The organism is Acinetobacter sp. ANC 3832, from assembly GCF_002135415.1.
GTDB lineage: Bacteria > Pseudomonadota > Gammaproteobacteria > Pseudomonadales > Moraxellaceae > Acinetobacter.
In genome coordinates, this window is sequence record NZ_NEGJ01000007.1 from 57,672 (window position 1) to 115,342 (window position 57,671).

The 57,671-nt window shown below is 35.7% G+C and carries 50 protein-coding genes and 1 pseudogene (2 of these 51 cut by a window edge); 18 read left to right on the forward strand and 33 right to left on the reverse strand.

What is annotated here, in order from left to right; genetic code table 11:
- Positions 1–221: the 3' end of a hypothetical protein gene (locus tag B9T35_RS10870; RefSeq protein WP_086191140.1), read on the forward strand. It extends 793 nt beyond the left edge of the window; the window shows 221 of its 1,014 coding nt (coding positions 794–1,014); its start codon lies beyond the left edge, outside the window; its stop codon occupies positions 219–221.
- Positions 222–269: 48 nt separating this feature from the next.
- Here the strand turns inward: B9T35_RS10870 and B9T35_RS10875 are convergent, their stop codons facing one another.
- From B9T35_RS10875 to nfuA, 3 genes are all read right to left on the reverse strand, one after another.
- Positions 270–2,438: a TonB-dependent receptor domain-containing protein gene (locus B9T35_RS10875; protein WP_086191141.1), complete on the reverse strand. Its 2,169-nt coding sequence runs from the start codon at positions 2,436–2,438 to the stop codon at positions 270–272.
- Positions 2,439–2,579: 141 nt separating this feature from the next.
- On the reverse strand, positions 2,580–4,799 hold the full coding sequence (locus tag B9T35_RS10880; RefSeq protein WP_086191142.1) for a TonB-dependent siderophore receptor: 2,220 nt from the start codon (positions 4,797–4,799) through the stop codon (positions 2,580–2,582).
- Between the two features lie 289 nt (positions 4,800–5,088).
- A complete protein-coding gene (nfuA, locus tag B9T35_RS10885) occupies positions 5,089–5,727 on the reverse strand; it encodes a Fe-S biogenesis protein NfuA (protein ID WP_086191143.1) in 639 nt (212 codons plus the stop codon).
- A 156-nt stretch (positions 5,728–5,883) separates the two neighbouring features.
- Between nfuA and B9T35_RS10890 the strand changes: the two genes are divergently transcribed.
- From B9T35_RS10890 to B9T35_RS10905, 4 genes are all read left to right on the forward strand, one after another.
- Positions 5,884–6,504, forward strand: a complete 621-nt coding sequence (locus tag B9T35_RS10890) for a rhomboid family intramembrane serine protease (protein WP_086191144.1) — start codon at positions 5,884–5,886, stop codon at positions 6,502–6,504.
- A 190-nt stretch (positions 6,505–6,694) separates the two neighbouring features.
- The gene (locus tag B9T35_RS10895) at positions 6,695–8,371 is read left to right on the forward strand and encodes an arylsulfatase (RefSeq protein WP_086191145.1); all 1,677 of its coding nucleotides are present in this window, start codon (positions 6,695–6,697) and stop codon (positions 8,369–8,371) included.
- A complete protein-coding gene (locus B9T35_RS10900) occupies positions 8,368–9,348 on the forward strand; it encodes a formylglycine-generating enzyme family protein (protein WP_086191146.1) in 981 nt (326 codons plus the stop codon). The genes B9T35_RS10895 and B9T35_RS10900 overlap by 4 nt, the downstream gene beginning before the upstream one ends.
- Positions 9,349–9,596: 248 nt before the next feature.
- Complete coding sequence (locus B9T35_RS10905; protein WP_086191147.1) at positions 9,597–11,138, forward strand: hypothetical protein; 1,542 nt, start codon at positions 9,597–9,599, stop codon at positions 11,136–11,138.
- Positions 11,139–11,436: 298 nt separating this feature from the next.
- On the opposite strand, the gene B9T35_RS10910 is transcribed toward B9T35_RS10905, so the two are convergent.
- Together B9T35_RS10910 and B9T35_RS10915 are read right to left on the reverse strand one after the other, a co-directional pair.
- On the reverse strand, positions 11,437–12,762 hold the full coding sequence (locus tag B9T35_RS10910) for a D-serine ammonia-lyase (protein WP_086191148.1): 1,326 nt from the start codon (positions 12,760–12,762) through the stop codon (positions 11,437–11,439).
- A 173-nt stretch (positions 12,763–12,935) separates the two neighbouring features.
- Positions 12,936–14,561 carry an inorganic phosphate transporter gene (locus B9T35_RS10915; RefSeq protein ID WP_086191149.1) on the reverse strand — a complete coding sequence of 542 codons (1,626 nt, stop codon included), beginning with the start codon at positions 14,559–14,561 and terminating at the stop codon, positions 12,936–12,938.
- Between the two features lie 461 nt (positions 14,562–15,022).
- On the opposite strand from B9T35_RS10915, the gene metH reads away from it, so the two are divergent.
- Entirely contained in the window at positions 15,023–18,715 is a 3,693-nt protein-coding gene (gene metH / locus B9T35_RS10920) for a methionine synthase (RefSeq protein WP_086191150.1), read from the forward strand.
- Positions 18,716–18,775: 60 nt separating this feature from the next.
- Here metH and B9T35_RS10925 read toward each other — a convergent pair whose 3' ends face one another.
- From B9T35_RS10925 to def, 4 genes and pseudogenes are all read right to left on the reverse strand, one after another.
- Positions 18,776–19,939 (reverse strand): RelA/SpoT domain-containing protein, encoded by a 1,164-nt coding sequence (locus B9T35_RS10925; RefSeq protein WP_086191151.1) that lies wholly within the window; start codon positions 19,937–19,939, stop codon positions 18,776–18,778.
- Positions 19,940–20,068: 129 nt separating this feature from the next.
- Positions 20,069–20,248 (reverse strand): annotated as a pseudogene (locus B9T35_RS10930) (endonuclease domain-containing protein); the annotation flags it as partial.
- 100 nt (positions 20,249–20,348) lie between these two features.
- Positions 20,349–20,795: a hypothetical protein gene (locus B9T35_RS10935; protein WP_086191153.1), complete on the reverse strand. Its 447-nt coding sequence runs from the start codon at positions 20,793–20,795 to the stop codon at positions 20,349–20,351.
- A 1-nt stretch (position 20,796) separates the two neighbouring features.
- A complete protein-coding gene (gene def / locus B9T35_RS10940) occupies positions 20,797–21,276 on the reverse strand; it encodes a peptide deformylase (protein WP_086191154.1) in 480 nt (159 codons plus the stop codon).
- 217 nt (positions 21,277–21,493) lie between these two features.
- Here def and B9T35_RS10945 point away from each other — a divergent pair, with 217 nt between their 5' ends.
- The gene (locus B9T35_RS10945; RefSeq protein WP_086191155.1) at positions 21,494–21,697 is read left to right on the forward strand and encodes an amino acid transport protein; all 204 of its coding nucleotides are present in this window, start codon (positions 21,494–21,496) and stop codon (positions 21,695–21,697) included.
- Here B9T35_RS10945 and B9T35_RS10950 read toward each other — a convergent pair.
- Positions 21,684–22,793, reverse strand: a complete 1,110-nt coding sequence (locus B9T35_RS10950) for a GGDEF domain-containing protein (protein ID WP_086191247.1) — start codon at positions 22,791–22,793, stop codon at positions 21,684–21,686. The genes B9T35_RS10945 and B9T35_RS10950 overlap by 14 nt on opposite strands.
- Positions 22,794–23,623: 830 nt before the next feature.
- On the opposite strand from B9T35_RS10950, the gene B9T35_RS10955 reads away from it, so the two are divergent.
- Positions 23,624–24,904: an MFS transporter gene (locus B9T35_RS10955; protein ID WP_086191156.1), complete on the forward strand. Its 1,281-nt coding sequence runs from the start codon at positions 23,624–23,626 to the stop codon at positions 24,902–24,904.
- Between the two features lie 247 nt (positions 24,905–25,151).
- On the forward strand, positions 25,152–25,736 hold the full coding sequence (locus B9T35_RS10960; RefSeq protein WP_086191157.1) for a DedA family protein: 585 nt from the start codon (positions 25,152–25,154) through the stop codon (positions 25,734–25,736).
- A gap of 134 nt (positions 25,737–25,870) precedes the next feature.
- Here the strand turns inward: B9T35_RS10960 and B9T35_RS10965 are convergent, their stop codons facing one another.
- The 4 genes from B9T35_RS10965 to B9T35_RS10980 all read right to left on the reverse strand — a co-directional run bounded on the left by B9T35_RS10965 (position 25,871) and on the right by B9T35_RS10980 (position 28,501).
- Complete coding sequence (locus B9T35_RS10965; RefSeq protein WP_086191158.1) at positions 25,871–26,368, reverse strand: DUF2505 family protein; 498 nt, start codon at positions 26,366–26,368, stop codon at positions 25,871–25,873.
- 131 nt (positions 26,369–26,499) lie between these two features.
- Complete coding sequence (locus B9T35_RS10970; protein WP_086191159.1) at positions 26,500–26,772, reverse strand: hypothetical protein; 273 nt, start codon at positions 26,770–26,772, stop codon at positions 26,500–26,502.
- Between the two features lie 31 nt (positions 26,773–26,803).
- A complete protein-coding gene (gene pnuC, locus B9T35_RS10975; RefSeq protein WP_086191160.1) occupies positions 26,804–27,388 on the reverse strand; it encodes a nicotinamide riboside transporter PnuC in 585 nt (194 codons plus the stop codon).
- Between the two features lie 159 nt (positions 27,389–27,547).
- Positions 27,548–28,501: a hypothetical protein gene (locus tag B9T35_RS10980; protein ID WP_139842023.1), complete on the reverse strand. Its 954-nt coding sequence runs from the start codon at positions 28,499–28,501 to the stop codon at positions 27,548–27,550.
- Positions 28,502–28,926: 425 nt separating this feature from the next.
- Here B9T35_RS10980 and B9T35_RS10985 point away from each other — a divergent pair, with 425 nt between their 5' ends.
- The 4 genes from B9T35_RS10985 to B9T35_RS11000 all read left to right on the forward strand — a co-directional run bounded on the left by B9T35_RS10985 (position 28,927) and on the right by B9T35_RS11000 (position 31,764).
- A complete protein-coding gene (locus B9T35_RS10985) occupies positions 28,927–29,715 on the forward strand; it encodes a crotonase/enoyl-CoA hydratase family protein (protein WP_086191162.1) in 789 nt (262 codons plus the stop codon).
- Positions 29,716–29,755: 40 nt separating this feature from the next.
- On the forward strand, positions 29,756–30,661 hold the full coding sequence (locus tag B9T35_RS10990; protein ID WP_086191163.1) for an alpha/beta fold hydrolase: 906 nt from the start codon (positions 29,756–29,758) through the stop codon (positions 30,659–30,661).
- Between the two features lie 155 nt (positions 30,662–30,816).
- Complete coding sequence (locus B9T35_RS10995) at positions 30,817–31,386, forward strand: TetR/AcrR family transcriptional regulator (protein WP_086191164.1); 570 nt, start codon at positions 30,817–30,819, stop codon at positions 31,384–31,386.
- 33 nt (positions 31,387–31,419) lie between these two features.
- Positions 31,420–31,764, forward strand: coding sequence for a lysozyme inhibitor LprI family protein (locus B9T35_RS11000; RefSeq protein ID WP_228147124.1), 345 nt, complete (start codon positions 31,420–31,422; stop codon positions 31,762–31,764).
- Here the strand turns inward: B9T35_RS11000 and B9T35_RS11005 are convergent.
- The 11 genes from B9T35_RS11005 to B9T35_RS11055 all read right to left on the reverse strand — a co-directional run bounded on the left by B9T35_RS11005 (position 31,761) and on the right by B9T35_RS11055 (position 43,486).
- Positions 31,761–32,228 (reverse strand): hypothetical protein, encoded by a 468-nt coding sequence (locus B9T35_RS11005; RefSeq protein WP_086191166.1) that lies wholly within the window; start codon positions 32,226–32,228, stop codon positions 31,761–31,763. The genes B9T35_RS11000 and B9T35_RS11005 overlap by 4 nt on opposite strands.
- A gap of 289 nt (positions 32,229–32,517) precedes the next feature.
- Positions 32,518–33,417 (reverse strand): HARLDQ motif MBL-fold protein, encoded by a 900-nt coding sequence (locus B9T35_RS11010; protein ID WP_086191167.1) that lies wholly within the window; start codon positions 33,415–33,417, stop codon positions 32,518–32,520.
- 382 nt (positions 33,418–33,799) lie between these two features.
- Entirely contained in the window at positions 33,800–34,927 is a 1,128-nt protein-coding gene (locus B9T35_RS11015) for an acyltransferase family protein (protein ID WP_086191248.1), read from the reverse strand.
- A gap of 188 nt (positions 34,928–35,115) precedes the next feature.
- On the reverse strand, positions 35,116–35,529 hold the full coding sequence (pgaD, locus tag B9T35_RS11020) for a poly-beta-1,6-N-acetyl-D-glucosamine biosynthesis protein PgaD (protein ID WP_086191249.1): 414 nt from the start codon (positions 35,527–35,529) through the stop codon (positions 35,116–35,118).
- A 24-nt stretch (positions 35,530–35,553) separates the two neighbouring features.
- Positions 35,554–36,819 carry a poly-beta-1,6-N-acetyl-D-glucosamine synthase gene (pgaC, locus tag B9T35_RS11025; RefSeq protein ID WP_086191168.1) on the reverse strand — a complete coding sequence of 422 codons (1,266 nt, stop codon included), beginning with the start codon at positions 36,817–36,819 and terminating at the stop codon, positions 35,554–35,556.
- Positions 36,820–36,834: 15 nt separating this feature from the next.
- The gene (gene pgaB, locus B9T35_RS11030) at positions 36,835–38,829 is read right to left on the reverse strand and encodes a poly-beta-1,6-N-acetyl-D-glucosamine N-deacetylase PgaB (protein WP_086191169.1); all 1,995 of its coding nucleotides are present in this window, start codon (positions 38,827–38,829) and stop codon (positions 36,835–36,837) included.
- 487 nt (positions 38,830–39,316) lie between these two features.
- On the reverse strand, positions 39,317–39,655 hold the full coding sequence (locus tag B9T35_RS11035; RefSeq protein WP_086191170.1) for an FKBP-type peptidyl-prolyl cis-trans isomerase: 339 nt from the start codon (positions 39,653–39,655) through the stop codon (positions 39,317–39,319).
- A gap of 1 nt (position 39,656) precedes the next feature.
- Positions 39,657–41,102 (reverse strand): DUF2252 domain-containing protein, encoded by a 1,446-nt coding sequence (locus B9T35_RS11040; protein ID WP_086191171.1) that lies wholly within the window; start codon positions 41,100–41,102, stop codon positions 39,657–39,659.
- A 45-nt stretch (positions 41,103–41,147) separates the two neighbouring features.
- Positions 41,148–41,771, reverse strand: coding sequence for an MgtC/SapB family protein (locus B9T35_RS11045; protein WP_086191172.1), 624 nt, complete (start codon positions 41,769–41,771; stop codon positions 41,148–41,150).
- A gap of 98 nt (positions 41,772–41,869) precedes the next feature.
- Positions 41,870–42,400: a YaeQ family protein gene (locus B9T35_RS11050; RefSeq protein WP_086191173.1), complete on the reverse strand. Its 531-nt coding sequence runs from the start codon at positions 42,398–42,400 to the stop codon at positions 41,870–41,872.
- A gap of 84 nt (positions 42,401–42,484) precedes the next feature.
- Positions 42,485–43,486 (reverse strand): CobW family GTP-binding protein, encoded by a 1,002-nt coding sequence (locus B9T35_RS11055; RefSeq protein ID WP_086191174.1) that lies wholly within the window; start codon positions 43,484–43,486, stop codon positions 42,485–42,487.
- 639 nt (positions 43,487–44,125) lie between these two features.
- On the opposite strand from B9T35_RS11055, the gene B9T35_RS11065 reads away from it, so the two are divergent.
- The 3 genes from B9T35_RS11065 (at position 44,126) to B9T35_RS11075 (ending at position 47,455) form a co-directional block, all read left to right on the forward strand.
- On the forward strand, positions 44,126–44,368 hold the full coding sequence (locus tag B9T35_RS11065; RefSeq protein ID WP_086191176.1) for a hypothetical protein: 243 nt from the start codon (positions 44,126–44,128) through the stop codon (positions 44,366–44,368).
- Between the two features lie 517 nt (positions 44,369–44,885).
- Positions 44,886–46,499 (forward strand): bifunctional 3-(3-hydroxy-phenyl)propionate/3-hydroxycinnamic acid hydroxylase, encoded by a 1,614-nt coding sequence (locus B9T35_RS11070; RefSeq protein ID WP_416202438.1) that lies wholly within the window; start codon positions 44,886–44,888, stop codon positions 46,497–46,499.
- 272 nt (positions 46,500–46,771) lie between these two features.
- Positions 46,772–47,455: a glutathione S-transferase family protein gene (locus tag B9T35_RS11075; RefSeq protein ID WP_086191178.1), complete on the forward strand. Its 684-nt coding sequence runs from the start codon at positions 46,772–46,774 to the stop codon at positions 47,453–47,455.
- 128 nt (positions 47,456–47,583) lie between these two features.
- Here the strand turns inward: B9T35_RS11075 and B9T35_RS11080 are convergent, their stop codons facing one another.
- Both B9T35_RS11080 and B9T35_RS11085 read right to left on the reverse strand, forming a co-directional pair.
- Entirely contained in the window at positions 47,584–48,201 is a 618-nt protein-coding gene (locus B9T35_RS11080; protein ID WP_086191250.1) for a glutathione S-transferase family protein, read from the reverse strand.
- A gap of 241 nt (positions 48,202–48,442) precedes the next feature.
- The gene (locus B9T35_RS11085) at positions 48,443–49,174 is read right to left on the reverse strand and encodes a GntR family transcriptional regulator (RefSeq protein ID WP_086191179.1); all 732 of its coding nucleotides are present in this window, start codon (positions 49,172–49,174) and stop codon (positions 48,443–48,445) included.
- Between the two features lie 75 nt (positions 49,175–49,249).
- Here B9T35_RS11085 and B9T35_RS11090 point away from each other — a divergent pair, with 75 nt between their 5' ends.
- Both B9T35_RS11090 and B9T35_RS11095 read left to right on the forward strand, forming a co-directional pair.
- The gene (locus tag B9T35_RS11090; RefSeq protein WP_086191180.1) at positions 49,250–50,590 is read left to right on the forward strand and encodes an SLC13 family permease; all 1,341 of its coding nucleotides are present in this window, start codon (positions 49,250–49,252) and stop codon (positions 50,588–50,590) included.
- A 7-nt stretch (positions 50,591–50,597) separates the two neighbouring features.
- Positions 50,598–51,401 carry an amidohydrolase family protein gene (locus tag B9T35_RS11095; protein WP_086191181.1) on the forward strand — a complete coding sequence of 268 codons (804 nt, stop codon included), beginning with the start codon at positions 50,598–50,600 and terminating at the stop codon, positions 51,399–51,401.
- 163 nt (positions 51,402–51,564) lie between these two features.
- Here B9T35_RS11095 and B9T35_RS11100 read toward each other — a convergent pair whose 3' ends face one another.
- The 6 genes from B9T35_RS11100 to B9T35_RS11125 all read right to left on the reverse strand — a co-directional run.
- Entirely contained in the window at positions 51,565–52,461 is an 897-nt protein-coding gene (locus B9T35_RS11100; RefSeq protein WP_086191182.1) for a LysR substrate-binding domain-containing protein, read from the reverse strand.
- An 11-nt stretch (positions 52,462–52,472) separates the two neighbouring features.
- Entirely contained in the window at positions 52,473–53,702 is a 1,230-nt protein-coding gene (locus tag B9T35_RS11105; protein ID WP_086191183.1) for an MFS transporter, read from the reverse strand.
- A gap of 7 nt (positions 53,703–53,709) precedes the next feature.
- Positions 53,710–54,279, reverse strand: a complete 570-nt coding sequence (locus B9T35_RS11110; RefSeq protein ID WP_086191184.1) for a TetR/AcrR family transcriptional regulator — start codon at positions 54,277–54,279, stop codon at positions 53,710–53,712.
- Positions 54,280–54,614: 335 nt separating this feature from the next.
- On the reverse strand, positions 54,615–55,127 hold the full coding sequence (locus tag B9T35_RS11115; RefSeq protein WP_086191185.1) for an acyl-CoA thioesterase: 513 nt from the start codon (positions 55,125–55,127) through the stop codon (positions 54,615–54,617).
- A gap of 293 nt (positions 55,128–55,420) precedes the next feature.
- The gene (locus B9T35_RS11120; RefSeq protein WP_086191186.1) at positions 55,421–56,392 is read right to left on the reverse strand and encodes a patatin-like phospholipase family protein; all 972 of its coding nucleotides are present in this window, start codon (positions 56,390–56,392) and stop codon (positions 55,421–55,423) included.
- A 238-nt stretch (positions 56,393–56,630) separates the two neighbouring features.
- On the reverse strand, positions 56,631–57,671 hold the 3' portion of the coding sequence (locus tag B9T35_RS11125) for an alanine/glycine:cation symporter family protein (RefSeq protein ID WP_086191187.1). 435 nt of this gene lie beyond the right edge of the window; only the last 1,041 of its 1,476 coding nucleotides appear in the window; its start codon lies beyond the right edge, outside the window — the gene reads right to left on this strand; it ends in the stop codon at positions 56,631–56,633.

The window sequence follows — 57,671 nt, forward strand, 5'->3', positions numbered from 1 at the left end:
GGTACGTTCGTAATCAAGAACGTAATTTTGATTTACTCTTACGTGATTTAAATATTGATGAGACATTGGTTCAAAATGAGTTACAGGCACTACTTGAGCCAGTCATTAAAAATATGCTCTCTTCTCAACATTTAAAAACTAGAGCTCGCTATTATTTAGAAAAATTCTATTATTCTGAAAAAGCTCAAGCTGTGTTTACGCAAATAGAAAAAGGCGTTTAAAGCGCCTTTCTTTAGTATTAAAAGTAACAATACATTTAATTTCTAAAATTAAAACTTATACGTCATTCCCACAAATGCAGCTTGCCCTTCTAAATAATAACTTGAAGTGCTTCTTGCCAATTTTTTATTCAATATATTATTAATACCAGCACGTACCACCATAGATTCATTAATATTATAGTTGGTTGCAATACCAAAAATTGTATGCGCTTTCTGCAAAGTTGTATCTTTTGTGACGTCAGTTGTGAATTGTTTTCCAGTATATTCAGCCAATAAATTGATCGCCCATGGCTCTGAGATTTGAAAATTTAGTGACGATGTCGCAGTTAACTCAGGTGTATTAATTAATGCCGCACCAGTGTCTAAGTTTTTAGCTTCTAAGAAATAAGTCGCTGTATTTGTCCATGTTAAACGCTCATGTAGTGGCAAAGTAGCACTAAACTCTAGACCTTCTGTTCTCGCTTTTTGAACATTCTGTAATTGAGTCCACCACACACCATTAAATTGACCAAGTGCATAATAATCAATTTTATTTTCAAAATCAGTATAGAAGTAAGTTAGATTAATATTAGTATCATAACCTGTATAAGTTACACCTATTTCATAATTGGTCGTTTCTTCAGGCTTTAAATTAGCATTACCTGCCATGTAACATGAACCAGTCGTATAAGTATTTTTAGAACCATCTTTAGGATCTATCCAAACTTTTCCTTTTAAGCTATTACAACCATTACCACCAGACTGAGTTGCTGCTCCTGCTGTACTTTCTTTAATTGTTGGTGCACGAAAACCACTTGCTATACCACCTTTAATCGCCCAATCATCCGATGGTAAATAAACTAAATAAGCACGTGGACTATTGTGATCACCAAATTTATCATCATGATCAAATCTATTTCCTAATGTAAGTTTAACTTTTTCAGTTAACTCTAAAGTATCTTCAAGGAAAAGTGCCCAAGTAGAACCATCCAACTTTGAAGTACCTGTATAATTAGAACCGTCATAACTCGGTACTAAATTACCATTAGCATCTTTAATTGGTGTTCCAATAGTATTCGTATTATTCAGTTCTGAACGGCGCCATTGACCACCAAAACTTAATTGATTTGGAATCCATAATTTAAATGGAATACTCACTTGTCCTTCAACAACACTTTCATTTGACTCTGCTGTCAAACCTTCTCCTGACTGGTCATAGTCATTATAATATGCTGATAATTTTGAGTTAATGTCCTTACCCCAATTTCCATCCCAAGAAGCAGTATAACCATGTGTTTCTAATTTATCTGAACCCCAGTTTAATGATGTATTTGTTCCTGTTGTTGCCCCTGTACCCGCATTTATCGTTGTAATACCTTCCGCTTTTAAATTTTTTTCAACACCATAACGTGCCTCTAAGGATAAATCATGCTGATCATTTAGTTTGAAATTTACTTGTGTGCCAAAATTACTGTTCACATAACCTGATGCACCATTAACCTGATTCAAATCAGCATCACCACCGCGCGGTGGTGAAAAGACCGTATAATTTCGATCAGCTTCACGCCTAATCTGGCTAGCATTTAATCTTAAACCTACATTGTCACTTATAGGTCCGCTAATCATTGCACCTATTTGAAATGTCCTCCCTCGATCACCCGAAGTCGTGGGCTGAGTATAATTATATGTTGCACTCCCGCCCCAATGATCTGGAATTTTCTTTGTAATAATATTAATTACTCCCCCCATAGCATCTGAACCGTAGAGCGATGACATTGGACCTCTAACGACTTCAATACGTTCAATCATATCTGGAGTAATCCAATTTAAATCTTGACGGCCTAAATCTGGTCGATAATTTGTATCTCGTGATGAACCTATGCGTTTTCCGTCAATTAAAATAAGCGTGTAATTGTCAGGTAAACCACGCAATTTTATTTTAGACCCATCACCATTGGTGCTTAAACCGCCTGTGACTCCTGGGATTCTTTTTAATAGATCAGCCAAACTAGCAACGGGTCTTTTCTCTATTTCTTCTGCAGTAATTACAGAAATAGAAGCTGGTGCTTCTCTTACATCCACAGCTTGACTACTTGCAGTTACAACAAGCGTATCCAATTTAGTTGGTGTGGTTGTAAATGGCTGCATATCAGTAGAAATACTGGTTGATGCAGCATGCCCCAACATGCTTACAAAAATTGTAGATGCTAATAATGATTTAGAAAAATGATGTTTCATTATCTTAGTGCCTAAATTATGAATGAATTATGAAGATTTTCGAACAAGATCTTACATAAAACCCCCACTTAATGCAAATGATTATCATTATGTTTAACAAAAAAGGCGCTTAATGCGCCTTTCTTTTATCTTAACTATGTATTAGAACGAATATTTTAAAGAAGCATAATACGCTCGACCAGGTTCATTATATGTTTGGTTCGCAGACGTATCTCGTAATATTTGCTCATCAAACAAGTTACTTACACCTAAACGACCACTCATCTGATCATTAAATTTATAACCAAAATTAATACCTGCAACACTATAACTCTTCACACTTTCAGTATTTAAAGTTGTATTACGTGTTTCAGCAAATTGACGTGGTTTTTGACGACCATATTGTGTGTATACAAAATTCGCATCTAAACGATCTGTAATATCATAATTAAAGATCGAATTAATGGTGTAATTCGGTACTAATGAAAGTGGATTACCCGTACTTTTATTGACTGAATCAATCATATAAGTGAAATTATTGGTCCAATTGATATTACCAAAATCTAAACTTACACTGCCCTCAACCCCTTGTACCAAGGCTTTAGGAATATTGACCCATTCCAATAAATGATAAGTGGTTCCACCGACAATAGTCGTACCAACAACTTCATCACCAGAAGTAATTTTGTCTTCGTAATCATTACGGAACCAAGCTAAACTTGCATTCACATTGTCTTTTTCAAATTGAATACCCAATTCTTTATTAATTGATGTTTCAGGTTTTAAATTTGGGTTGCCAATTAAATAACAACTTCCTGATGCTGTCGCTGTGCTATCAGGACATCCATTACCACGGGTAAAGAGTAAGTAGCCATCCGCATTTTGGTACATATTCGGTGCTTTATACGCCTTCGCAATCCCACCTTTTAAAGTAAAGTAATCGCCTAATTTCTGGGTAATATTAAAACTTGGGCTCCAGTTCGAACCAGATTTTGAATGATCATCAAAACGTAGACCTAAAACAACATCGGTCGAATCCGTCACCTTAATATTGTCTTCTAAATATGCTGAAGCAATACGTGAACTCATACTGGTTCGATCTGATGGTAAATCAACTAAACCTGAGCTATCTGCCTGCGTTGTATTTGCTGTATCAGTAAAATCATCTTCAACCCATTCTGCACCAATGGTCAGGGATTGAGCTCTCACAAAATCAAAAGGAATTGTTGCTTCGGCATTAAAACGTAATGTTTCTAAATTAGATGTTGGACGATCATCCGCAGAACTAATACTACCTTCAGGTCCTCCTGCAAGTGCTTCTTTTAAACGTTTATTCTTCGTTTTATCGTATTGAGCAACGAGTTTACTGTCTCCCCAACCCCATTTACCTTCATGGGTTAAAGCATAACTATCTCGATACATCACATTGGTTTCTGTACCCAATAAACTATTAAGCAGTATCGTTTTATCATCGGTAGCTTCACCATTCGATGCATCATAGTTACTGTTTTGAGTATCCCCAGTATATTCATTGCCTTGACGACCTGATGACACATCTAAGAGTAAAACTTGCTGATCTGTCATTTGCCATGCTAAACGTCCAGCAATATCTTTATTCTCAACACCTTCACGCGCTGCTGCACGTGAACCATTGACTAAAGGATTAATATCCGCTGCATCTGAATCTGTCTTATTAAAATTACCAAACAGACGATACGACAAAACATCTTTAGCAATTGGACCACTTAGATTAAAACCAACTCGGCTTGAAGCGCCTTCTTTTGAGTTTTCAGGCTGACTGGTATAAAGCTCAACTGAACCATGAACTTCATTGGTCACTTTTTTTGTTTTAATATTTACAACACCACCCATTGCACCCGAACCATATCGAGCTGCCGCTGGACCGCGGAGTACTTCTATTGACTCAATTGCATCCGCAGGTACCCAATTCGTATCGCCACGTGTATCACGCTCTCCACGCCAACCGAATCGAACTGAATTTCGTGAATTTACAGGTTTGCCATCAATCAAAATAAGTGTGTTTTCGGGTCCCATACCACGAATATCAATCTGACGATTATTACCACGTTGTCCTGTTGCACTATTCCCTGTCAAGTTCACACCAGGCATACGACGTAAATATTCTGAAATATCATTTGCAACAGGTAATTTGTCTAAATCCTCTTCCGTAATAATGGATGCACCCAATGATTGCTTCAATTGTTCTTCTGCAGTCATGACCATTGTTTGTAACTTTACTGGATCTTGATTAATGGCTGTATTTTCACTTGAATTTTCTTGTGAATTTGCAGCTTGAGTTACCCCTAACATCAAGGTGAATACAGAAAGTGATAACACTGATTGGATGATACGATTTGACATTCTGGTAGTCCAAAGTGGCTAAGTTATGAATAAATATGGAAGATTTATTTACACAGTGTAACAAATATAAATACTATTGCAATTAGTGTTGATAATAATTCTCATTAGAATTTATCATTTTAATCTAAAAATATTCAAATAAACTGATCTTTCTTCTTATTATTTAAGGATTTTTTAAGCTAAATTTAATTTTAATAATTTTTTTATTTTGATTTTTTTTAATCAATATTTACATTCTCACATAAAAAAACCTCCAATCCAGGAGGTTTTTTGATTACAGAGTGAATACTTATTTAAAGTATGCACCTTCAGCCTGACTATGGTCAGTCTGATCAACCACACGACCTAATTCAGGAATGTGTTGTTTCAAAGTGGTTTCAACACCTTGTTTCAAAGTCACGTCAATCGCTGAACAACCTTGGCAACCACCACCAAATTTAAGGACTGCAGTTAAGCCATGTTCTTCATCTTGTTCCACTTCAACAAGAGCACAGTTACCGCCATGTCCTGCTAAACCGGGATTAATTTCTGCTTGAAGAATGTAAGTAATACGTTCTTCAATAGATGCATCTGGTCCAACACGTGGCACTTTAGAATTAGGGGCACGGAAAGTTAGCTGACCACCAAAGCGATCTTTATTGTAATCAATCACAGCATCTTTTAAGTAAGGAATAGATGGTGCATCGATATAAGCGGCAAAATCTGGATAATCTTGTTTGTAATCTGTTGGAATAACTTCTTCAGGGGCACTATATGCCATACAACATTCAGCACGCGGCGTTCCTGCATTTTCCACAAAAATACGTACAGCAATGCCAGGAGTATTTTGTTTTGAAAGCAAATCAAATAAATACTCTTGTCCAGTTGGTGTAATCAATAAATTTGGAATTTCATCTGCAACTGCAGTGTTGATGTTCTCAGTCGACATATCATTATCCTCAAGCTGAAGTTGCTATTTTAACTGAAGATGAGGGGCTTTGAGTAAAAATCAACTAAAATTGTCGGAATTAATAAAAAAGTTCATTCTTTATGCAAAATAATGGCATGATGTCTCATCATTTTTGCTTTTTTATTAAGGCTTTTTATGCTGGGTTTACCTTTTAATCATACTGTTAGTATTATAATTATTACTGTCATCATCTCCTTAATTGCGTTTAGTAATCGAAAGTTAATGGATCGTCTTATCTTTTGGCCACCTGCAATTACACAACGTAGCCAATACGATCGATTTATTACGCATGGATTTATTCATGCTGATGGTACGCACCTACTCTTCAATATGATCACCCTATTTTTCTTTGGTAGTGTCATTGAAAGTTTTTATCGCCAATACCTTTTTGATATGGGCTTCATTTTGTTCTATTTAGGCGGTTTAATTGTCGCTATTTTACCGAGTTATTTAAAACATAAAAATGATACGCATTGGGCAAGTTTAGGTGCTTCAGGTGCAGTTTCTGCTGTGCTTTTCGCCTACATTTTATTTCAACCGTGGAAGCTTATTTTCGTCTTTTTCATTCCCGTTCCTGCCATTATTTTTGCAGTGTTATATGTTGGTTATAGCATTTGGTCAGGTAAAAAGAACAATAGTAATGTAAATCATAGTGCTCATCTTTGGGGAGCTGCTTATGGTGTTATTATGACCATCATTATTGAACCTCGTATGCTGCCTCATTTCTTACAGCAACTGAGCCAATTACCCTTTTAAATAAAGCATACTCAACAATTCACCTCAAAAAGAAAAGTTTAAATTAAACTTTTCTTTTTATTCATTTTTAATATACGAATATAAAAATAAATACTCAGTAAAAATTATGTATAAGAATGCTGATTTAATTATTTATTTATATAAAAATGATCTTTTAATCTAAGACAAAATTTCGAATTAGATCATTTACATGAAAAGAAAAAACCTAGTGACCGCTATTTCTATCGCACTCTTTAGTTTCTATTTAACTGGGTGTAACGACAGTGATTCTCAAGAAAGTAATACTCAAGTTTTAGAACCACAAAAACCAAATGTCCTTTTTATTATGGCTGATGATTTAGGTTACTCGGACTTAGGGGCTTTTGGAGGTGAAATTCATACGCCTAATTTAGATGCGTTAACCAATGAAGGTCGTATATTAACTGATTACCATACAGCACCAACTTGCTCTCCTACACGCTCCCAACTCCTTTCAGGAACAGACCATCATCAAGCTGGAATTGGCTCAATGGCTGAACTTATACCCGCACACCTCAAAGGGCAACCGGGATATGAAGGCTATTTAAACAACCGTTCGCTTTCTCTTGCTGAAGTACTGCATGATAATGGCTACAGAACTTATATTAGTGGTAAATGGCATCTCGGTTTAACCCCTGAAACTAATGCGCATGTAAAAGGTTTTGGTCATTCTTTTACACTATTACAAGGCTTTGATTTACATTATAAACAAGCACCAATCGGCTATAAACGTAATGCAACTTATACCGAAGATGGTCAAGACGTTCCAATTGCAAAATTACCTGATGATTATTTTTCTACCAACTATTACACCGATAAATTATTACAATATTTAGACAGCGATAAAAACTCTAAACAACCCTTCTTTGCTTATGCTGCATATACTGCCCCACATTGGCCGATACAGGCTCCAAAGGCTTTTAGTGACAGATACAAAGGCGTTTATGATGTTGGATACGATACGATTCGTGAAGCACGCTTAGCAAAACAAAAACAACTGGGAATCATACCGAATAATTTTTCGGCTGCTATTCCTATTGATAGTCAAAATGCCCCTGCTCAATCAGGAAAATGGAATGAATTAACAGCCGAGCAAAAAGCTATTGAAGCCCGAAAAATGGAAATTTATGCTGGTATGGTTGAAAATTTAGATTATAACATTGGTCGAATTATTCAGCATTTAAAAGCCACTGGTCAATATGAAAATACTTTAATCTTTTTTGTTTCTGATAATGGTGCAGAAGGCTCTGCTGGTAGCGCTAATGCAGAGGCTCAAGTCGATAACTCACTGAATGGTCTAGGTACAGAAAACTCCTACACATTCATTGGCCCACGTTGGGCAGAAGTCAGTACAACCCCCTTCCACTTATGGAAAGGAACCGCAGGTGAAGGAGGTACGACAGCTCCTGCTATTGTGAAACTTCCAAATCAAAAAGGTTCAGAAGCTAAATATCATGGATTTGCATCTGTTTTAGATATACTTCCAACCGTACTTGAATATGCAAATATTGCTGTACCCAAAGATCAATATAAAGGGCGTCAGATTAATAATCCTACTGGCTACTCATGGAAACCGACACTCGAAAATAAAAGTAAAACCATTCGGCCTGTCGATTTCAGCTTTGCAGATGAACTTCATGGTAATAAATATGCCAAACAAGGAGATTGGAAAATTGCCTTACAAGCGAATGCAAATTTAGGCACAGGTAAATGGGAACTTTATAATATTAAAGATGATCGCGGTGAAAGAAATAATTTAGCAGATGTCTATCCTGATCAAGTAAGTAAACTCGCCGAAGTCTATAAAAAATATACGCAACAAAATGGTGTCTTGGAATATAAACAATGAGATTGAAAAATATCTTATGGATGAGTTGCAGCTTGCTTATCGCAGGCTGTCACTTCTCAAACGCCAAGCCAGAAAATGTGCAATTCAATGAATTAAAACTTGGTAACATTCAAAATTGCAAAAAGTATTCAGGGCTTCCAGAAAACTGGTTAAAAGACAAACATGCGGGTATGGTGTGGATTCCATCAGGTTCATTCAATTTGGGTTCAGACCTTGCTTATCCAGATGAAATTAACTTTGGCAAAAAACAAAGATCTGTACAAGGCTTTTGGATAGACCAAACTGAAGTCACTATTGCGCAATTTCAAAAATTTGTTGAAGCCACACATTATATTACTGATGCAGAAAAGCAAAATGAAGCCGCTGTTTTTAGCCCTGATATTAAGAATCCTCAACAATGGTGGCAATTAAAATCAGGTTATACATGGAAGTCACCTTATGGGCGAAATGGACAACACCTTAATCTTGCTGAACCAGTACGGTACGTGACAAAAAATGATGCTGAACATTATGCCGTCTGGTTAAACCATCAATTGCCTTCGGAATTAGAATGGGAATATGCCGCAAAGGCCAATACTCAGCATGATGTTGCAATGCATGATGAGCCTAAAAATGCAGATCATCCAGTCGCAAATTATTGGCAGGGTGAGTTTCCTTTTCAAAATTTAAATCAAGATCAATTTAAAGATGTTGCACCCGTTGGGTGCTTTCCAGCCAATTCATTCAAACTTTACGACATGATTGGGAATGTTTGGGAATGGACAACTTCGCCATACACTGGTGCACATGATCAGCATATGGGAGATTATCAACATTTACGTCATCAACCTATTCAGGCTCAAACCTTTGTTATAAAAGGCGGTTCATTTTTATGTGCCAATAATTATTGTGCAAGATTTAGAACAAGTAGTCGTCATCCTCAAGAGCTTGATTTAGCGACATCACATGTGGGATTTAGAACAATTTCTAAAAATTAATACTAAGGCTAAAAACTGAGATGTGCATTTTGACGTGCTATAAACATTCAGTATCATTATTGCTTTCTCTTTATTTTTCTCCTCCAAAGTTAAATAAAGAGGCTTGATTCACAATATTCATTCTCAATTTAAAACATCCTTAAACAAAATGATTCAATTTTGGAAGTTAATGCCAACCCAAAGCTTAACTTGGCATAGATAATGTATACATCTGTATATTAATGCAAAAATAAAACGAGAGATTTCGCATGTCCAATTCATTAGATGGTTTACAATTCCTTATCGATCCTACAACAGGAAAGCCCAGTACGTCCACGATTGGCAAAGAAATCATCTCAGAAGCTTTATCCATTGTTGATCATCAAAGCTCTCAGCAAGCATTAGAAGAAAAGAACTGGCGTAAAAATTATCCTCGTTATTTTAAAGCGCTTGTAACTCAAGGTATTCGTTCAGTCAACAACCCCATTACCATTGCTAAACAAGGCTTACACAAAGCACAAAATAGTTTTGAGTTTTATCGTGAAGGACAAAAGTATTTATTAAAAGATGTGATGGAGCTTTCTGGAATTGCAAAGCTCTATAGCATTAAAGTACAAGGGCAAAGTCAGGCTGAACCTGAATGGTATGTTCCCTATCATGGGCAAAAACTTCAAGGTCAATCACTGCTTAATCAAATTCAAAAATGGCAAGATACGGGTATTATTGAACCCAGTCATGCGCAGGCTTTACGTGAGGTCAATGCGCATCCCGAATGGTTTGATTTATCAGATCGTACAATGGTGCTATTTGGCGCAGGTTCAGAAGCAGGACCGCTCACATGGTTAGCTAAATGGAAAGCCAATATTGTGGCAATTGACTTAGCCAATGAAAAGGTTTGGGAAAGAATTTTAAATACAGTACAACAAGGCAATGCCACTTTATATGCGCCTTGTCTGGAAAACTTAGCTGAAGACACTCCCATTGAGATTTTAAAAACTAAACTCGGTGCAAATCTACTCACTCAAATTCCAGAAATTACACATTGGCTTGCTCAGAATCCACATAAACTAGATTTGGCTGCAATTGCCTATTTAGATGGTGAAAAGCATGTGCGTGTATCCGTAGCAATGGACAGTATTATGAGTTATATCAGTGCGCAAAAACCTGATTCTTCTCTCATGTATATGTGTACTCCAACCGATGTTTATGCTGTACCCAAAGAAGTCATTGAAGGATCAACTGAAAAATTTCAACAGCGGTCAAAAGTTGAAAAGCTTTTAAGTAAAGGTATTTCAACAATATCCATGAGGCAATTTTTTAAAGACAATAACCAAAAACTGATCAGTTCTGATAATGGTCAAGCATATGGTATTGCAGATTGTCTTGTGGTTGAACAAGGACCGAATTACGCCTTAGCAAAACGAATTCAACAATGGCGTGCGACTTTAGCTCGTCATCAAGGTCAACGTGTCAGTATCAATATTGCACCCTCAACCACTACCCATTCTGTAACCAAGAATCCATTACTCAAAGCTGCATTTAATGGTGCAAATTTATTTGATGTCGAGGCATTTAAACCTGAAACTACCAATGCGATTATGGCGGCATTATGGGTGCACGATTTACGTAATCCAAAATCAGTGGCAAACCCTGAAACCACAATGAATCATCCTTTAGAGCTGATGATGGAAGGTGCGAATCATGGAGGCTTATGGCGTGTTGCTTATTTAGCACGTACTGCCCTGCCTTTTGCTGCTATTTATGGTTTTGCGACAGATAAATTGCCTTTGCATAAAATACTGAAAAAGTAACAGTTTGCTTTCAGTGAAAAGCCAGTGAATGATTCACTGGCTTTTTATAATTTTGACAAATTTTAATTCAATCAATATCAGATCTCTTGCATAAGTCAGATTTTAATCAATATTTGTACATAATGGATGTCCCCCCTCTTCTTTTTAAAGAGAGGGTTAGGGAGAGGATAATTTTTTTGATTCACCCTCATTCTAACCTTCTCCCAAAGGGAGAAGGAACATTCAATCTTAACCAAATATCATTTTCACTTATAAAATTTTGTTTATTTCTCTACTTTATCCCTAGGTCTATTGATATTTAAATCCCTAAAGATAAGTATTTTTGCATCTCATCTTGAGGAACCATACCTCCACCTGTTGCCCAAACAATATGGGTCGCTTGAGCCAATTGTCTCATTGAAATCTGATGGAGTTCCAAGTATTCAGGTTGATTGTGTATATGAATAGGTCCCATCATTCCTGCAACGGCTGAAGGTTCTAATTGAATATTTTCAGTTTGGTTCAATAAAGCAATTAAATTGAATAAGCGTTGATCATCAATACTATAATAAGCATCGATGAGCTTTTCCATTGCCCGCCCAACAAAACCTGATGGTCGTCCTACAGCTAAACCATCTGCTACCGTTTTATTATCAATCCCAATATCATTCACAGCAATCTGATCATGTAAACCTGTATAAATACCCAACAACATACATGGCGAATGCGTTGGCTCGGCAAAAATACAATGTACATGCTCACCAAAAGCCAACTTCAAACCAAATGTAACACCACCCGGTCCACCACCAACTCCACAAGGTAAATAAACAAAAAGTGGATGATCAGCATCAACTTGGACCTGTTGTTCAATCAATTGCTGTTTAAGTCTTAAACCTGCAACGGCATAACCTAAAAATAAGGTTGTAGAGTTTTCATCATCAATAAAAAAACAATTCGGATCTTGCTCTGCAACTTTGCGCCCTTCTTCAACCGCAACACCATAATCACTCGCATATTCGACAACATTAACACCTAATGCACGTAGTTTGTCTTTCTTCCATTGTCGTGCATCCGCAGACATATGAACGCTGACACGAAAACCCAGTTGAGCACTCATAATCCCAATCGACAGTCCAAGATTTCCCGTTGAACCCACTGCAATTTGGTAATCTTGAAAAAACTCACGTGCCTTATCAGAATCCAATTGACGATAATCATCATCCAACTTCAAAATGCCTGCTTGTAAGGCTAGTTTTTCTGCATGTGCAAGAACTTCGTAGATGCCACCGCGCGCTTTAATCGAGCCAGAAATAGGCAAATGACTGTCTTTTTTTAAGTACCATGCACCACTTTGTTCTCGTTGTAATGGTTCAGATAATGTTTTTTGCATTGTTGGAATATGAACCAATTCTGATTCAATTTTTCCGAATGTACGCCGTGTTTCTGGAAATACCTGTGCCAGATAAGGAGCAAAACGACTAAGACGTGCTTCTGCATCTTCCACATCTTGTAAAGTTAAGCCGACTTGAGCCAATCCAACATCAATTGAATAACGCTCAGGTTTAAACCAAAAAATTTCTTGATAGCGTTGTAAGGACTGAATCAAAGGGTCGTGTTGTAGAGATTGCAGATTCAACGTGGTCATAAAAAGGCAGCTACATCAAATAAGAATGAATTAAGCTTACATTAACAAAAAACTTGATATTTTTATATCGTCTTAGAAAACATCTTATAACTAGTTTTAACTTTCTTTTTAGATAAAAGTTAAGGGCGTAAAAAAGGTCGCTATTGCGACCTTTTCAATACATTCTAGAAGGATTAACCAACAAATTGTAAGAACAACCAATACAATCCACCAGATAAACAAATGGTTGCAGGCAAAGTGAAAATCCATGCTGAAAGAATGGTCTTCACTGTTGCAAAATTGAGTCCTGATCTGTTCGCAACCATCGTACCCGCAACCGCACTATTCAGTACGTGTGTTGTAGATACTGGCATACCAAACCCATCCGCTGCTGCAATCGTTGTCATTGCCACCAATTCAGCAGACATACCCTGTCCATAAGTCATATGGTGTTTACCAATACGCTCACCTACAGTCACAACAATACGCTTCCAACCGACCATTGTTCCTAAACCAAGTGCCAAAGCAACCGCTACTTTTACCCATGTCGGAATATACTGTAAGAATGAATCTAAGTTCTTACGATAATCTTTCACGACTTTAGCTTGATCTTCCGTCATTTTTGGCAGTTTTTCAGCTTTATCCAAACGCTTAAATGCAGTTGTACTTAAGTACATGTCATTTCGAAGTGAAGAAACTTCTGCTTCTGGAATATCTTTCAAATTTCCATACTTACCTACACGCTCACCTAAGTGATCGGTCAAACTCGCCAAAGCAGGTACAACTTGCGGATTTAACTCTTTGGTTTGAATGTATTTTGTAATCGTATCTCGTGCTTGAGCATCCGAAATATCAGTATGGTTTGCATAAATTGCCGTCGCAGTTTGATCAGACAATTGTGAGAATGATTGTAAGTGTGTTTGATCTAAACTTTTATTTAAAGAATATGCCAAAGGTACACAACCAATCAAAATCAACATGATTAAACCCATGCCTTTCTGACCATCATTTGAACCATGTGCAAAACTGACACCTGTACAAGTGAAAATAAGAATTGCACGAATTAATGGTGGTGGTGGTTTATTGCCTTCAGGTGGCTGAAACAATTCAACTTGTTTCTTAAAAACCTTTTTAACCAACAGGAACACAATTGCAGCAAAGGCAAAACCAATTAAAGGAGAAAACAATAATGCTTTACCCACTTTAATGACTTGATCCATATCTACACCACTTGCACCACTTGAAGAGTGCAAAAGGTAGTTCATGATGCCCACACCTAAAATCGAACCGATTAAAGTGTGCGAACTTGATGCAGGAATGCCAAGGAACCAAGTGCCCAAATTCCACAGAATCGCAGCAATCAGCATGGCAAAAACCATGGCAAAACCTGCACCACTGCCGACATTCATAATTAATTCAACAGGCAGTAAAGCAATAATGCCGTATGCAACTGCACCACTGGCAACCATTACACCGAGAAAATTACAAAATCCTGCCCACATCACTGCGACTGGCGCTGGGAGAGCATTGGTATAAATCACCGTAGCCACTGCATTGGCAGTGTCATGGAAACCATTTACAAATTCAAAGCCTAAGGCAATAAACAAAGCTGTCGCTAAAAGAATGACAGAATAAAGGCTCAAAGGCGGAACGTGTGCAAGATCAGCATTGACCTGCACACCAATATAAATAAGTGTTGCAACAATGATCGTTAAAAACACCGGCATAAAATATTTCGGTGTTGGCACATGAACGTTCGTCGATTTCGTTGCTGTCGACGATTGTGCAGAATCTGAAACGGGAGGAAGATTAGAATTCATGCAGACGGTAAGAGGATGATAAAATCCCCTTATTGTTCAATTAAATTGTGACAATTATATGACAAATGTATCTTATATAAAGGGGAATTTCCGATGATTCACCTTTATCTTTGAGTGACCTTCACAGCAAAAACTTAGATAATAAATATAAAAAACAAATATTTATTAAAATTCATTATCTTCTTTGCTTACAAAATGTGACAGATCACCATGTAATAATTTTTGAAATATTTTAATCAAATAACAACTCAAAGCACTTATATGTTCATATTTTGCAATGAATTTATGACAAATTGATGAACATTTAAACAATAAACTTTAAAATTTTTAATGAATAACTTAAATGCATAAACTTTCATCGGTTTTATATTTTGTTTTTCTTTAGATGGTTGAATTTCATTAAAACGATGCTGAATTCTGCTAACATATCGCACGTTTTAAAAACCTGCTGAGAGTTTTGAATGTCTACACTTGCCACCCTAAAAGAGCTTCTTACCAAACGCATCCTGATTATTGATGGTGCTATGGGAACCATGATCCAGCGCCACAAATTAGAAGAAGCCGATTATCGTGGTGAACGTTTTGCAGATTGGGCATCTGACTTAAAAGGCAATAATGACCTTTTGGTATTGACTCAACCGCAGATTATTCAAGGCATTCATGAAGCATACCTCGATGCTGGTGCAGACATTATTGAAACCAATAGTTTTAATGGTACTCGTGTTTCAATGTCTGACTATCACATGGAAGATTTCGTCCATGAGATTAACTTCGAAGCTGCACGTATTGCCAAAGCGGCTTGTGAAAAATACTCAACACCAGACAAACCACGTTTTGTTGCGGGTGTACTCGGGCCAACATCAAGAACCTGTTCAATTTCACCGAATGTGAATGACCCTGCGTTCCGTAATATTACTTTTGATGAACTTAAAGATAATTATATTCAAGCTACACACGCCCTAATTGAAGGTGGTGCAGATATTCTATTGATTGAAACTGTATTTGATACCTTGAACTGTAAAGCTGCGATCTTTGCCGTAAAAGAAGTGTTCAATCAACTTGGTCGTGAATTACCATTGATGATTTCAGGGACGATTACTGATGCTTCGGGTCGTACTTTAACAGGTCAAACCGCAGAAGCCTTCTGGAACTCCGTGCGTCATGGTGATTTATTATCCATTGGTTTTAACTGTGCGCTGGGTGCAGATGCAATGCGTCCGCACATTAAAACGGTGTCTGATGTTGCCAATACTTTTGTATCCGCACATCCGAATGCAGGTTTACCCAATGCCTTTGGTGGCTATGACGAAACCCCTGAAGAAACAGCAGCATTTTTAAAAGAATTTGCAGAAAGTGGTCTGATTAATATTACAGGTGGTTGTTGTGGTACAACGCCTGATCATATTCGTGCCATTTATCATGCAGTCAAAGACATTAAGCCACGTCAGATTCCTGAAATTAAACCCGCTTGCCGTTTAAGTGGTTTAGAGCCGTTTAACATTGATGATAATTCACTGTTCGTAAATGTCGGTGAACGTACCAACGTGACAGGTTCAAAAAAATTCCTGCGCCTCATTCGTGAAGAAAACTTTGCTGAAGCTTTAGATGTTGCTCGTCAACAAGTTGAAAGCGGTGCGCAAATCATCGACATCAACATGGATGAAGGCATGCTCGATTCACAAGGTGCAATGGTGCACTTTTTGAATCTGATCGCTTCTGAGCCTGACATTTCACGTGTTCCAATTATGGTGGATTCATCAAAATGGGAAATCATTGAAGAAGGCTTAAAGTGCATTCAGGGCAAGCCGATTGTGAACTCCATTTCCTTAAAAGAAGGTTATGACGAGTTTGTACATAAAGCACGTTTATGTCGCCAATATGGTGCAGCCATTATTGTCATGGCGTTTGATGAAACAGGTCAGGCAGATACAGCAGCACGTAAGCGTGAAATTTGTAAGCGTTCTTATGATGTTTTGGTCAATGATGTTGGTTATCCATCTGAAGATATTATCTTTGACCCGAACGTATTTGCTGTGGCAACAGGGATTGAAGAACACAATAACTATGCCGTTGATTTCATTGAAGCAACGGGTTGGATTAAGCAAAACCTACCGAATGCCATGATTTCAGGTGGTGTGTCTAACGTATCATTCTCTTTCCGTGGAAATGAACCTGTTCGTGAAGCGATTCACTCGGTGTTTTTGTACTATGCCATTAAACAAGGCATGACCATGGGTATTGTCAACGCTGGGCAAATGGCGATTTATGATGATATTCCTAAAGAGCTGAAAGCTGCGGTTGAAGATGTTGTTCTAAATCAGAATCAAGGTGAAAGCGGTCAAGATGCCACTGAAAAACTGCTTGAAGTTGCAGAACAATACCGTGGTCAAGCAGGCGCACAAAAAGCCGTTGAAAATTTAGAGTGGCGTGAACAACCTGTCGAAAAACGCCTTGAATATGCTTTAGTCAAAGGCATTACTACCTTTATTGATGTGGATACTGAAGAAGCCCGTTTAAAATCAACACGCCCATTGGACGTGATTGAAGGTCCACTCATGGACGGCATGAACGTGGTCGGTGATTTATTCGGTTCAGGTAAAATGTTCTTACCACAGGTGGTGAAATCTGCCCGTGTGATGAAACAAGCCGTTGCTTGGTTAAACCCGTACATTGAAGCTGAAAAATCGGGTAGCCAATCTAAAGGTAAAGTATTAATGGCAACCGTTAAAGGCGACGTACATGATATTGGTAAAAATATCGTAGGCGTTGTACTGGGTTGTAATGGTTATGACATTGTTGATCTCGGTGTCATGGTCTCTGCTGAAAAGATTCTACAAACAGCGATTGATGAAAAAGTCGATATTATTGGCTTGTCAGGTTTAATCACACCGTCATTAGATGAAATGGTTTTTGTTGCTAAAGAAATGCAACGTAAAGGTTTCCATGTACCACTCATGATTGGTGGCGCGACCACATCTAAAGCACATACCGCAGTCAAAATTGATCCACAATACTCTAATGATGCTGTGATTTATGTGGCTGATGCTTCACGTGCTGTAGGCGTTGCAACCACTTTACTTTCTAAAGAAATGAAGCCTAAGTTTGTTGAAGAAACACGTGCTGAATATGAAAAAGTTCGTGAACGTATTGCCAACAAGCAACCAAAAGCCGCGAAATTGTCTTATGCTCAGTCTATTGAAAATGGTCTGAAGATTGATTGGAATAATGCGCCTGCTGTACCCAAACTGATTGGTACAGAAGTTCTGACCAATTACCCGCTTGAAACTTTAGTGCCATATTTTGACTGGACACCGTTCTTTATTTCGTGGAGTTTGGCAGGTAAATTTCCAAAAATCCTAGAAGATGAAATTGTCGGTGAAGCTGCGACTGACTTGTATAACCAAGCGCAGGAAATGCTGAAAGACATTATTCAAAATAAGCGTTTTGATGCCCGTGCTGTATTTGGTCTTTACCCTGCCAACCGTGTTGCTGCAGATTCTGTCTCTGTCTTTAGTGATGAATCACGTTCAACAGTTACGCATACGTTTGAACATATTCGTCAGCAATCAGACAAAGTTACAGGTAAACCTAACTTGTCTTTGGCAGATTTTGTGGCAACAGCAGATCAAGCTCAGGATTATTTAGGTGGTTTCACTGTTTCCATTTTTGGTGCAGAAGAAATGGCACATGAATATAAAGCCAAAGGTGATGACTACTCTGCCATTCTTGCGCAATCTTTAGGTGACCGTTTTGCCGAAGCTTTTGCGGAACATTTGCATGAGCGTATTCGTAAAGAGTTCTGGGGCTACCAAGCCAATGAAGAACTTTCAAATGAAGATTTAATTAAAGAGAAGTATGTCGGGATTCGTCCTGCACCGGGTTACCCTGCTTGTCCTGAACATTCGGAAAAAGCGACTTTGTTTAATTGGTTGGATTCAACTGCCAAGATTGGTACTGAACTGACCACGAGTTTTGCAATGTGGCCACCTTCAAGTGTGAGCGGTTTCTATTATAGTAACCCTCAGTCTGAATATTTTAACGTAGGTAAAATCTCTCAAGATCAATTGGATGATTATGCGAAACGTAAGAATTGGACAATGGATGAAGCAAAACGTTGGTTAGCACCCAATTTAGACGATTCGATTGATGCTTAAATAAATCCTGCTAACCCCCTTTTTCAAAGGGGGAACTACCCCCTCAAGTGAGGGGGTTTTTTAAACAGCTAACTCATTTTTCTTTAAAGAATGTAAACTTACCTCAGCTAAATTTGCAGCAATTTTAATAAGTCCCAAATACTTTAAGAATAATTGTGAATCTGCAAAATAATTAGGGTAAGCTTCTTTTACCCCTCCTAAAGCATTTGTAGATACTAAAGCAATTACCCAGCTTTTATTTTCTAATAAAAGTTTTTCATAATCTGCGTAGCGTTGAGTGGCTTGTAAATATTCTTCGGGTTTAAAAAACTCAAGATCAACACTACCTTTAATAGTATTCAGTCTTAAAAGCACATACCCCTTTTTAGTACTTGTTATTTTACTTTCTACACTTTCTAATAAGCTTCTATAATCAATAAAATTCTTCTCAATCGTTTTCCCAAATGAATTCGATTTTCCCAAAAAATCACGTATCTGAATACATTCTTTAATTAAAATTCTATTTTTTAAAACCTTTTCTATATATTGCTTAGTTAACTGTTCTGAATCATTTTTTATAAAAAAATCAGATTCCTCAATTATTGAAAATTGATTTGAAACATCTCTAAAAAAGTCTAAAAAATTTTGTTCACCATCATCACTTTTTAAGTTTTGCTGTGTAAATAAATCTATGATTTCTAAACTTGTTGCCCAACTATGCTGTAACCTTGTCCTTAATTGAATCTCAATTTTTCTCTTATCCCCATATTCATTAAAGAACTTTGATATTAAATGAATACCTCGATAACCATTAACTTTTGGTTTTTCGATATAGTTATCAAATTTAATTAATTTATCATTTTCATAAAAACATACCTCATTCATTAATACTTTCTGTATATTTTTAAGTTTACGTAAATCTGTGACGACAATCCTTATACCACCAATATCTTGAACATTAGTTAGTTGCATAATTTGTTGATTTTTATTTTTTGCATAATTTAATTTTTTTCGTATCGAGTCAAATCTTTTAAGCCTTTTAGCCAAGAATGCATTTTTATCAACTTTAAAAATATATCGTAATAATAATTGTTCTGCTTGTTTTAATGGTTGAACATGTGCATTTCTCCAATATGTCAAAACATTTAGTGTGTCATTTAATTTTGAATCATCTAACTCAGTTTCTAATAAAGCAATTCCTGCTCTTTTTACATCACCACTCGTATAAGGTTTTGCTTTACTCATTTTTTTCAATCAATACAATGAACTACTTATATTTTATATTTATACTTTTTAATTAACAACCATATAAAGATATTCATTTTTTCAGTTGATCCCCCCTTATAGATTACTTTTTCAAATTAATAGGTAACATGTAAAATATTGACTACCATCGCACTCAATGACTAAACTCGCAGAAGGACAGTAAAAATCCACAATGAAATTTAAAAGTGGTTTCTGCCGATAAAACTGTAATCCTAAAATTTGCTTATTACGAAGCCTTGACCAAAGTGCACGCTCAGCATTCGTCATGTTGTTTCGTAAACCACGAACATATTCCTTATTATTTTAAATAAATTCAATATCTTACATATTAAAAAAATCACTCTGCACATTAAATTTGATCACTTTTTATCTCACCAACCGTAAAATTTTACTTTTCAAAATATTCGATACTCATCACATTCAAATGATGCATCATCTCTCTAATAAAAATAAAGTACGCAAAAATATCTTGCTGATCAGCACGCACTTTTCTTTGATAAAATGCAATATGCTCAATAAAATCATTAAATGCTTTTTCTAACATTATACGATCGACCACACCATTAGACTGAAAAAATACATCATTCAACAGTAACATTCTTAAATCAGAAGTAATCGCCAATTTTTCAATGGAATAATTCAAACCGCTTGATTCAAGTAATTCTTCAATCACATCAATCATATTTTCAATAGCCAACTCATTCAGCACACCATGACGCATCGCTTGCGATTTGATAAAGTCCAAACCTTGAACAATATCAATCTGCTGACCCTCTACATCAAAATGCAGTGAGTTAGTATCCAAAGAGAATTTTAAGATTGCTAAACCCGACATTTTATAAACGCTCTACAAATAAAATCCCATCCAAATGATCGATTTCATGTTGAACAATACGTGCAGGAAAGCCATGAAATATAGTTTCAATCTTTTCGCCGACTAAACTGAAATAACGGACTTTCACTTTTTCAGCACGAGCAACTTCTCCTCGCTCATTCGGAACGCTTAAACAGCCTTCTTCGCCTAAAATAATTTGCTCTGATTTTTCTAAAATTTCAGGATTCACCATGACAATTGCATCCATTTCAGGTGCATCGGGATAACGGGGATTTGGACGTGAAGCCACGATAATCACTCGCTTAGACACATAAACTTGTGGCGCTGCAATACCTACACCATTACGTTCCAGCATCGTGGCTTGCATTGCATCAGCTAATCCATTTAACCATGTACTGTTAAATTCACTTTCAACAACTAACGCTGCTTTTAAAGTTAGAATTGCTTCACCTTGTTGTGCTACAGCCAAAATGTTCGACATACTTGTTCCTACATCAAAAATAAAATGTGTTTCAAATCAATCTAACTTAAATTCTATGATGAATTTGAATATTTCAGAATATCGTTCTATGATTATTTTTGTATAAAGAGCTGATGAATACTAAAATAGATTCAAATGATCTTTGATTCAGCTCATTTAAGACAACTTTAATTTTAAGAGATTAAATTACAATGAATTAGGTGATCATAATAAGACGATGAATACAGCTCAACTTTTGCTTGGTGTCCTCTTTAGTTCGATAGGCTTAGGCTATTTTATTTATGGGAAAAAACAGAAAGTCATCATTCCACTGGTTTGTGGCTTAATTCTCATGATTTTTCCATACTTTGTAGATAATACGACCATGCTCTGTATCATTGGAGCTGTACTTTCTATCGCACCTTATTTTATCCGTTTATAATTTCTGAATAATGCCGAACCTGATTACGACCATTGGCTTTTGCAAAATATAAAGCTTCATCAGCTAATCGAATAACGGCTTCTTTACTCAAGTGCTTCTCTGACATCGCAATACCAAAACTCGCAGAAATATGAACAGATTCTTGTTCCGTTATATGCACAGTTTCTTTCTCAATCTCTTTACGGCATCGTTCGGCAATTTCCAACGCATGAATCAGTTCTTTTTCTTGCAGTATAAGAATAAACTCTTCTCCACCAAAACGCCCCACCACATCATGGTCACGTAAGTTTGCACTGAGAATTTTTGCAACTTGCTTTAATACCCGATCGCCAACATCATGCCCATAATTATCATTGATTTGCTTGAAATGATCTAAGTCTAATAAAACCAAAGCATAATTATGTTCATCTTCCTGAATCGTATTTAAATTTTGGCTAATACTACGTCGATTATAAATTCCTGTTAATGGGTCAAGTTGACTAATTTGATGGATGATCTTTTCTCTATTCCGCCATTGAATCAATAAAATTTCAAAAAGCACGATACTGCCGAAAAAAATAGGAATATAGAGATATAACATGCTCCAAACCCAAAAACTATTTTGAATTAATATCGTATGGTTTAATTCTTCACTAAAAAGTGGCGCATAGCGTAAATCACCCGTTGCGCTAAAATAAATAGTCACCAATAAATAAATAGTCACAGGTAAAAATGCACTATAAATTACTTTACGATCTAATAAGACTAGACCAACAGAAATCAAACTAATAAAGCCCGCGATTGTCGCTGGACTCATAACACCAATCGTATAACCGCCACGGATAAATGCACAACCAAAAAATAAAACCGCAACATATGGCATGACAGTTTGAATAATTTTATGATGCTTCAGATAATGACACGGGAGTATTAACAGAAAAAAGAACACGATACAGCTACAAATCACAGTAATATGATATGGAAAATAATCGACATTAATCCAATGTTGTAATGACGGTGTGTAATAAGTAAATAAACACCAAAATAGCCATAGCGAAAAATCTATACCACCAAGAGCTAGAATCAGGATACTTTTATTTAAGTTAGTCCAATTCATGATGTCGCTATTATATAGAAATTCTTCAATAGCCTGTTTATTCAAAAATTTCATGAATGAAAATTATCTCAACTTATGATGAATAAAATCATATTGCTATTATTCATTCGAATTATTATTTATTTTACTTAAAATATCTCAACATCACCAACAAAAAATCACCATTCAAAGCTCTGGTTCACCACTGATTTTAAGATCATTTTATTCAAAATTAGTTATATTATTACAAGAAAAACCAATAAACATCAAGCGTATCATTCATCTACAAAAACATGGCTTAATTAAGCACTGAATAATTGTCAAAAAAATAACAGATTTAGATACCAATTTCTTTTCTATATTTGAGCATTAATAGAAATAAACGATACTTCATAACAAAATTAAACGTAGATCCTATTAAAATAGGTATCCTTCAGAAATAAATAGCTTTCATTTCAAGACAATCATATCTAAAAATGATGGTTTTATTAATTTAAATTTTTAATTTTTGTTACAAAATGATCTTAGCTTTATCTAGTTGCTAAATAGACTTTCTATTTTAGACCTAAAAAAATAATTTTAGATTCAATTAAATTCTAAATGTAATAAAAATATTGTGAACGATAATTCATTTCCTTATAAATATAAAACATACAAATTCTAATATAAAAATACTAGAACCTCATTTTATCTTCATTATCAAATACCTTTTATAAGTATTATTAATACTTATGCAAGATATCTAATACCGATTTATCACTTAAAGTTAAAATACTTAAAAGAAAGATTGATTTTTCATGTAAAAAACAATTGACTAGAATCCTATTTCCACATTAATAACGACTCAAACTATGCGCACGGATGCTATCCCACGTTTAAGCAATGAAGATAAACGAACACTTGGACTATCATCTTTTGGTGGCGCTTTAGAATTCTACGATTTTGTCATTTATGTCTTCTACGCCAAAATCATTTCTGATCTATTTTTTCCAAGTACGCTCAGTCCATTTTGGGCAATGCTGAATACCTACGGCATTTTTGCAGCAGGCTATTTCTTTCGCCCTTTGGGTGGTTTGGTTATGGCCCATTTTGGAGACTTAGTCGGTCGTAAGCGCTTATTCAGTTTATCCATTTTACTGATGGCATTGCCTACGCTATTGATTGGCTTGATGCCAACCTATGCCAGTATTGGCTATGCAGCACCATTATTGTTATTACTCATGCGCATTGTTCAAGGCATTGCCATTGGTGGAGAAATTCCTGCTGCATGGACATTTGTATCGGAACATGTTCCTGAAAAAAGAATCGGCTTTGCCAACGGCTTACTTACGGCAGGCTTATCACTCGGTATTTTATTAGGTGCATTGGTTTCCTTATGGATTTCACTCCAATTTACCAATGCAGAAATACACGATTGGGCTTGGCGTCTTCCCTTTATTGCAGGCGGTATTTTCGGGTTAATTGCGCTGTATCTTCGTTCTTATTTGAAAGAAACGCCAGTATTTAAAGCTATGCAGGCACGTAAAGAACTTTCCAAAGATACGCCGATAAAACAAGTTTTAGCAAAACATAAAACCAGTATTGCCATTGGTATGGTTTTTACGTGGTTTTTAACTGGCTGTGTTGTGGTACTTATTTTAGCCATGCCGAACTTACTTACAGGTGCCTTTGGTTTTGAACGTGCAAATGCTTTTAAAATGCAGAGTGCTGCAATTATTATGCAAATGCTCGGCTGTATTATCGCAGGGCTATGTGCAGATCGCTTTGGGGCTGGAAAAGTCATGCTGATTGGATCAGCAGGTGTCGCAATTGTCGCAACCATTTTTTATCACAGTTTAGGGTATGCCTCTTCAACCAGCATATTTCTCATGTATATGTTACTTGGATTATTTTCAGGAACGGTTGGGATGGTGTCGTGTAGCATGGTCAAAATGTTTCCTGCTCAAATTCGTTTTTCTGGGATTTCCTTTTCTTATAATGTTGCCTATGCCATTGCAGGTGGTCTGACTCTGCCTTTAGTACAGTGGTTAAGCCTATATAGTAATATTGGTGCGATGTACTATATTTGGGTTGTTTGTCTTGTATCTTTTCTGACTGCACTTATTTTTAAACAAAAATTTGAGTCAAAATAAATAAGATTGCATCTATAAAGTTTTCTAATTTATTCTGAGATTAGAAAATAAAATGCTTGTGTAAAATATCTATCTTAATCAATCATGCTATCCTCTTTTCGAAGAGGATTTTTAACTTAAATAATAGACTTTTTGTATAGCTTCTTCCTTTACGAATCAGTGTTTCTCATTCTTACAGAAGAAACCTAAAGAGGTCGTGAATACTTATGTAAGATATCTCATAGATACCAATAATAATTGAAAAAATATGATGAATTGGACTGACTTATTACAACATTATGGTTACTTTGCAGTGTTTATTGGTACTTTTTTTGAGGGCGAAACAGTATTAACACTGGGTGCTTACGTGGTTCATCAGCATATTTTACATTTTTGGCCACTCATTTTAACGGCGGTGCTAGGCAGTTTTCTCGGAGACCAATTGTATTATCAAATCGGTCATCGTTATGGCACAGATTTTATAAATAAAAGACCAAAACTCGCAGAGAAATTTAAACAAGCCAGTATTTTTATTCAACATTCCCCAACACTGACGATCTTGCTCATGCGGTTTGCTTGGGGTTTAAGAACAGTTTTACCTGTCAGCTTTGGCATCAAAAAATATCCTGTCATACGCTATATGTTTGTCAATTTAATCGCCTGTTTTATTTGGGCATTTGTAATTATTAGTATTGGCATTCAAGTCAGTCTTTGGCTACATAAGTTTTTGAAAATGATACTTCCTTTCCACTCACATTTAACCATTATTATTGCTGTGATCAGTTGTATCATCTTGATACGATTTGCTTATAGTTTATATATGAAATATCAAACCAAGCAAAAAACACTTTAAGCACTTAGGACACTTAAACAATAATCTATTCTAGAAAATTGGATGGATTGATGGATTGATGGATTGATGGATTGTGAAAATCTAATGAGTACTTAATTTAAAAATAAAATACTCATTTAATATTTAGCTGACTTTTACATTTGTAGATTCTTTTTTAACTCGTCTTCAACAATCTCAATTTCAATATCGCTAAACCTGCGAATTTCGCCTTCTGCATGTCTCTCTAATATTCCACCAATCAAAGGAACCTTGACTTTCACACTCCAATCAAGCTTGATATGAATTTTTTGATCATCTCCCGTCACAAAACGCTCACAGCTTGCTTCTAAAGGTAAATTTGCTCCTAAAACTACAGTCGATGTCAGGGCTTCTAAATCTGTAACATCCGTTCTTTTTAAACGAAAAGTATCTTTCATGAATTTTTTAGCAATGTCTGGAATATTCACATCTAAATTATATGCACGGCGTAATGTATAAATATTTCCAACAATTTTCGATTCTAAAATTTCTAAATTTTCACCAGGAATACGTCGACACACAGCTTCATGCATAGCTGTATCTGCTGCTATTTTTTTAAACTGCTGCAATGAAACACCTTGAATCGTTGCATTTACCGTAAAACGATGTGCCATATTTTTATCTTCCTACAATTTTTATTTTTTAAAATGTCGCGCTACTCACTCACATGAAATAGCACAGTAATATTCTATTTTTATTAAAGATAATTTAGCCAACTCTGTCATTGGCTCTATCCACTGAGTTATTAAGCATACACGCCACATGAAATTTCAATGCTATTTACACAAGATATTCTAATGTAATGATCTCGATACTCAATCACTACATCAAACTCCTCTGCTCCATCATCCAAACCCGTCGCAGACCATGTGGTGCCTTTCGGAAAATCATCCAGCCATTTGGCTTTATAAAAATCTGAAACAGAATCAAAATCTATATATTGCTCAGGGTCAGTCATGATCCGTGATGCAACTTCATCAAACTGCTGTTGTTGATATTGAATAAAGTCAATCAGCATCACAGTATCCTTTTAGCGACCAATAGATCTATTAAATCCCTTTAAAATTCGACGACAGTTGTTTCTTTTTCACTTGTTCCCACTGCCACCATCCAAATGCAGCCATGCCCACAAATGCAGCATATAAACCTGCGGTTAAAAATAAATCTTTGTAGATAAACATACCGACATAAACAATATCAACAAAGACCCAAAGTACCCATGTTGCGATATGTTTACGACTAGTCCAATAAGTTGCCAATAGACTAAAAGCAGCCAGTTGAGAATCTAACATTGGTAAGGCAGCATCAGTAAAATAATGCAAAGATAAGCCGAATAATACCCCACCCACTGCCGCTAAAATCATTTGTAAAATAACGGTCTTCGTAGCAATGGGTTCTATGCGAATTTCATGGTCTTGTTGTTTTCCTTTCAACCAATGGTATAATCCATAGAAATTCACAACCATAAAGAAGAATTGTAAAATAGTTTCGCCATAAAGCTTAAATTGAAAAAATAAGTAAGCATATAAAGAAAAAGCCAGAAAGTTAAACCACCAACACAACATGTTGCGCTTAATGGTGAGTGCGACACCAATGACACTAATAATGACCGCAACAATTTCTAATGGAGACATAGAACTAACTTTCAGAGTTTGATGCGACTATTATCAAAAAAAGTGTCTTTAAAGCAAGTAAAATAGTCACTATAGCTTAAAAAGTTACGTAATTTTTTAAGCCATTCCTCCTTATTTATTCAAGCCATGCTTAACAAGGAATAAAGTATTGAACCGCTATCAGTCTATTGTCTTTAAAATAAAAAAGATAAGTATCATCCATACTTTTTTTCTAGCACTAAACATAAGATCATATTTTAATTTAATCGCCTGATCACTTGCTGAGCCAATCTCTGCAGAATCATTTTTACTGGTATGGCTCTCATAACCTTGTTTAAATAATTGTTGTACTTGAGCCAATGTTGAAGCGGAAGTTAGCGTTTTAGATTCCACTCGAATCTCATCTTTTGGGGTTAGCCCATATACTCCCATGATCGCAACATGCCCATCAGCGAGTCTTAAATCATAACGATCAATCGTGGCACTTTTTTCTGCTTGATCATCACTAAAGAATCCTCCACATTCGACCTCTTTGTATACATACAAAACCTGATTAATTTCACTGGCTAAGAAACTACTTTCAACAGTTGTATCTTTTGCTAATTCAATCGTGACTTTTTTATGAGGATCAATTATTTTATTAAGTGTCTTGTCTTTATAGATCAACTGTACTTTTTGATCATCTTGCTTCGCTTGAATCATGCCTTTTGCATTAATACTTTCAATATTTAGCTGATTGAGTTCTGATAATCCCGCATCATAGGTAGAATCTAATTGATACGATGATCCAGAGTTGAGGAATATGCCTAAAATATGCTGTGTTGTTTGCGCCCCACATTGGTTAATAACTGAATAATCATAAATAAAATCAGTTTTCCCATCTTGATTCAAATCTCCAAGCCAAAGTTTCTTTTTACTGTCATCAAACTCATCTATTTGACATGCATCACCCAATAGTTTTTTATTATTTTGCCGAATCACATTGAGCATCAAATCACGAGGGCTTTTTTCTACGGCAGTTGGAGATTTTTGTTCTGCTTTTACTTTTGGCTCAGTTTGTTCAGACTGCTTTTGACATCCCACACTGAATAAAGCACTTAAACACACAGCCAGACTTATTGTTTTAGATATCATGATTATTGTCATTCAAAATTATACATTGATCATCATCAAAGCATAACTAAAAAATATTGGCTCGAAAAGTTTATCTTAGGTTCCTTCAAGCTTTTTATCTGTTCTATCAATATGCAAAATTGACAGGAATAGAAACATGACAGAGAGAAATTATCATTGACCCACTTCTATAGAACAGCTACAACATTGCAAACCATTTCGGAATACAACAATAAAACTCTTTTTTAAAATACTGCTATAACACTGATAATAAAAACTATTTAATCAACATTTATTTGCTTTTATGGCCTTTTATTCTTCAACTTCAGCTATTCATACATTTAACTGCATTTATATAAATCTATCTATCGATGGATACACCATGACTTGACAGTTTTCTAACGATCGTTTAAAAATATAAAACCAAACAACAACAGAGAACAAAAATGTCAGATTTACAAGGAAAAGTCAGTCGAGAAATTCGTGGCCATATCTTCCTGATCGGGTTGGATCGGGCAAATAAAAGAAATGCTTTTGATAGTCATATGATTCATGACCTATCACTGGCGTTAACTGAATATGAAGAAAACCCTGAGCTCCGTTGTGCTGTGGTTTTTGCACATGGTGATCATTTTACCGCAGGGCTAGATTTGGTTGAGTTACAACCTAAACTTGCTGATGGTGTATTCCAATTTTCAGATGCTATTGTTAATCCATGGGGAACCGTCGGTAGACAACGTACCAAGCCCTTAGTCACCGCTGTACAAGGCTATTGCTATACAGCAGGTATCGAATTAATGCTGAATTCAGATATCGTAGTTGCCAATGAAGATGCTCAATTTACGCAAATTGAAGTACAACGCGGTATTTTACCTTTTGGTGGTGCAACAGTTCGTTTTGTCCAAGCCGCAGGTTGGGCTAAAGCAATGAAATACATCCTCACGGGTGATCTTTTTTATGCACAAACTGCTTATGAAATGAATTTGGTCACTGAAGTCGTTGAAGGTAAAAATCAATTGATTCGTGCACTAGAATTGGCTGAACGTATCGCAAGTGCTGCGCCTTTAGCCGTTCAAGCGACATTAAAATCTGCACATCAGGCATTTTTACATAGTCCTGAAACTGCTTTTGGCAATTTACAGCAATTATTAAATCCCCTATTAAGTTCTGAAGATGTGCAGGAAGGTGTCATGGCCATGTTACAACGACGTGAACCACAATTTAAAGGAAAATAAACAACACACCATCTTCCAAAAATTATTGAGAACAATGACGATGCAAAACTTAAAAACAGCTGTACAGAATATAGGCTTTACGACTCAATCAATTCAGTTTATGGCACTGGATGGTTACGAATTGAAAGGGATTCTGTACACACCTGAGCATGGGTTAAAGGCGAATATCATACTGTCCTGTGCAACTGGTGTTCCACAAGAGTTTTATCGTCGTTTTTCTGAATATGCGACACAATACGGTTATCAGGTATTCACTTTTGATTATCGTGGTGTAGGGCAATCTGCACCACAACATCTCAAAGGTTTCAGAATGTCTTATCTTGACTGGGGGCAAAAAGACCTTGCTGCTGCCATTGATTACCTTGCTCAAAATAACTTACCAATTTTAATGGTCGGGCATTCTTATGGCGGTCAGGCATTGGGATTGATTCCAAATCATCATAAAGTTACAGCGATGTATTGCTTTGGTACTGGTGCAGGTTGGCATGGTTACATGCCAATCAAAGAAAAATTTAAAGTTCAAATCATATGGAATATTGTCTTTCCACCTATGGTGGCTGTAACTGGCTATTTACCGTGGAGCAAATTAAAGATGGGAGCAGACTTACCCATTGATGTATATAAACAATGGCGTAAGTGGTGTAAAAATCCAACCTACTTTTTTGCCGACCCTGAACAAGCGGCTTTAATTGAACAATATGCACAGGTTAAAACACCTATTTATGCAGTTTCCGCCCTCGATGATGATTGGGCTTTACCCAATTCACGCTATGCCTTTATGCAGCATTATCAACAAGCACCCATGCATTACATCAATATTTCTGCAGCTGAGTTTGGTTTAAAACAGATTGGACACATGGGCTATTTCCGAAAAGGTTCAGAGCAAATTTGGGATAAAATGCTGAATACTTTTGATAACTTACTTCTTTCACCAACATCTCACTAATTTCAACGTGAGCAGGCAAGCATTAATATTCTACAATCACTCCTTTATGTATCTTCTTCAACAAGAAGATCAAAGGCATTATGAACACTGATGTAAAATGCTAATCTTTACAGAAGATTAGCATAAAATTTGATAGGAAAATTTACAGGACAATTATGCGCCCACAAAAACTTAGTCCTGAACAAATACTCAGCTCATGTGCTTTACAATTTAAAGCACATGGTTATGCAGGGACAAGTATGGAAATGCTTGCCAAAGCATGCGGACTGAGCAAAGCATCATTTTATTATTACTATCCTAATAAAGAGGCATTATTGTTTGAAGTGTTGAATAATGCTCATCAATATTTAAAACGGCATTTATTCTCGATTGCTGAAAATACAGAGCATCCAGTACAAATAAACTTTCAACGTCTACATCAACATGCAGTTCAGTTTTTTAGTGTTGAAGTTAAAGGATGTCTTATCGGCATTCTTTCACTCGAAGCAATTTATCTCTCAGAAAATATTCTAGCAAAAATCAAAGCTATTTTTCAGGACTGGCAAGCCGCTTTTTATCGGCTCTTTCGTTGTGCTTTAGCTGATGATGAAGCTCAACAGTTGGCAAAAATAAGTATTGCTGATTATGAAGGTGCTATTCTCATGTATCGTCTACATGATGATCTCTTCTATCTAAAAGCAGTAAAAAAACGTATTTTACAGGCTTTGAATTTACAGCACTGTTAAAAAATTTCGAACAGGTTCGTTATGAAAATTAAAATGGTTCTTTTATCTAAAATATTGTTATCTAGTTTTAGCTATGCGAAGTGTAATAATGAGAATCAAATCGTTGCCTATAAATGTTTACAAAGTGAGTTGAAAACTGAAAAAACGAAAATGAATCAACTCTATCAACAAATTTATGCTCAATATGATGATAAAAATAAACAGCTCTTGGAAAAATCTCAAAAAGCTTGGCTGAATTATCGTGATGTACAATGTAATCAGCTCTTAGGCCGTCTGACCTATGGTGCTTTGGGCATGTCTGCGGGCTTTGCTGCTATTGATTGTGAATTAAACTCTATCCAGTTCCGTTTAAAGGAACTTAAAAGCCTGACACTTTAGAGTGATGATTGATCTTTAAACTCAACTTTATGCTCTACCCCATTCCGATCAATATGAGTATAAAACACGCCATAGCACCCAACATAATATTCAAGCGATTGATCTTTATAATTCCAATAGATAGACCAATCACCCAAATCAAATGAATCAATCTGACTTTGTGCCTGTGTCGGCATTTTATTCAAGTATTCACTTTGGATAAGTTCCGCACAAGCAATATCTTTTTTAATCATCGCTTTTTCAAACATCAATTGCGCTACATCATCAAAACGTCGTTGATCTTCTTCATTAATGATTTCAATTTCGATATTTTGATCTTTCAATTTGGGTTGCAATGGATCACGTAATTTATCTGAAATTGCTTGCTTTGGCTTTAAAGCAGAATTATTTTTATGTTTTAGAACCAATTGCCACAATAAGAAAGCCACAATAGCAATGATGATCAATATAAATATTTTTAGCATGGATTTAATCTACTCTACATTAAACTTCAATGATTAAAGTCAATAATTATTAGAGCCTTAGCACCTCACCATTTATCTTTATTGGTCATGACTCATTTTTTAGTTTATACCGTTTTAATTTTTCTCTTTAAATAAAATGTAACACAATTTGTCTAATTTACATCCAGCTTCAATAAGTACTTTAATCATCAATCCTATTAACTACAAAGCATAAGTCTTTAGATTCATGACCCTGTATTCACTAAAACCACCATACAATTATTGATCATGAATCTAATATTTTATGAATTTAATCTAATTTTTCTTGTTGCTGTTGAAGCTGTTTTTCAAAATCAGCTTTACCTTTCGCAATATAGTTTCGCAAACCTATTTGATCAATAAATGCTTTTTTATTTCCTGCTTTTAATTTTTTTAACTTTTCCTTCATATCAAAACGATCTGCTTTATTGGCAAGAAAAATATCTGCCTGAATTCCATTTAAGGTTATAAATGTCTTTTCGATATCTGTGACAATATTTGGATAATTTTTATTATTTATCAAATAATAACCACCTGTAAATAAACTATCTGCATAGATCATTTTATAACTTTTAAAGTTCGAACGAATATCTGTTGTCCATGACGTTGAACCTGGTAAATGTCCAGGCGTTGCATGGGCTATAAATGTTTGACGACCCAAATGAATTGATTCACCATCTTGAATAATAATGTCTGCTTTCACAGCAGGAAATGGCAATTGATTTCCCAATGCAAAATCAGTGGCAGCACCATTTTCTAGCATAATTGCATTTTCAGGACTCGCAACCAGTTTTGCTCCGCTCCACAATTTTAGCTTAGAAAAACCACCCGCTTGGTCTAAACGTGCATGACTATTCAGCAAATATTTAACATCAGTAATTTTAAAATCTAAAGTTTCAATATTTGTTTTAATTTGAGTTGCAGATTGGTCAATCCCACTATCAATTAAAATCAACCCTTTACCTGTATCAATCAGAACTGAAGAAAGATTATCAGTGCCTACATAGTAAACATGTTTGAAAATTTGAAATGGAGCAATCGGCTTATTCCAATTTTCAAACAAACTTAAAGGTGGAGCTTCAGTTAAAGGTTGCTCAGGATTTAACGCTGCTTTTACATAAGTCGTAGAAATGACAAGTGTAGCGATTAAAAGTATATATTTAATTGACATGAAAGTTTTCGAAATGATTAGTGTTTTCGGAACGAATCATTTCAAATTTTTTATGAATTTCAATACTCAAAGCTTCAATAACCATTTATAGGTCTCTTGCAAAAGTAGAAAAATGAATAAAAATTTATAAGTGAAAATGACATTGAATTAAGATTAAATATCCCTTCTCCCTCTGGGAGAAGGTTAGGATGAGGGTGAATCCAAAAAATCATATCCTCTCCCTAGCCCTCTCCTTTAAAAGGAGAAGGGACATTCATTGTGAGCAAATACTGATTAAAAGCTGGCTTATGCAATAAAACTAATAAATGTATCAATATTGCAAATACTCAGTCTGCCAATGACGACTCTTTAGACATCAATTTACATACTCTATGAAGATTTTTTATTTTTTTAATATCACTTTGGTTAATCGATTTCCCACATCAATTGCAAATTGATCAACATAACGACTATATAAATCTGAAACTAGAAACGTGACCAAAATACAAATTGTTGATGCAATGATTACTGAAAATGCATAACCTGTTCCCAAATTTAATAACACGTTAAATAAAGGAATGCAGACCAAATAAACCATCAATAAGTGTAATAAATAAATCGAGAATGAAAGTTTTCCAAGCCAAACCAAGGGTTTTTTATCTAACATTTCTGATAATTTTTTGCCCATTAAGACGCTATAAACAATCAAAATTCCTGCAAACACATTGCAATATTCATAAGTATTCTCGCCTAAAATACGATAAATCCATGCATATGCCATACTGGTATTATGCGCACCTGCAAGGTATAAACCGAGAATAAAAATAAGGATTGAAGTACTGGTTTTTAAAGTACGCCCATATAAATAAAAGTAGATTCCAATCACAAAGCATAGAATCCCCCAAAAGAATCCTTCACCTTTCCAATAATATGCGAAACAAGGTAAAACAACCGAAGCGATAAAGAATGCACTTTTTTTAAATGAATAAAGATAAAGCAGTATAAACAAGGTAAATGAACCAAAGAGCTCAATATTCATTGTCCATAACACCCAATTGGTATCACTTTCAGCAAAGAAAAAAGAACCAATGGTACCTTCGTATATGGCATGCTTTAACGTAAATGTCTGTGTGACATAAGCTTGAAGCCATCCCCCAACAGCATGACTATCAATATAAATAAATTTAAAACATAGCCAAATGAGTAAACATGATCCAAGTGCAGGAATCATTAATCGAGGATAGCGTTTAACCATCATCATTTTAATTTTATCTTGAATATTATTTGGACTTTTTAAAATCGCATAAGACAGTACATATCCACTTAATACAAAAAAGACAAAAACAGCCGCTGAACCTGAATACCAAAATGCGAAGGGAGAATGATGAATCGCATAAACCATTGCATTATCTGCTTTTTCATTCACATCAAAATGATGTAGATATGGAAAAAAGCTTAAGCTTAAATGTGAAAAAACCACAGCTAGGCATGCTAGACCTCGTATACTTTCTGCTGCATTTAATTTCGCCATTTTCCAACCATCCTCATTACCCATCGCCTCAGTAGACTTCTTACATCAAACTTTTTAATTTCCCCCTGAATGAGAAAAATAAAAAGCCTGTTTATGCTTTTGTAAGATGTCTATTTCCATCTTCCAAATAAATTTCATTGCACCAAAGAAAAGTCCCACGATTGTGGGACTTTCTAAATAACAAAAATTTACTCTATAAATACTATTTTACCATTTTCATCATGATGAACAGTACTTATTTTCTGCAGACGCCCTTGTTGAATATTTTCTTCAGACAAGCCAAAAAAATCTGCATAATCTTGGGTTGTTTTCACGTCTGTCTTTTTAACAGTCGTTGCTGGAATAAAATGACTCCACAACAAGAGTGCAACAGCACATGCAATTAATGCAGTAATACCGTGTTGTACTCCTACTCCAAACGCATGCATCACGCTATGGATTAGATGTGGTTTTTGCAAACCAATTAAACCTACAACCAACATAATTGGTCGCCATAAAAACAACCAACACGCCCACATCATTGCCGTAGAAGTATTCGACATGTAGCGTTTATGCCAAGGCAATTTACGACGTAAATCAATAATCAAATCATTTGATTTCATTTTCATCAATACTCAAATACAGCACTAATCTTCCGAGCGAACACCGCGGTCTGGACTCACCCAACGAGCACGTTTGCCACTGCCGCGTAATAATACTTTAGGGAATGCCACAATACTCGCCGTAATTGTAATTAACCAAAATACGAATGGATACCAAATCATCCAATAATAGTTTTTAAACAGATCTGGTTCATATCTACTATCCATCCATTTGCTTAAACCAAACTGAATTAAGCAAGTTGCACCCAATAAAATTCCACTACCATAGGGTAAAAATGGTGAGCTAATGCCATGACTTACACCATGAATCGGTAAAACAAAATGCAGTAGCCAAATCACAGCCATGATCAACATTAAATACGACCAAATCAACGTTAGAATCAGCTCAATGATCAGTGGCCATAAAAAATTCAATTTAGGTTTTAATAAAACATCAATATTTTTGAGTAAAACCTGCGCTCCACCCATTGCCCAACGTAGACGCTGTTTCCACAAACCATTTAAGGTTTCTGGCATCAAAATCCACACCAAAGCATTTGGTTCAAAACGAATATCCCAACCTGCACGCTGTAATTTCCATGTGATATCGATGTCTTCCGTCAACATATTCGGCGACCAATACCCGACTTCATGTACAGCACTTTTACGGAAAGCAGTAATCACACCTGAAACCGTAAATAAACGACCAAAGCTTCGTTGAGCACGTTTGATCATCCCCACGATAGATGAAAACTCACCGACTTGGATACGACCTAATAATGTTGAACGAGTACGAATTCGAGGGTTCCCTGTTACAGCAGCAACCGTTTCATCTTCTAAAAAGTGACGTACCATCCATGATGCAGCATGTGGATCAAGCAAAGCATCCCCATCAATACCAATCAAAAATTCAGCTTCTGTAACCAAGCTACCTGCTTGTAAAGCCATGGCTTTGCCTTGGTTTTGTGCAAGATGCACCACTCGAAGCTTTTCGTATTTTGCAGCAAGCTTATCCAGTTCTTCCGCAGTATTGTCCGAACTACCATCATTAATTGCAATGACTTCAAAATTTGGATAATCCAAAGCCAAAGCATGGGTAATGGTTTCTTCTGCATTGTCCCCTTCATTAAAACAAGGCACGAGCACAGCAACCAAAGGATAACTTTGTAATGGATTTGGTTGCTGATATGGCGGCTCTTTTCGTTCTTTTCTATAGAAGATTAGCGCACCAACCATCCATAAATAAGACATGAACAATGGATAGAAGAACACAAAATCCAATGCTGAGTGCCAAAAATAATGTAAGGACATCTTTGTTATCTTCCTTTAAGGAACAAGGCTATTTGTTTTTAAATCAAATACCTGACGCATGATTACTGGATCTGGATGATTTTGGAATGGATCATCTGGATAATATGCAATATGCATCGCACCTTGTTGATATAAGGATTTAATCGTATCAGCCATTTCAGTTGATGGAACCGGTTTATTGGTTCTCCAATTTAAAGCCTGCAACTCGAATACAGTTTTCTTAATACCATTCGGATATTTTTTTACACGATTGACAATATCCGCATAAAACTTCGCTTTATCTGGCGCTTGTTCCATATATGGCATTGCCATAATCGCTGTAAAATCATAACGCTTTAACGATTGCTCTAAAGATTGAGAATACCAATTTTCAGAATATGGATTTAATGCAACTTGTGCATATAAATTACGAGCTGTGACGAGATAAGGCTGATAATAACGAAGTTGATCTGCCAATTGCATTGCAAAATCATCAATCGTTTTGGTTTTAAACGCAGTCCATTTCTGAAGTTCTGCATCATTATTACGTACATGTGCAAGATTAGTGGATAAACCCGCCTTTTTATAAGCTGCTAAAGCTTGAGGGCTGGCATCTTCATAATCAGACAAAGTCGTATCATCATGGAATAATACACCATTAAATGTCGCTGATTTGCCTAAATCTGCATAAATACCTTTAATCACTTCACGTGCTTCAGCAGAATAAGGGCTTAAACGGTGATAGCCCATGTTTAAATGGTCTGATTTCTTTTCTTGCTGCGTCACAACAATATCTTTTGAAACTGGGTTCTTTTTCGGTAAATCCCATGCCAATAAAGGCATCCAAGCATACAAACGGGTGACTTGTGTACGTGATTGAATTTGCCAAGAAACACGATTAAATAAATCTGCACGCATTGGTAAATAGCGATTTGGGAAATACACCATATCCGCTGAACCATCTGCATCAGGATCAGAGAAAGCTTGAAGATAAACGGTATTTACCTTCATTGCCGCAATTCGGTCTAACAAAAGACCAATATTTTTTTCTTGCTGTGCTGGATCTTTATCATAAATATAGTCCAAATCTACATGCATGATTTTTTGTGGACGATTATTATCATTTAAACCCATTTCACGAGTTTTAATATCCGCCAATAAATCATTAATGGATGTGCCATTTTCAATGAGAATACGGTTTAAATGACCCAATGGTTTATTCACATCATCCGCACCATCATCTAATGTAATGGTGATTGGCATACCCAGTTTTTTCGCAATTCCAACTGTTTCCATATTATAGCGACCATATGGCCAAACCATCACACGTGGGCTACGAATACCATGTGACTTTAAAACATCATTATTTTTCTTTAAATCTGCATAAATTCGAGCATCGTAGCTTTTATCATCTTCATAAGTTTTTGTTTTTGTATTATATAAGCGTGTAGTCGCAGCAGGTTCAGAATTCCCCTGCGGGTTCCCTAAAATTCCACGATGCAAATTATAACTGTGGCTTCCAATCTCGACAAAACCACTGTCTTGCATTTCTTTCAATTCAGCCCATGATAAAATTTCATCACGTGCAATCACTTCATCACCAAAATGAACTTTTTGACTTTCTTTCGGCTCTAACCATGAACCAACAACGGCTAAAACCACAGGGACTTTATTGGCTTTAACCACAGGATAAGCATATTTATAAAAAGATTGATAACCATCATCTACTGTAATCAGTACAGGTTTTGTCGGTAATTTATATTTACCTTCATTTGCTTTAAGCAATTGATCAACACTAATAAAATTAAACCCGCTTTTCTTTAGTGCTGTAATTTGTTGCCCAAATTGCGCAGGCGTAATTGCATACTGAGGAATAAGTGCATCTTTTTTATCAGTAATTTCATGATAACCAATAATCGTAAGCGTCGCAGGGTCTGCTTTTGCAGTTTCTGCACGTACCACCATACTCATAGATGCGGCTAAAATAGAAAGACCAACAACCAAAGCGGGATTTAAAAAACGAGGGATCATAAAATTTCTGCTCATTATCTTGTCTGTTATGATTTCAAAGTTCATCACAAAACGTCAATATTTTGTTTAAAAAAACCTTTTTAATGACTTCAAGAATCAATCTCTTTTCATCTGTAGTTTATAGACACTGAATCTGAAAACAATCTTAAAACAATTAATTTTTCTATTATTTTTAAACAACTTACATCAGTGTAATATTTTCTTCACAATATCCACACAATTCAGATGCTTTTTTAAAATTATGATAAAACGATCATATTTCATTGTAATTAAACTTTTTACAATTCTAACGCGATTCATTTCAAAATTTCCACATTATATTTGTGTCTTTTCATCTACTGAATGAATATCTGCTTTTTAGATCTAGAATTGATTTACTTCTATTTTTTCATACGAAAATGTGTCGTTCTTTCATCGTTTAAATATAAAAAACTCCCAATAAATTGAGAGTTTTTTTTGAGATTGATCAGCAGATCATGCAGACCGATTAATCACGTGTTTTTACATCAAATAATTCAATTTCAAAAACCAAATTTGAATTTGCAGGAATCACTTTACCCATTTTACGCTCACCATAAGCCAAATGTGATGGTACGATCAATTTACGTTTACCACCGACTTTCATACCCATGATCCCTTGATCCCACCCTTTAATCACACGACCTGTTCCTATCACAGTTTCAAAGTAACTGCCACGATCAACAGAAGAGTCAAACTGGGTACCATCTTCCAACCAACCTGTGTAATGTGTAGTGATTAAAGCGCCTTTTACAGCTTCTTTACCTTCACCCACTTTAAGATCAATAATTTCTAATTCGTTTGACATGCTATACCTTACTTTTGACTTTTTTCAATTTCACTACTGAATCAGATTTCGTTACAACATCCGACGAATCTACTTGAGCAATCGAATTTGATTTTACAACAACAGCACTTTGCTGTGGTTCAATCACAGCACGTGATTTTTTAGCAACTTTGGATAGACTCAATTTGCTCTGTTGTTTCAGATTCGATTTAACTTTTGGCGCATTTACATGCTTTTGGGAGGTTGCAACAGCCATATCAGGTTTAGTCGCATGATAAGCTTGACTAAACTCAGCTGAATCTTGAAGCACTTGTTGATAATAATTATACGTATATTCAAGTAGCTTTGCTTTCCAATTTTTCGCTTTATCGGCAAAATTAATCAGATCATCAATGGAATCTGAACCCTGTCGCCCTGCGGATCGGAGTTGTGCATAAGCCATTAAACGTGCCATATAATGACAAGCATCTGTAAATTTATCAGGTTTACCTGCACATAGGCTAAAGTCCATTTTATCTTGCTCAGACTGTAAGGCTTTCACAATAAAATTGTCTTTTTTAAAACTAAACTGCGATAACCATGCAGGTGGCATATATTCCATAAAAGACTGAACCGTAATCACTCTTTCAGCTTGATTTTTCCAACGTGGTTGTTCAATTTTTAAATACGGCGTTAGTGTTAAGGATGATACTTGAGCTTGTTTAACATCAATTAAATAAAAACTTTTTTCTTCAGCTTGATAGACCAAAAACACATAGCGTTTCAGTCCTATACTACCTGTTCCTGCAACACGAATCGCGACATCTTGAATTTGATATTCATTTTCTTTTTTACTATTGGCATTCAAATACTGTGCGAAGCTCTGTAATAAATCTGCTTTTAATTTTTCATCTTGAATTGGAAAGTATTTTTTATGATCAATCGTTAAAATACGCTTATTTGCGCTGAGTAATTTTGAATGTGTATTTAAAAAAGTCAGATCATCACGTTCAGCCACGATTTTAATATATTTTTTTAAGATTCCTTTAACCGTTTCTTTTTCTATGGAATATGCCTTGCCATTTTGTAAGGCTTGAAGATATTCATCACACAAGGTTTCAGTAATGGTTTTAAGCTGATCTTCTAAGATATTCAACTCTTTACCCGCCAAGTAAATACTACATAAAAAGCGAGACAGCTCCCAAGTTGGATGCGCCAATACAGCTTCATCAAAATCATTTAAATCAAAATAAACCACCCCATGATGACTACGATAAGAACCAAAATTTTCGATATGTAAATCACCACATACCCATGTTTTTGTTGCATCTTTCCATGTTTGATTTTTTGCTAAATCTTCATAAAAAAGATGGCATGTTCCTCGAAAAAAGCGAAATGCACCACTTGCCATGAGCTTATATTTGGTTTGTACAAATTGTGGATCTCTATTCTGATTATATTGCATGACACGTTCATAAACATTGTGCATTTTGCTCTCCACTTTTCTTTTAATAAACGTTATTTCAATTCAATTTTAAAAACTCAAATCTTTAATATCTGCATCACAGAGCAGATATTGCGTCAGCTTTTTATGATTCTGCGCCGATCCGATTAAAACCCAACGCCCTGTGATTTGTTTTTCTGTTTTATTTTGTACACCACGTATAATTTTCATCGCATGTTGTTTAAAAATATCTTCGTATTTATCTAAAGTTTCTTGTTGATATTCACATGATATTCGATAGCTTCGTGCTTGATGAAACTCATCTATTTTTTCTTGAATATAAACCAAAAAAATCAGCACAATCAAAACCAAAAAAGTTCCAAATATACTTAAAAATTCATAACCTGCACCTGCTGCCATCCCTAATGCAGCCACCATCCAAATAGTGGTTGCTGTAGTAATCCCAGAGATTCGATTGTCATCTTTAAAGATAACACCTGCGCCCAAAAAGCCAAGACCCGTTAAAATATTAGCAGCCAAACGATCTGGGTTGTCTACGCCAATTTTGATGGATAAAATGGTGAATAAACAAGAAGCCAAACTGACCATAATCATGGTACGTAAACCCGCAGATTTACTTCGGTATTCTCGCTCAGTACCAATGATGGCACCAATTGCCAATGCCATCAGCAGATGATAAATATCTGGGTTCATTTTTTTTATTCATCTGTCATTGTTGTTTTATAGATATACGTAAATTAAGGCAAAAGATGCAAGCGATTTAGCCTGCATCTTGCTTAATTATTGAAGACTTATTGTAACTGTGTCCATTCAATTTCAGCCTGAGCTTTATCGCCAATTAATGTCCATTCACCATCCATAACATTCAACTGTAACTGCATGGTGCGCTCACATAATTGTTGAATCGCTTCCGTGGTTTTTTCAGACAATTGCCAAACTTGGACATTTTTCAAGGTTTTAAGTTTTGAACTGCGTTTATACCATTCTGCAACGGCTGAACCATAAGTAATAACAGCCACTTCTTTGCAACGTGCAGCAGCTTTTTTGACTTTATCTTCATCAGGCAAACCGACTTCAATCCATTTAACCAATTGACCTGTTAAATCTTTTTCCCACAACGCGGGTTCATCAGTTTCAAATAAGTCTTTGGTAAATTCTAAATGCTCATTAGCAAAACGAGCATAGGCCAAAACACGAACCATTAAACGTTCAATGGTTTCAGATGGATGTTGCGCCATGGTAAATTGATAATCACCATATTGATGGACATCCATATTGGCAATATTCAAATCTGCTTTATAAATTGTTGCTTTTAACGCCATGTTGAATCCAAATCTGTAATACCCAAATATGGCGCTCAGTCTATAAGATTTTGCTGATGATTTCTGAACTTATTCAACAATAGTTTAGCCTGCTTCAATTCGACATTTCAGCAATTCAGCTTCAAAACTTTCCCAATCACGAACATGTTGGCTAATAATTTCAATGCGATTATCAATATTTTCTTCGCCAGATTTATAGTTTAATTGCTCAGGGTTGAAATTAAACGTCATCCAACCTTGATCTGTATTGAATATACCTTTTATACGCAACCAATCTTTTTGCTCACATAACAGATCTAATAAATCATAAAAATTGAACTGCCAACGCTTTGAAAATTTCCAACCGGCTACCGTAAAACCTTGAGCCGTTTCAACATAGTGATAAGGCAACTGCTTAATTACAGGTAAAGGTTCATTGACAGAGAATTGCTTTTGAATTTGGATCAAAGGCTGAACTTTGCGTTGAATTCCAATATAAGGTAAATCGACGTGTTCAAATTGAATATTGCACCGCTCTGTTTTAATCCATGTGGGTATATAAGCTAAATATTCATCCTTTAACTTAATCAGTGCTGTTTCATCTACATCTTGCATGGCATCAGCATGTGAAATCACGACGATTTGTGCTGCTTTCAACTGATCTTGATATAGATTTTGCTTGGTCCACTCGCCATCATGTAATCGTGAACCATCCACAACCGTGATCAATGCACACATCTCAATCAAACTCTGCCAATGGGGTTCAGTCAATTGTTCTAATAATTGTGCAGGATGCCCAAGCCCTGTCGGTTCTATAAATAAACGATCAGGTTTAGTTTCATTAATAAGCCGTGATAAAGCAATTTGCATAGGGAGTTGACTGGTACAACATAAACATCCACCCAACAATTCTTTAACTTCATAACCTTCTTGCTGTGGCAATAATTGCTGATCTACACCAATCTGACCAAACTCATTCATTAATACAGCCCAAGTTTCACCTTCAGGCTTTTGGGATAATAAATGCTGCAATAACGTGGTTTTTCCTGCACCTAGAAAACCTGAAATAATATGTGTTTTCACTGCTTTCTGATTTAGAATTTTCAAATCAATTCACTCTATTCAAAATAAGTTCAAACCAAACTCAAGATCATTAAATTCCTTGCATAAAACCTTTGATTTATCTTTAAAGGAGAGAAATGTAAAGGCTATGACGTTATGCAAAATACCTATTTTCATCAGCAATGATGATTTTCAAAGTCAATTGAGAGATGATTTAAGCATGCTGTATGAATTTATATTGATATATTATAACACTGTTATACGCACACTATCTTCTCCTCAATCTTGATTAAAAATTTGCTGACCCTATAAAAATAGCCCTTTTGATCTGTTTTTTTAATATTTTATAAAATAATCATCGGAAATTTAAATTACAAAGATGGAGAAGACTGCGACTTTTTGTAATTGCTTGGTAAGTATCTTGTTCATTTTTCGGTTACATCGACATAATTACATACATTTTATCTAGCAAATTGATGTCCTTTCTTAACAGAATTATTACATTTAGTGCTTGTTTGTCTTTTTAACGTAAAGCGTACTGTTTCGCTTTGTTGATAAGGTTGCCGAATATACCTTCTGCCCGTAGGATGATTTTCGTCCCTTGTGATTGAGTGATTTTCAAATTCACTTAGATACTGAAATGAACAAGCGGTTAATTTATTAAATGAAAGAAGGATGCCACACATGAAACTTTTCAACACGCTTTTAGCAACAACTTTTGCTCTTACTGCTGCAACTGCTACTTTCGCTGCAACACAACAACCAGCTGATGAAGCTGAAAAAGTGGTTGTTTCAACTCAAGAACAACCAGGTGATGCAGCAACAGATAATTCTGCCGCAGCTCAACCACAAGCTGGTCAACCAACCACTGAAAGTGCTGCAGAAGGTTCATCAAGCAGCCCTGTAACAACTCAACCGAATCAATAAAATCATGATTCAAAGACTTTAGAGGATTTGAATTTAAGCACTAAACATAGGTGTCGATTAAGAGACTGTAATTTAAGCTGAATCAAGTAAAGTACAAACTCAAAAAGACCAAGTCATGCTACGACTTGGTCTTTTTTATGGTTTAGCTTTTTTATAATTTAGTCTTCTTTATAGTTTAGAGCTAAATCATATGAGTTAAAATTTATAGCCTTTTATTACAAAAAATTTAATACTTATATCTAAAAACAATCACTGTAAACCATCTAAGATCTTAATCATCTAAAAAAAACTGCATCCAAATGCTCATTGGTTTAAGAGTGATAGTTAAAAACAATGATTAAGTCACCTTAGTATATATATGATTAATTAATTTATTAAATAAAATCATTATATTAACCCAAAAAACTATATTTTTGATTTAAAAAAACATACGAGTTATCAACTATCGCATAGCTTGGATTAGATGCTTTTTTCAGTCATAAATATATCCATATTGTATGGTTGAATGGATATCGCTGTGAATTCAAATAAGCTTGATGTTACGACAGATGTGGCTATTTTAGGTGCTGGCCCTGTGGGTCTAACCATTGCAAACTATTTAAGTAAACAAGGTGTCAAAGTCACCATTATTGAACAACTGGATAGTTTGATTGATTACCCACGTGCAATTGGAATTGATGATGAATCATTACGTACCATTCAATCACTCGGTTTAGTCGACAAAGTACTTCCACATACAACACCCAACCATGCAATGCGATTCCTTACGCCTAAAGGTCGTTGTTTTGCAGATATTCAACCATTAACCCGTGAATTTGGTTTTTCACGTCGTAATGCTTTTATTCAGCCACAAGTCGACAATGTACTACTCCAAGGTTTGAAGGCATACGATCAAACACAGATTTTATTCTCACGTCAGTTAAATGAATTCACGCAAGATACCAATGGCGTTACGCTGAAAATCCAAGCCAAAAACCAAAAACAAGAAGAAGTGATTCATGCACAATATTTAATTGCCTGCGATGGTGGTAACTCTGTTATCCGTCGTAATTTAAATATTGCCTTTGATGGTGAAACTGCGCCAAATCAATGGATCGTGATTGATCTTGAAAATGATCCATTAGCAACACCACATATTTATTTATGCTGTGACCCTGTTCGTCCATACGTTTCGGCTGCCCTTCCACATGGTATTCGTCGTTTTGAATTTATGGTGATGCCAGGTGAAACTCAGGAAGAATTAAGTAAACCTGAAAACATTAACAAACTATTGGCAAAAGTTTTACCCAATACCGATGGAATTGAAGTGATTCGTCAGCGTGTTTATACCCACAATGCGCGTATTGCTGACAAATTCCGCGTAGACCGTATTTTACTTGCAGGTGATGCAGCGCACATCATGCCAGTATGGCAAGGTCAGGGCTATAACAGCGGTATGCGTGATGCCTTTAATCTTGCATGGAAAATGGCGCTCGTTGTTCAAGGTAAAGCGGCACCTGAGTTATTGGATTCTTATCAAATTGAACGTAAAGATCATGCTAAAGCCATGATTGATCTTTCTGTAATGGCAGGTCATGTACTTGCACCACCGAAAAAATGGCAAGGTTTTGTCCGTGATGGTATTGCTTATGCTTTGAATTACATCAAACCGATTAAGCAATATTTATTGGAAATGCGTTTTAAACCAATGCCTAAATATAATGACGGCGCATTGCTTGCAGATGGTCAGAAAGACTCACCAGTCGGTAAGATGTTTATCCAACCGCATGTTCAACTTGAAAATGGTCAAACGGTTTTATTGGATGATGTCATTGGCAATGATTTTGCGATTATTGCTTGGGGTGTAGATCCGAAATGGGGTCTGAATGAAGCTAATATGAAGCAATGGCAATCGTTAGGCGTGAAATTTATTCAAGTGCTCCCTGCGGTTCAATTGGGCAATGAAAAGCGCCAAAAATTTGACGGTGTAATTACCATTGGTGACATGGGTACAGAAATTCGTTCATGGTTTGGTAAAACAGATCAATCTATGGTGATTTTGCGTCCTGACCGTTTTGTTGCAGCATTGGCTATTCCACAAACAATGAATAGTGTGAGTCAGCAATTGTTCCGTAAATTACACACTCAATAAATTTTGCAAAATAAAAACCACGCTTCGGCGTGGTTTTTATTTTATTTTTATGAGAATAATAGAACACAATCAAAGTTGCACATCATTTATAAAACAAACAAATTAGACTTATCTGACAGCATAAAGCTCCCATATGAACCTTGACTAATTTTGATCAAATAATAAGATTTAAAGGTTTCAAAAGAATGATTTATTGATTCAAAAATAAGTAAATTTGATAGGGAATTAAAAATAGAATTTAAAACTATTTTTTCATTTAATGAGGAAAGTACATGGCTAAAATCGTATTACATCAATGGGAAATATCACCTTTTTGTCAGAAAGTCGCACGCATGTTACGTTTTAAGGGACTAGACTTTGAAACCGTTAATTACAATGGAATATTGGGCGCAAAAGTACCCACTTTAACTAAAGTTGGGAAAGTTCCTGTTTTAGACATTAATGGCAAACGTATTCAAGACAGTACTCGTATTGCGCGTTATTTAGATGAAGCATACCCTGATTTAGCAAAGCTCTATCCCGTTCATCCCTTAGAAAAAGTCTATGCAGAATTATGGGAAGATTGGGCAGATGAACTGCTCTATTTCTATGAAATTCATTTCCGTATAAATGATGTAAAAGCACTTGCGGCAGCAGTTAAAATTGCCTCTGAAGGCAGACCCGTTCATGAAGCAGTTATCATGAAACCGCTTTTAAAAGCTGGGTTAAATATGCAATTAAAAATGCAAGGCTTAGGTCGTATGAATAAAGAATCGATCGAACAAGAATTCAAATTACATTTAAATCGAATTGCATTGGTTTTGGAACAAAATAATTGGTTAGTCGGTCATCAACAAAGCATTGCCGATATTGCTGTTGGCTCTCAATTACTTGAAATTATTCGTACCAATGATAAGTTTAGTGCAGAAATTCTGAGTCATTCAAGTATTGCGAATTGGATTGACCGAGTGAAGTAAACTACTTGATTAATAAAAGTTAAAATTACTAAAACATTAAGATCGATTAATCATAAGTGATACTTTTCTAGAATGAGAACGTCATATACCCAAAATAGAAGCCACACTATTGTATGGCTTTTATGACTTCACAAAACTGACACAGCTTGAATCCATGCAATATCTTTCACAGCATCACGTTGTTGAATCATTTGAATAAATGGCTTAAATTCATCTAAATAAGGCACAATTTTAAAAGAGATCGCAAAGATTAACCAATACGCCAAAAATAAATCGGCAGCAGAAATTTTATCACCCAATAAATATGGTTTTGCCTGACTCAACCCTTGCTTGATAAATCCAAAAACCGTTTCTTCGTCACCAAAACCCAAACTACGTTTTTTCTCAGCAATCTGCTCTGATGGAATATTCAACATTTTCATGTCCATATATTCAGTCAATGGTCCATGACAAAAGAACAGCCATTTAAAATATTCACCACGCTTTGGATCATTCAATGCAGGCGCAAAGCCTTGATCAATAAATTTATCTGCAAGATAAGCAAAAATAGCAGGCGTTTCTGTAATCACAGCATCACCATCCACCAAACACGGAACTTTCCCCATTGGATTAATGTTTAAATATTCTGTCGTTTTTAATTGGTCATATGCCATCTGAACCAATTCGACCTGATTTTCTATATTAAGTTCTTTGAGCAAAGGAATAATCGTGTTTCCACGTGAGTGCATATTGGTATAAAGCTTCATCATTTTTATAACAGCCATTTTTATCATTTTCGATGTGATTATAGAGAAGAAATTAAAATGACCTCGTTGGCTTTATGTGAAATAGACCGCTTGCATAAGAACGCACAAACGTTTTATTTTTTCTTCTATAAAGAGAAATAATACAGTGCTATATAAGAAACCTAATATCGCTGTATTTTCTAATCTTCTTGGATGGCATTACACCACCCAAAAATAGAAATAGAAATTTCAATCCATTCGTTTAATGAATTGAAATTTCATAATTAAAATTTTCAGCAAAGCCAAATGACTCACGATACTCTATAGCTGTACCTTCAATACTTTTTGCAATACGGCATACTTTAACAAGCGGATCGGTTATTTTATTCTGTAAATATTGATCTTGAATATTGGTTTCAAAAGACAATTGTTCAACTGCTGATGAAACAAATTGACCACATTGCTGATAATAAAATGGATAAAGTAAATTGCCAAAGTTTTTAATCGCAACGTCTTTTAAACTTAAAAACAAAGATTCAGGCAACCAAATTTTTTCACTTAAAACAACAACATCTTCATTTTTTCGAACGCGTTCGATATGAATAAGCTTATCCGTTTCAGAAAGATTCAGTTTTGCATTAATTTCAGGGATCGCATGAACAACTGACAACTTTTTAACATCACCGATTGGTTGAACATCATTGCCCTGCTTATTACGTAATCTAAAAAAACGCATTAAAGATGAGTCAAAATTAGGTTGCTTTAAAAAAGTTCCTTTACCTTGTTGTTTAATCAGTAAGCCATCCTCAACAAGGCATTCAACCGCCTTTCTGACAGTGCCCACTGAAACACTATACATGCTTGCCAATTCCAGCTCTGTAGGAATAGGCTTCTCGATCGTCCATTTAGACTTGATCAGTAATTTTTGAATTTGCCAGCGAACTTGCTCGTATCGTGGCACTTTAAAATTTTTAAATGCATCATCATCAAGCATTTGCAGTACTAGTACACAATTTAGATTTGACAATTCTAGCACGTAAAGATGTAATATAGAAAACCAAACATATATATGTTTATATGTTTATATGTTTTGATCATACAATATTCTTGGAGGAATATTATGACCCTGCTCATCGTTTTAGCGTTGGCACTGTCTATAGGATTAGGCTATGTCACGAAAATCAATATTGGCTTTTTTACAATCGTCAGTGCATATCTGATTGGGTGCTTTGGGATGGGGTTAAAACCCTCTGAGCTTATAGAATTATGGCCCGTTAAAATTTTCTTTATTATTTTTGCAGTCACCTTATTTTATAACTTTGCTTTAGCGAATGGCGCATTAGAAAAACTTGCAAGTCATCTACTCTATAAATGTCGTAAATTTCCACAGCTCTTACCGCTAGCGATTTTCTTCGCCTCGACCATCATTGCAGCCTTAGGTGCAGGTTTCTATACCGTACTGGCATTTATGGCACCGATTACTTTATTGCTGTGTCGCAAAACCAATATGAGCATGATTATTGGCGGAATGGCTGTCAATTATGGTGCATTGGCAGGTGCAAATTTCATGACCTCACAAAGTGGGATCATTTTTAGAAGTTTGATGGAAAATGCAGGAATTAATGCTCAAACAGGCTTTACCTATGCAACAGGTATTTTTATTACGACACTGATTATTCCAATTGTCGTTTTAGGTCTATATACCTTATGGAATAGAAAGAGTAACTCCATCCAAATTGAAGACATAAAACCTGAGGCTTTTGATTCAAAACAAAAAAAATCATTATTCCTGATTGTCTTAATGATGGCAATTGTACTTATTTTCCCTATTTTAAATTTATTGGTTCCAGACAATTCAACCATTCATTTCCTCAATTCAAAAATTGATATTGCCTTTATTGCCATTATTTTCTCTCTGATCAGTTTATTGATGAAACTTGCTGATGAGAAAAAAGTGATCGCCCTCGTTCCATGGGGCACATTAATCATGATTTGTGGCGTAGGCATGTTAATCGCTTTAGGCGTAAAACTCGGCATTATCACCACACTATCTGAGTGGTTAGCACACAATGTTCCAATTTGGATGATTCCAATTCTGCTTTGCCTGATTAGCGCTGTAATGTCCATTTTTTCAAGCACTTTAGGTGTGGTTACGCCAACCCTGTTCCCCATTGTTCCTGCAATTGCACTTGCCTCAGGGATCAATCCGCTGATTCTGTTCATCTGTATTGTCGTTGGCGCTCAATCGTCTTCAATCTCACCATTCTCTTCAGGGGGTAGTTTGATCATGGGCTCTGCACCAAGTGATATGGATAAAAATGAACTCTTTAATCAATTGTTATTCAAAGCGATTCCAATCGGAGTCGTGGCTGCCATTGTTGCAGTACTCATTCTTAAATTTGTAATGTGAGCCCCAGATGACTTGTATAGATACGCACGCCCATGTCTTTTCCAAGCATGATCAATGTCTTCAAACAGCACGTTATACGCCAAACTATAACGCAACAGCTCAAGACTATATTTCTCGCTTAGATGAACTTGGGTTTACGCATGGTGTACTTGTTCAGCCTAGTTTTTTCGGTACAGATAACCATGTGATGTTAGATGCAATTCAGCAATATCCTAAACGTTTAAAAGGCATTGCTGTAGTTGAACATACAGCCAGTTTAGATGAGCTTAAAGCCTTAAAAGCTCAAGGAATTGTAGGGATTCGTTTAAACCTTTTTGGTCTGACTGTACCTGTGCTTAATACGCCTGAATGGAACACTTTTTTAACCCATTTAGAAACTTTGGAATGGCAACTTGAACTGCATGCTCCTCCTGCTTATCTGGTGATAGTTCTTCCGCTTTTAAACCAATATCACCTAGATATTGTGATTGATCATTTTGGTCGAATTGATCCGATTAAAGGAATTGATGACCCTGATTATCAAACATTTTTAGATTTATTAAATGTCGAAAAACATTGGATTAAAGTCTCTGGTTTTTATCGTTTGGGTGCCTTACCTGTCAATATTGATATCGCACAGCAAGCATTTAATTTATTAAAAAACAAAGGCTTTATTCATAGAATGGTTTGGGGCAGTGATTGGCCACATACTCAGCATGAAGCTAAAATGTCTTATCAATTGGTGTTAGATACCTTTAGAAAAATCGTTCCAGATATTGAAGAGCAAAAAATGATTTTAGGTGAAAATGCCTCAAGATTATTTAAGTTCTAAGTATGTTCAATCAAATAAAGATCTTGTGTGACGCTTTTAAATTTCTGTTTTAAGATCAATAAGTTTATTCACATAGATGCAAAAGATCAAAAAAAGGAGCCTGATTTTTATCAGACTCCTTTTTTATGCAAAAGTGATCCTAATGGAACATAAAACTCATCATTTACGCAAAAAAATCCATATAGAACTGTTCCTTTAAAATTCTTAAAATCAATTCAATCGCGTCATTTTGTTGATCTTTACGGTAACTTGCATATAAGCCAATCATCGGTAAAGGTTCAATCGTATTTTTCACAATAATTTTATCCCCCAACAATGGAAGAACGTAGGCTGGAACTAAACTCCAACCAACGCCCATTCCGACCAAATTGACGTTGAGTAGGATATTCGTTGAGTGCTGAACTACATTTACATTTAACTTTGATTGTTTAAAGAAATCTTGAATAATTTTATACAGTTGTGGTGAAGCATCTTCATCACTAATCACAAAATCTTGCTGATTAAAGCTTTTAATACTGATATGTCGTTGCTCTGCCATTGGAGAGTTTTTAGGAATAATCAGTGCCAATGGTTCTTGAAAAATTTGCACATAATTAAAATCACCCGATTCATTCGGATAACGAGTAAAGGCAATATCAATATCGCCTTTCTTTAAAGCTTTGAATTGTGCAGCATCGGGCAAGCTATGAAAATGAATTTTAATATCAGGAAAATGCGCACGAATATTGGGCATGATATAGGGGAAAATTTTCATTTCAGCAACTGGTACAAAACCAATACTGAGCTGATCTTTATTAATATTGGCAACTTGTCGTGCATCAAGAATGGCTTTTTCTGCATGCTCTAAACACAGCAATGCTTCCTTTAGAAAGACTTTACCCTCTTCTGTTAATTCAACTTTACGATTGGTACGAGTCAATAATTGCACACCGACTTCATGCTCTAAATCTTTAATTTGTTGGCTCAATGAGGGTTGAACCGTACACATCCGTTGTGCTGCTTTGGTAAAGTTTAATTCCTCAGCAACCGCTACAAAGTATCTTAAATGTCGTAATTCCACGAAACTGTCCTCTATTTCATTAATGTAGGTGTACGGGTCACTGTCGCCCTATATAAAAACAAGGTCAAAATCACGACAACAGCACAAAATAAATAAGTGGTTTGGTATCCAAATTGTGCGATGAGTAGCCCCATCCCCACAGAACCGATTGCCATACCTAAATCAAATAAAGTAAAAAATGTTGAAATGGCATATCCCATTCTTTCTTTAGGTGAAGACTGAATTGCAACTGTTTGGAAGCATGGAAATAAAGAACCATAGCCAATACCAATAAAAATTGCAGATAACCACAAAATCCATTGATTTGTGGCAAAACTAATGATGATCAAACCCAGTGCAAAACAAATAAAGGATGGATAAATAACGGCACTAGGGCCATTACGATCATAAATTTTTCCAACCCAAGGTCGTACAAGTATCATCGACACAGCAAAGATAATAAAAAATAAGCTGACATAAGCAATAAGATGTTGCGTTTCAGCATAAGCAGCAATAAAACTCATAATACTGGAGTATGCCAATGCTGTAACCAACGCCACCAAACCAATCGGTACAGCACGTAATTCAATCACATCATGCCAAGATAACGTTAACTTGGTCTTTTGCTGAGAGTTTGTGTGTTGATCTTCTAAAGGCTCTATTCTCTTCACATGATCGTCGTGGATGGGAATCATTAAACAGAAGATAAATCCAACACAAATTACCGCAGTCAATAGCGCGAATAAAGTCATGAAATCTGTAAGCTGTATAACCGTGAGTGCAATGAAAGGACCAAAAACTACTGCTAGATTGGTCGACATTACATAATAGCCCATGCCTTCACCCTTACGATTTTCTGGAATAAAGTCATTTGCGATAGGTACTGCAACCGTGGTTAAAACACTAAACCAAATACCATGCATAAATCGAACAGCGAGCAAGAGCCACATGCTATCTGCAAACAAATAAGCGAAAGCAAAAATAACGAATAAAAACTCAGCACCACGAAAAGAGATTTTCTTCCCTATTTTCTGAATAATCAATCCTGAAAATGGACGAATCATAATGGATGAGACAAGGAATAAAGTCAGGGCTAACCCTGCTTCTTTCACAGATCCACCCAAATTTTTCATGATATAAATAGGCAATATGGTTAAAAAAGCAAAGTAATACGTAAATAAAAATAGATTATTCAATACACAAAGAATGAATGAACGATTCCAGAGTTTTTCAGAGGTTATTGGTGTGTTTAAAGCAGACATGAGCTGATCACTCAACGTTATTCAAGCGTACAGGTGCAAGAACCAAATTCACCAATTCATGAATATAATCAGCATTCGGTGCATGATTAAAGAAAATAATTTGGTAATGAATCGGACCATACAAAGTGTCGAGCATTAACTCGAAAGGATAATCCGCTTTAATTTCCTCTTGTTGAATGGCTCGTTGAATTAATTTTCGAGTTTCTTCACGGCGTGGAAGCAAATATAATTTAAAAAACTCTCCAGCAGCTTCGCGATGTTCAGCGATCACCACCAATAAAGCACGCCCTATTTTATGGTGCAAAGCCTTGGATAATTTGAGTAATTGTTGCTGTAAATTTTCTTCTAATGAAGCGTTATAATCCAGTTCAAATACTGAGGCAGTTTGCTCTTTAAAGGCATCAAAAACCAAATCTGATTTATGCTTCCACCATCGATAAATTGTAGATTTTCCAACGCTCGCATGTATTGCAATATCCTCAATGGTTAAATCGGTATATTCATGTTCTTCAAGTGCCGCAATTACGGCATCCAAAATGCATTGCTTACGTCGTGAGGATTTTTCAGATTCAATCATAATGATAATAACGATACGAAACGTTTCGTTTTATTATAATCATATCGAAAAGAGATACCATGCTTTTAAAGCATAAATTTTGTTTCGACATTTATTCAAAATAAGAATGATTCTATAGGCTCGATATACTGGATAAAGTACGAAGCAAACTTCTTACATAAAATCTTTTAATTTTTTAAAGATGAAAAAAAGAAAACTGCTACGCTATATTGTGAATCAAGAATAGAAACAGCCAAGAACTTTATTTAATCTAATATTCAATCAATCTTAAGTATCAAATGCACATCCAAGATATAAAAAAGACCTCATGGTGAGGTCTTTTTGAAGCACTAAAATTAAGATTTTTTATAAATACTGCAAGATGGATGATGGTTTTCTTGTAAACGAGCAACCTTACGATGCTCTGCTGCTTCAAAACGGCAACGTTTCCAATCATTGTCTAATTGCAGTGCAGGAATTTGTTTTGGCTTACCATTTTCATCTACAGCCACCATAGTAAAATAGCAACTATTGGTGTGACGTACCGTTCGTTTTTGAATATTTTGAGCTTCTACACGAATCCCAATTTCCATTGAAGTACGACCTACATGGTTCACACTTGCTAAGAAAGTCACCATTTCACCAACATGAATAGGCTCTTTAAAATTGACTTTATCAACAGATAAAGTCACAACATAACTACCCGAATAACGACTTGCACACGCATATGCGACTTGATCAAGTAGCTTTAGAATGGTTCCCCCATGCACGTTTCCCGAAAAGTTTGCCATGTCTGGTGTCATTAAAACGGACATGGTTAATTCAGACTGATCGTCTATGGCTGGGATCACTTGATCTAATGGAGACATTGTTTTTTAGACTCGGTTTAAGACAGGAGATGTAACACTATTATTATATATCTTTTGGAATAAAAAACATGCTTAATTCGGCAATTGATCATTCTGACAATTTATGATTGATTTCATTACTATATTCTAAATTATATAACACATTGAATTTACATAGATCAGCCTATAGACGTTACATTCGCTGAACACGCTTTAGTAGAAATTACTTTGAATAGAGAATGACGCTATAAACCTATTTATATACATGATTCAGACTCATTTCATGATAAAACAAACAAAAGATCGTAAAAATCTTAACTTTTTGCATTTAATGGAATAATGAGGCTCTCATTTTGGCTACGCTTCATTTTTAATACAGTTTCAAGATCCTTAATCCGTTCCATTGCAGCATCTACACCCGCTTGAATGGTATCTTGCCGACCTTGCACATCAAAAATATGAGCTTTTTCACGTAAATCAGGTTGTATTACAATATCTGCATTTTTAAGTTCTTCTGCTGCTAATCTATTTTGCATGATATTAATATTCTGGTTAAATAAGCCCCAAACGTTGGTCGTTTCGGTATAAATCGGTTGCGCTAAAATATCAACAGCAATAACTACATCTGCACCTAACTCACGGGCAACATCAACAGGCACAGGACTAACTAAACCACCATCGACATATTCTTTTCCTGCAATGGTGGTTGGAATAAACATACTGGGAATAGAGACTGAAGCGCGAACAGCTTGTCCTGTATTACCATAATTAAACACCACTTTTTTACCATGTTTTAATTCTGTTGCGACCACATACATTGGTATTTTCATTTTGTCTAAAGCAATTGTACCGACTTGTTGATTGACATAATCTTCAACTTTTTTTCCATCAAAAAAGCCTTTTAAACCAATTTTGAACTCGCGTACATCTCCTACTTTCATATCTAGGGCAATTTGTTTGAGTTGATCTGCTGATTTACCACTTGCATATATTGAACCAACAATACTCCCAGCACTCGTTCCAACAATGAAATCAGGCTGAATCCCATATTTTTCTAAAACCTCAATCACACCAATATGTGCATATCCGCGTGCTCCACCGCTACCCAAGACTAAAGCAACAATAGGTTTTTTATTGGATTGTTTATATTTATAAAAACTTTGATCAATTTTCGACTCAGCTTCAGGAATCGTCTGAGCAACAACTTTCGGTGATTGAATTACATTATGCTGGCAAGCCACTAAACCAAGACTGCTAATTAAAATTAAAGTTTTAAAAATGTGCATGTATGTAACAAGTATCTGATCAAAATTTAGGGCTATGAAATCACATTTTTTTTAGAATTGCTGTTGTATTTACTTAATACTGTCATTAATTGTTTTTATATTGGACAGCTTAGCTCAAGCCTTTTTATTTCTCTTCTAAGCAAAAATAAAGAAATTATTTACATTTATATAGGATTATTAATCCCATAAAAAAGCCTCATCGATTACATTGAATAGATGAGGCTTAAAATTTCTTTATTTACCAAATATCAGAATCAACTTTTTTCTGATATTTAGGATGTTGATCCAACTTAAACTTAGGATCTTTAATTCCGCGTTTCAATTGTGATGTGTAATCTTTTAACAACATCAATAAAAATGGTGTTAAAAGTAAAATTGCAAAGAGATTAATGGTCGCCATCAACCCCATAGATAAATCTGCCATTGCCCAAATTAAAGGTACCGAAGTAATGGAACCAAAGTACACCATCACTAAAACCAAGACACGAAATACAAACATCAAGCGAGTATTATTATTCATAAATTGAACGTTGCCTTCAGCATAAGCATAGTTGCCAATGATTGAAGAAAAAGCGAATAAGAATAAAATAATGGCTAAAAAGTCATCTCCCCAACTGCCAATTTGACTACTCAATGCCATTTGCGTCAATTGTACTCCTTCCAATCCACTATTTTGATATACACCTGAGGTCAAAATAATAATGGCTGTACATGAGCACACCACAAAGGTATCGACAAATACGCCCAGCATTTGTACCAAGCCTTGGTTAACTGGATGTTTAACATCTGAGGCTGCTGCTGCATTCGGTGCAGAACCCATCCCTGCTTCATTTGAAAATAGTCCGCGCTTGATTCCTTGCATCATTGCCATCGAAATCATGCTACCGAAGAAACCACCTGCTGCCGCATCAAACTGAAATGCTTTGGTGACAATCAACTTAAATATATCTGGAAGCATCGGTAAATTAATGACCGCGATATAGAGTGCAACCAATAAATAAAGAACGGCCATAAATGGCACAAAGCTTTCCGCTACTTTAGCAATTCGTTTAATTCCACCAAAAATAATCATGGAGGTTAAAATAACCAAAGCTATTCCCACCCATGAAACATTTAAAGTAAAACCACCAATCTGTAATGCAAGATCAGCGTTATTCCATCCCCATGCATGCGAAGTTGCTGCAACAATTGAATTTGCCTGCACTGCATTAAAAACAAAACCATAGGCTAAAATAAGTGCCAATGAAAATGCAACAGCCAGCCATTTTTGCTTTAAACC

Bases quoted from the DNA above. Each gene is read 5' to 3' on its own strand.
- B9T35_RS10875 (WP_086191141.1), bottom strand. From the start codon at position 2,438: ATGAAACATCATTTTTCTAAATCATTATTAGCATCTACAATTTTTGTA.
- B9T35_RS10880 (WP_086191142.1), bottom strand. From the start codon at position 4,799: ATGTCAAATCGTATCATCCAATCAGTGTTATCACTTTCTGTATTCACC.
- nfuA (WP_086191143.1), bottom strand. From the start codon at position 5,727: ATGTCGACTGAGAACATCAACACTGCAGTTGCAGATGAAATTCCAAAT.
- B9T35_RS10890 (WP_086191144.1), top strand. From the start codon at position 5,884: ATGCTGGGTTTACCTTTTAATCATACTGTTAGTATTATAATTATTACT.
- B9T35_RS10895 (WP_086191145.1), top strand. From the start codon at position 6,695: ATGAAAAGAAAAAACCTAGTGACCGCTATTTCTATCGCACTCTTTAGT.
- B9T35_RS10900 (WP_086191146.1), top strand. From the start codon at position 8,368: ATGAGATTGAAAAATATCTTATGGATGAGTTGCAGCTTGCTTATCGCA.
- B9T35_RS10905 (WP_086191147.1), top strand. From the start codon at position 9,597: ATGTCCAATTCATTAGATGGTTTACAATTCCTTATCGATCCTACAACA.
- B9T35_RS10910 (WP_086191148.1), bottom strand. From the start codon at position 12,762: ATGACCACGTTGAATCTGCAATCTCTACAACACGACCCTTTGATTCAG.
- B9T35_RS10915 (WP_086191149.1), bottom strand. From the start codon at position 14,561: ATGAATTCTAATCTTCCTCCCGTTTCAGATTCTGCACAATCGTCGACA.
- metH (WP_086191150.1), top strand. From the start codon at position 15,023: ATGTCTACACTTGCCACCCTAAAAGAGCTTCTTACCAAACGCATCCTG.
- B9T35_RS10925 (WP_086191151.1), bottom strand. From the start codon at position 19,939: ATGAGTAAAGCAAAACCTTATACGAGTGGTGATGTAAAAAGAGCAGGA.
- B9T35_RS10935 (WP_086191153.1), bottom strand. From the start codon at position 20,795: ATGTCGGGTTTAGCAATCTTAAAATTCTCTTTGGATACTAACTCACTG.
- def (WP_086191154.1), bottom strand. From the start codon at position 21,276: ATGTCGAACATTTTGGCTGTAGCACAACAAGGTGAAGCAATTCTAACT.
- B9T35_RS10945 (WP_086191155.1), top strand. From the start codon at position 21,494: ATGAATACAGCTCAACTTTTGCTTGGTGTCCTCTTTAGTTCGATAGGC.
- B9T35_RS10950 (WP_086191247.1), bottom strand. From the start codon at position 22,793: ATGAATTGGACTAACTTAAATAAAAGTATCCTGATTCTAGCTCTTGGT.
- B9T35_RS10955 (WP_086191156.1), top strand. From the start codon at position 23,624: ATGCGCACGGATGCTATCCCACGTTTAAGCAATGAAGATAAACGAACA.
- B9T35_RS10960 (WP_086191157.1), top strand. From the start codon at position 25,152: ATGATGAATTGGACTGACTTATTACAACATTATGGTTACTTTGCAGTG.
- B9T35_RS10965 (WP_086191158.1), bottom strand. From the start codon at position 26,368: ATGGCACATCGTTTTACGGTAAATGCAACGATTCAAGGTGTTTCATTG.
- B9T35_RS10970 (WP_086191159.1), bottom strand. From the start codon at position 26,772: ATGCTGATTGACTTTATTCAATATCAACAACAGCAGTTTGATGAAGTT.
- pnuC (WP_086191160.1), bottom strand. From the start codon at position 27,388: ATGTCTCCATTAGAAATTGTTGCGGTCATTATTAGTGTCATTGGTGTC.
- B9T35_RS10980 (WP_139842023.1), bottom strand. From the start codon at position 28,501: ATGATATCTAAAACAATAAGTCTGGCTGTGTGTTTAAGTGCTTTATTC.
- B9T35_RS10985 (WP_086191162.1), top strand. From the start codon at position 28,927: ATGTCAGATTTACAAGGAAAAGTCAGTCGAGAAATTCGTGGCCATATC.
- B9T35_RS10990 (WP_086191163.1), top strand. From the start codon at position 29,756: ATGCAAAACTTAAAAACAGCTGTACAGAATATAGGCTTTACGACTCAA.
- B9T35_RS10995 (WP_086191164.1), top strand. From the start codon at position 30,817: ATGCGCCCACAAAAACTTAGTCCTGAACAAATACTCAGCTCATGTGCT.
- B9T35_RS11000 (WP_228147124.1), top strand. From the start codon at position 31,420: ATGGTTCTTTTATCTAAAATATTGTTATCTAGTTTTAGCTATGCGAAG.
- B9T35_RS11005 (WP_086191166.1), bottom strand. From the start codon at position 32,228: ATGCTAAAAATATTTATATTGATCATCATTGCTATTGTGGCTTTCTTA.
- B9T35_RS11010 (WP_086191167.1), bottom strand. From the start codon at position 33,417: ATGTCAATTAAATATATACTTTTAATCGCTACACTTGTCATTTCTACG.
- B9T35_RS11015 (WP_086191248.1), bottom strand. From the start codon at position 34,927: ATGGCGAAATTAAATGCAGCAGAAAGTATACGAGGTCTAGCATGCCTA.
- pgaD (WP_086191249.1), bottom strand. From the start codon at position 35,529: ATGAAATCAAATGATTTGATTATTGATTTACGTCGTAAATTGCCTTGG.
- pgaC (WP_086191168.1), bottom strand. From the start codon at position 36,819: ATGTCCTTACATTATTTTTGGCACTCAGCATTGGATTTTGTGTTCTTC.
- pgaB (WP_086191169.1), bottom strand. From the start codon at position 38,829: ATGATCCCTCGTTTTTTAAATCCCGCTTTGGTTGTTGGTCTTTCTATT.
- B9T35_RS11035 (WP_086191170.1), bottom strand. From the start codon at position 39,655: ATGTCAAACGAATTAGAAATTATTGATCTTAAAGTGGGTGAAGGTAAA.
- B9T35_RS11040 (WP_086191171.1), bottom strand. From the start codon at position 41,102: ATGCACAATGTTTATGAACGTGTCATGCAATATAATCAGAATAGAGAT.
- B9T35_RS11045 (WP_086191172.1), bottom strand. From the start codon at position 41,771: ATGAACCCAGATATTTATCATCTGCTGATGGCATTGGCAATTGGTGCC.
- B9T35_RS11050 (WP_086191173.1), bottom strand. From the start codon at position 42,400: ATGGCGTTAAAAGCAACAATTTATAAAGCAGATTTGAATATTGCCAAT.
- B9T35_RS11065 (WP_086191176.1), top strand. From the start codon at position 44,126: ATGAAACTTTTCAACACGCTTTTAGCAACAACTTTTGCTCTTACTGCT.
- B9T35_RS11075 (WP_086191178.1), top strand. From the start codon at position 46,772: ATGGCTAAAATCGTATTACATCAATGGGAAATATCACCTTTTTGTCAG.
- B9T35_RS11080 (WP_086191250.1), bottom strand. From the start codon at position 48,201: ATGAAGCTTTATACCAATATGCACTCACGTGGAAACACGATTATTCCT.
- B9T35_RS11085 (WP_086191179.1), bottom strand. From the start codon at position 49,174: ATGCTTGATGATGATGCATTTAAAAATTTTAAAGTGCCACGATACGAG.
- B9T35_RS11090 (WP_086191180.1), top strand. From the start codon at position 49,250: ATGTTTATATGTTTATATGTTTTGATCATACAATATTCTTGGAGGAAT.
- B9T35_RS11095 (WP_086191181.1), top strand. From the start codon at position 50,598: ATGACTTGTATAGATACGCACGCCCATGTCTTTTCCAAGCATGATCAA.
- B9T35_RS11105 (WP_086191183.1), bottom strand. From the start codon at position 53,702: ATGTCTGCTTTAAACACACCAATAACCTCTGAAAAACTCTGGAATCGT.
- B9T35_RS11110 (WP_086191184.1), bottom strand. From the start codon at position 54,279: ATGATTGAATCTGAAAAATCCTCACGACGTAAGCAATGCATTTTGGAT.
- B9T35_RS11115 (WP_086191185.1), bottom strand. From the start codon at position 55,127: ATGTCTCCATTAGATCAAGTGATCCCAGCCATAGACGATCAGTCTGAA.
- B9T35_RS11120 (WP_086191186.1), bottom strand. From the start codon at position 56,392: ATGCACATTTTTAAAACTTTAATTTTAATTAGCAGTCTTGGTTTAGTG.